Raw genomic sequence first — 40,839 nt, 5'->3', positions numbered from 1 at the left:
GCTGCCCTTTTTCCTCCTTGTTGATTAAAAATTTGTGCTAATTTTGAATAAGACTGGCTATAAATATAGTTGCTTTGTGTACTTTGTTCGTATTTATCTAAGGGTAAGTTAGAAGGCATTGGTTTAAGATTATCCAAATTTCTATACTTTAAAAGCTTATTACCCTTAGGCATAAAAAATAACGAGCTAGCGATTTCAGCAAAGCCTTCGTCTAACCATGCATTCTTGTAAGGGTCATTACTAACTAGGCCATAAAACCATTGATGAGCAATTTCATGTACAATTATTTGCTTGATAATATCTTCGTTATAATTGTAATCATAAATTGAAGCTGCTGTTACTATTCCCGGGTATTCCATTCCATTTCCATCAATTATAATATCAAGTTGTTTGTAAGGATAAGTACCTATTGTCTTTTGAAAGTATACAAAGGAATTGGCAGCGATTTTAATATATTCTGCTAAGTTTTCATCAGTTCCATTCATAGTAAATACTCTTATATTCACATTATCTACTTCTTTTTGCATAATTTGAGGATTTTTTAACAAAGCAATAAAAACGTCTTTTACATTATTAATCCTGAACAAACTCTTATTCTTACTAGGAAATATATCATTACTACTCGTAGTGACAACCGTATATTCTTTAGGTATATCTAAATTTATTTTAAAGTTGCAAAATGCTGTATGGTAAGATTCCCCATTAAATGAATAATCCTGTTTATTCCAATCGTTACGATATGTGGGAACCATAGGATACCATTGAGCAAGGTGATAATTAGAACCATTTTTTGTGAATCTGAACCCGTTTTTAGGTAAAGTAAAAGTATAGTTCATTTTAAAGGTGATGTTTTCTTTATGTGGAAGTCTTTCTTTTAGAGGAATACTGAGTTTATCCTTAATAAGAGTATATACCGCTTCTTTATTGTCAATTTGAATAGACTTTATTTTCACTTCAGAGGGGGAATCTAAACTAGGTGAGTTTTTATTTACGAACATATTTGGAATAAAATATAAGGTTAAATTATCCCAGCTTTCATTCGAAATATTTTCAATATTAATAGAAACATTAGCAGTGAATAATCCGTCTGTATCCATAACTAAATCAATATTATAGTTACTTTGACTTCCAGGTGATATAGTTTTTGGAGTATAGTTACTTTTGCTTAATGTTACTTTTGCTTCATTAGAAGTTAACTTTTTTTCTTTGTTAAAAAAGGTACATAAAATAATAACAACAGAGATTAATGATAACATAGATACAAATAATTTATATTTTTTCACTTACCTCTTCCCTCCTCCATTTTAATCAAATCACTATTTAAAAATATATTCTACTTGAAAACCTTCAAACCTCTACATATATTAAGTTTCTTTAATTGTATCTGTAGTGAACTTTAAAAGAAGATTATCAAAAATTTATTTTATTCTCATTTTCAACTATTCCCCCTTCATCCGTGATTATCAATAACCTTGTCCATTATTATTCCTATACACTTTTTTCAACTCCTAAGTATGCTTTCCTCCTAGTTACACACAATAAAGTAAAAAGGAGTCATGTATGAAGAATTCAGTTAAATATCTCATTGTAATTTCGCTTATTCTTTCTTTATTTTTTTATACGTTTCCTCTGCAACATAGTCATGCTTCTCGTTCTGCAAACGCTGCAATTACTACGAAATATTATCAAAACAATAAAAATTTAAAATACCCAATTGTATCAAACATACACAATAAAACCGCTCAGTCAAAAATTAATGCAGTTCTGACTGCTCATATAAAAAAATCAGCAAAAGCCTATCATCAGCTGATGCAACAAATGGAAGAAGATAAAAAAAAGGATTTTTGCAAAGATTCCCCTTCTCGTTGTCAGTATGAATATGTTACTAATTTTGAAGTGAAAAATAACAAAAAAGATAAACTGAGCATTCTATTTTTTGATTATCAATTTACAGGTGGAGCTCATGGAAATACAGTCGTAACTTCTTATAACTTTTCTTTAAAAGATGGTCATCTTTATTCATTAGATGATTTTTTCACATCAGCCAAAACGTATAAAAAGGTAACCTCCTATGCAAAAAATTATATGCTAAAACACCCTGACATTTTTTATCCTGATCCAAAGGAATTTGACTCTTTTCAGATAACGAATCAAACACAGTTCTATTTTGCAGATGACGGTTTAAACTTAATCTTTCAGCAATACGAAGTGGGTCCATATGTTTCCGGACATCCCGTTATCAAGATTCCTTCCTCCCTGTATAGCAAGTAATAAAAAAGCGAAGAAAAGCAATATTACTGCTTTTCTTCGCTTTTTTGTTTTTCAATTTCCTTTTTTAATTTAGCCTCTGGTGCGAATTGCTCTTCCCAATGCGGCGGTTTTATTATTTTCCCATCCTCTTCTCTATATCGAGGCTTTCCATCTTCAAATAATTTTCCCATATTGGCATCTTGAACAATCTTAAATAAATTAAACGGCTTTACACCAGCAATAACAAAACTTCCTTGATTGAAATATTCAATATCTGTTAATGCATCCATTTGCGCAACAAGTACATCTTCAACTGGTTTTTTTTCTTTTAATATTTTCTTCGCTGCATCGTTTAAACCAGAAAGAAATCCTGCAAATAACGTATTAAATGACTCTTCATTACCATTTGCAGTTGCATATAAAAATTCAACCAATTCTTCACCCGTCCACACAGCACGATTCAGTGCCGTTTTTTCATTTAAAGCGGTTGGAGCTTTTGCTACTTCATGACCAAACGCTTCATGAAATTCTTTCACCATATCAAACATTTTATTATTTTGACTCATAGTATCTCCCTTAAACATCTTTTTTGAACAGCACCTATTTTACCATGGATGACATTACTAGTATCATCTTTTTTAAAAAAAGTAGCAGAAGAATTTTAAGCGCAAGTAATTCTTTTATATAACAAGATGTTTTCTTACGAACTTTATATAGTTTATCATACTAGCAAACATTGATTTACTAGTATTTAAGCTCCTGTTATAATACTAATATGGAAAGAGGTGTGTGATCAATGGAGATATTTAGTATTCGTGAGTTAACCGAAGTAATACGTCATGTCGAAATGGAAGGTCAAGGGGGTATTTTCAAAGAAGAAACTGGTCTGCAACCGAAGAATCATCCTAAAGAATTTCTAAATCGAATGAAAAATTATTGTACGGATACGCAATTATTAAAAAAAATTGCTGCATTAACCGAGGATGAAGCACTTCATATATTTGTAAAATCCGTATACGTCGTTCGTTTAAAACAACTAGAAACCACTCATCACCTTGAAGAAAATAGAATTATTGATGAAGTATTTGCCGATTATTTAGTGGAAACTCCTACACTTACATAATGGTAATATTACAACAAAACGTCCCAAAGAGTATGCTCACTTTTCGTACAATCGGAAAATCCGGTTATAAAAATTGATATACTTTCTTTTGGGACATCTCTTTTTCTTCTACAACTAGCAATCATTTTTTTAACCCCCTTCATCCGACATGATCAAATCTTCCTATACGTCTTTATAATAGATTATTAATATTATTTCCAACTATTGTGAATGATCTTCTTTTTCCTTTTGAAAATATTATATCCTATATACGCCCCCTTAAAAATTTTACTCATTTGTAAAAACGTACAAAAAACTAAAATTGTTTTCCGCCCAAAAAATAGGTAAAATAAAGTGAATCTTTTTGAAATTCTCTTTGTCTGAAAGGAAAGTTGTCTCCATGGAAATTCGTCAGCTTAAATATTTTATTGAAGTAGTAAAACAAAAAAATATAACAAAAGCATCAGAATCATTACATATTTCTCAGCCTGCCCTAAGTAAAGTAATAAAAAGCCTCGAGGATGAAATTGGCATTACGTTAATTCACCGCTCCAATAAAACACATGAGTTAACTGATGCTGGTCAAATTGTATTTGAATATGCAAAAAAAATTATCGCTCAAGTGGATGAAATGTCTACCACCTTACTTGATATGACGAATTTAACGAGAGGAAGTATTAACATTGGCATTCCTCCGATAATTGGGAGCTTATTCTTTCCAAAAGTAATTGCTGCATTTCATCGATCTTACCCAAACATACATATTAATATTAGAGAATATGGCGCCGCAAAAGTTGCCAAAAGTGTAGAAGCAGGAGAATTTGAAATTGGTGTATGTGTTCTGCCTGTATCCAATGAAGCGTTAACTATTTTTCCACTTGTTCAGGAAGAAATGAAATTAATTGTGAATGAACAACATCCTTTATCAACGAGAAAAGTCGTCCATTTAAAAGAATTAAAAGACGAAGAATTTATTTTTTACAGTGAAGAGTTTGCTCTTTATGAAATTATGAGAAAAAGATGTATTCTTGAAGGATTTGAACCTAATATCATTTTTAAAAGTTCTCAATGGGATTTTATAGTGGAGATAGTTGCCGCAAATTTAGGAATCACGATGCTTCCACAATCAATTTGCAATAGAACAAATAACAAGCAAGTTCGCATTATTGATTTAAAACCTGTAACAAAATGGGAGTTAGCTATTATTACAAAAAAAGATCGTTATCTTTCTGTTGCTGGAAAAAGATTTATTGATTTTATGATGAAAAAGGAATGAATAGTAAGTGCTCACTTTTACAAATATACCGTTGACAGCAATTTTAACTTTGTAGATGCATTATTACCTTCATGAAAACCATTACATGATTACCATAACTTTTAGTTATATTAAATATAATATCTATGTATTTTACGAATAACAATAAAAGTCGTATGATTAATTTATCAAAATTAACAAGAAATTATTGGTATGTCTTTATTTTTCTTATGGGAAGGGAAATGATCATTTGAAGTTTATTGTTATTATTGGGCAAATTTTATTTATCCATGTCTTTCTTTTTATCGGAATGGCAATTAAATTGGTCGTACCTGTTCCTATTCCAGCTTCCATGATAGGTTTAATCATATTATTAGTTTGTTTACTAACAAAAATAGTCAAAATAGAATGGGTGGAAAAAGGTGCAGCTTGGCTATTGGCAGAGCTATTATTGTTTTTTATCCCATCTGCAGTTGGAATAGTAAACTATGAGGAAATTTTAAACATGAAAGGAATTGAAACAATATTATTAATTGCCGTAAGTACATTTGTTGTAATGCTGGCTACTGGCTTTACTGCTGAAAAAATTTACAATAGAAAGAGACGTTTTTCCAAATGAAAATAATCTTTTTAACAGCACTTACGTATTTATTTTATCTTTTCTCAAAATGGGGCTATAAAAAGTTGGGTAATCCATTATTTAGTCCCTTGCTTTTAACACCTTTATTATTAATCGCTTTTATTACAACTTTTCATATTTCAGCAGGAAGTTATTTGCAATCTTCCAAAATCTTAACCCATTTATTAGGACCCGCGACAATTGCGTTTGCTGTACCCATTTATAAGCATAGACTATTATTAAAAAAATATTATATGGTTATATTAATAAGTGTTACAACTGGAACAATAGTGGCTATTATCTCTTCTTATTTCTTATCTTTATTAATTAACTTGCAATCAGATTTTATTATCAGCATCATTCCTAGATCTATTACAACACCGATTGCCATCGAAGTTTCGGAAGAAATTGGCGGGCTGCCAACTTTAACAACCGTTTTTGTTATCTTAACAGGGATAATAGGCGGAATAATTGGACCATATGCAATTAAGTTATTAGCGTTGAAATCTTCTATTGCGAAAGGATTAGCACTTGGTATGGGTGCTCATGGTGTAGGAACGGCCAAAGCAATGGAATTTGGAGAGCAAGAAGCAACTTTTTCAACGTTAGCAATGATCTTAGCAGCAGGGATTACAGTTATATGGGGAGGTTCTTTAATTCCCTTATTAATGAATGTGATCAGCAGCAGTTAAAGTTTTATACTAAAATAAAAATATCTTTAGGTATGTGAACAAATGTTGTTCACATACCTTTTTTGTACAACATATTGTTTCCATCCAAAAAGAAAAGGATAAAACCATAATATCTGGATTTATCCTTTTTATAATCGGTCAACACCTATCAACTAATGAACTTAGCTAACCTGGCGCTTACGCTATTACTTTGAATATATACTATTATTGTTAACAACTTGAAGTTCTCTTGTTGTTGCTACCATGTCACTTCCGCAAATTGGGCATTTTGGTGTTTCACTGCTTTTAAAATTGTCCCGAATCCAACACTTACACGTTTCTGATACACAATCCCAAACCATCACTTCTTCTTTAACAACTTCTTCGTTATTTTTTCTACCAAAACCCATTGCCAAATGAAGCACCTCCATGAAGCTTTTTTATAATAAAAAAACACTTGTCAACAAAGGAAAAGCAAATAAAATTCCTTACAACAAGCGGATAAAAATAAACTTATCTTTTTATTATAACATATTTCATATTTTTGTCAAGAACATGCATTTAATTCCTCTTTTGTACCTCATCATTTTACTCCCTGTAAAAACAGTTAGCTATCGTGGAAAGAATATGATATTATTTTCAAGGATAATAAAGAGTTTTTATAGGGAGATAAATGACTTATTAGATGAATAGTACTTACTTTATTATGTGAACGAACTGAGGAGGAAAATAATGAAAATAATGGAATATACGGTAGAAAAATTAAATGATCCAACAGGAATCCTTACAGGTGATCGATTTGAGTATTTTTTGCAAATTGAATTAGATGAAGAAGATGAACTTTCGACCATACAAGGTTTGCAGCTGAAAGTTTTATTTTTTGTAGAGGGAGAAAACAGCAAAATTTTAAATTATCACTTTTATAATAGTATGGAGGATAAATATTTAGATTTTGAATTAGATGAAGAAGAATTAGATAAGGTTTTTGTTTTCTGTAAAGAACATTATCAAGACATATAATCAAGAATATAGGCAAAATAATTAGGCTGATTGAAAATGGTTTACGTGATAAACGTTTTCAATCAGCCTAATTTTCGTTTATATGTATTTTCCTACACTTCAACCGTTTTGCCGTCTTCTATAATATGGTGCATTAAATGTGCTAAATAATGTATCGGCCCAAAATCATCTTCTTCCAACTCTTCTTCATCCAATTGAAGATCATTTAAATGTAGTGCGATAAACTGATAAAAGTCTTTTAATTCGAAGGAATAACAAGCTGCTGGAGCTTCTTGATCCTCTTCATATTGAAGGACAAGGTAAGACTCTTTCCCTTTTTCATCAACCGCATCAAAATAAATAAAAAAGCCAATATTCGTATTTAGTTCGAATAACTGTCTTGTACCACCGCTTGTTGCTTGATTAAAATCTTCTTCATTTAACTTCGTAACTACCATATTTGCGATTCCATCTTCTTTATGAAATTCAACTGTATATTCTTTCATAACATTTCACCTCTTTCCTTTCCATTGTAAACAATCTTAACCTTTATAGCAAAAATTAGTTATACAATCTCTTGATTCTTTTTATCTCCATCTTTTTTGTACGCTGTTTTCGTATAGATTGTTGTTATTTAACTCGTAGCCTGAATACACTTCGCTTTTCGCGGACGAGTGCCGAGCCTCCTCGTCGCTATGCTGAAGCCACTGAAAAAGTGATGCTATAAAATATAGTTAGTGACAATCCAAGTAACGAAGAAGTTTTCGTTCGGTTTTCCGAGGCTTACCACACGCTTTCCGCGGGGCGAGCGCCGAGCCTCCTCGTCGCTTTGCTCCTGTGGGGTCTCGCCTTTCTCGCTAATCCCGCAGGAGTCGTGCGGACGCCTCTCCTAACCAAAATAATGGTCGTTTTCAAACTCTCTATACCATTTTCACCCTAATAAATTTAAGTATTTCACCTATAATTTATCTAATTAAACACTTTTACAGTGCCGTCGCTATGCTCCTGTGGGGCCTGAGTCTTTCTCGCTTTTCTAAGCAGGAGTCTACGTGTATTCAGGCTGCTAAGTGCTTCAGCCATGTTTATTATTTTATTCAAAAACAACAAACTTTTAGAAAACATCCTTTTTGTAAAATCATCTTAATCCTGCCTATTATTTGGCTGAAATAAAGAAGCCCGCTAAAAAATTAGCGGGCGTTGCTTCTATAATGGTTAAAGTTTCGTTACTTTCACAGCTTGTGGTCCACGTCCACCTTGTTCAATATCGAAACTAACTTCTTGGCCTTCATCTAATGTTTTAAATCCTTCTGTTTCAATAGCAGAATAGTGGACAAATACGTCCTCTCCACCTTCTACTTCAATGAATCCAAAGCCTTTTTCAGAATTAAACCATTTTACTTTACCTGTTGCCATTTTACTGCCTCCTAGATTTAAATAAAGAAAGATATACTATATATCCTACATTTATTAATTTTACCCAGTTGGCTGATTTTTAATCGAAATGTATGGAAAAAAATCTAGTTCTTGATTCAGAAAATAATAAACAACGATAAAGATCAATAAAGGAAAGAATTATGCTTTATTACGACTTCTGCTTCTTCTTTCTCCACCTGAACCTTTGCGATTGCGGTCATAACTGCGTTCTCCGCCACGGTCATTGCGACGACGACGGCCACCACCGCTAGAACGGTCTTTTTTCGGCTTTTTGCTGCGTAGCGGTTCAACAGCTGTTAATTTAACTGGTGTAGCATCCGGCTCTTTTGTTAATAATTTTAATGCTGCAGCTAATAGTGTTACAGAATCTTGGTCTTCCAATAATGATTCCGCTACACGTTTATATTCTGCATATTGATTTTCTTCAATTGTTTTCTCAATTTTGTTGATAGTAGCTTGCTGATTTCCAGCTAAAACATCTGTTAAAGATGGAAGTGGCTTTTTCGCCATTTTCTTTTTCGTTACATTTTCAATAATACGTAAATGATCTAATTCTCTTGGAGAAACAAATGTAACAGCCAATCCTTTTTTACCAGCACGTCCAGTACGGCCGATTCGATGCACATAGCTTTCAGGATCTTGTGGAATATCAAAGTTATAAACGTGAGAAACTCCGCTAATATCCAATCCACGTGCAGCTACATCTGTTGCTACCATGATATCGATGCTTTGTTCCTTAAAACGACGGATAACTTGATCACGTTTTCCTTGAGGAATATCTCCATGAATTCCTTCTGCAGAATAGCCGCGTTTAATTAAACCTTCCACTACTTCATCGACGCGTTTTTTTGTGCGGCCGAAAACGATTGCTAATTCTGGTGATTGAATATCTAGAAGGCTGCATAATACATCAAATTTTTGACGCTCTTGCACTTCCATGTATTGCTGCTCAATATTAGTAACCGTCATTTCTTTTGCTTTTACTTTTACTAATGCTGGCTCTGTCATAAAACGTTCTGCCAAAGATTGAATTCGTTTTGGCATTGTTGCTGAGAACAATAATGTTTGACGGCTGTCAGGCGTTTCACTTAAGATTCTTTCGATATCTTCAATAAAGCCCATATTTAACATTTCATCCGCTTCGTCTAAGACGATCATTTTAATATCTTGCAAGCGAATTGTTTTACGCTCAATATGATCGATTAAACGGCCAGGTGTTGCTGCAATAATTTCTGGTTTTTTCTTTAATCCACGGATTTGTCGGTTAATATCTTGCCCTCCGTATATCGGCAATGTACGGATGCCTTTCACTGCACCAATACGGTTTAATTCTTCCGCAACTTGGACTGCTAATTCTCTAGTCGGCGCAATAACTAAACCCTGTACTGCTTTGCCAACTTCCACTTTTTCTAATAATGGCACACCAAAAGCTGTTGTTTTTCCTGTTCCTGTTTGTGCTTGTCCAATCATATCTTTTCCGGAAAGTGCAATTGGAATAGATTCTGCTTGAATTGGTGTCGGTTCTTCAAACCCCATGTTAGATAATGCTTTTTCTAAACTATTACTTAAATTAAAATCTGAAAAAGTTGTCAATACTTTTTCCTCCTTAGTTATTTGCTCTGAAATCGATACTTCTTAAGTAGGAATATGTCGAAGCATACAGAATGTTTTTATTGTTAAAGGGATTTAATGCCTTGTTCTCTTATAAAACAGAAAGCATCAATCATCTTTATTTTTCCCTTTATTATGGAAAATGAATCTGTTTCGAAAAAATATCTTTAGCAGAGCGTATTGTAATTTTATAATGTATAAATATATACTCTCCATTTTATTTCACTTTTTTTCATTTCCAGAATAATTAAGGTAAAATCATTCAAAACATTCGGTATACCTCGTTAAAGTGGGAATTATGTGGATAGAAAACTGATGAATAAAAAGGATGAATATAGTTAGAAGAATCATTTTTATTAGATATCCTTTGATTCAGACTAGAAGTTTTTAACTGAATCGCTGGAGTTAGACAGTAAAAAAGGTGATGCATTATGGAAAGGCATCACCTTTAAACTTTACAAAACTGGATTAAGCTTTAGTTACGTTAGAAGCTTGTGGTCCACGGTTACCTTCAACGATTTCAAAAGTAACTTCTTGACCTTCTTCTAAAGTTTTGAAACCTTCAGTTTGGATAGCAGAGAAGTGAACGAATACATCTTGACCTTCTGTAGACTCGATGAAACCAAAACCTTTTTCTGCATTAAACCATTTAACTTTACCTGTGTTCATTGTAAAACCTCCAAAAATGTGTTACACCTTTAAGCACCTAATATAATCTTTAGGAATCGATAAATCTTTGCTACATAAAAGGTCGTAGCCTTTAATGATGCAGGGATCAAAATCGCCTACATTTTATTGCAGCTACGACCACTTATCCATAAAACATATACCGAACTTAATAGCGTTAATTACATGATATATAACTTTTGACCATTTGTCAATCAAGTTTTATCGAAGTTATTATTATAAAATAATTCCCAATACTTTATAATAATGACAAGATTAAAAATAGAACATCTTACAAACAAGCTTCTGCTGAGTCCACCGTATGTTTCAACAGCATACTAATCGTAACTGGTCCAACACCACCAGGTACAGGTGTAATTGCTGATGCCGGTTCATAACATGCATCATAATCAACATCACCAATATTGCCTTTATTGTAGCCAGCATCTAAAATAACTGCTCCTGGTTTTATCCAGTCACCTTGGATAAAATTCGGTTTCCCAACTGCAGCAATTACTATATCTGCTTGCTTTACATGACTAGCAAGATCTGTCGTTCTTGAATGACATGTTGTCACTGTTGCATCTTCATTTAGCAGCAATGCTGAAACAGGTTTACCAAGAATAGGACTTCTTCCTACCACTACAGCATGTTTTCCACTTGCACTAATATTATAATATTCCATTATTTTTAATATCGCTGCAGGTGTACAAGATGGATATTTTCCAAATCCTAATGCAGTTTGTCCATAACCGAAGCTTGTAACGCCATCCACATCTTTGTCAATATCAATCGCTTCAAATGCTTTTCTCTCATCAATTTGATGTGGAACAGGATGCTGAAGTAAAATACCATGAACGTTTTTATCTTCGTTTAATTGATAAATTGTTTCTAAAAGCTGTTCTGTTGTCGTATCTTTCCCTAAATGAATTTTCTTTGAATCAATGCCAAGTCTTGCACACGCATTACCTTTCATTTTTACATATGTTTCAGAAGAAGGATCATCACCTACTAAAATAGTTGCTAAACATGGTGTTATTCCTTTTGTTTTTAATGCCGCTATTCTGTCTTTTAAATCTTCTTTCACTGCGTTTGCTACTACATTACCATCTAGTATTAGTTTCTCTGACATGTATATCCCTCCGGAAAAGTGTTAAAAGATGACTTGTCCCATCTTTTGCCCAGACGACCGGCGATACAAATACACAGCTCCCATATGGTTTATTCCATTATTGTCGTCAGTTACTGTGCAATTTACCTTTTACAAAGGTATCATAACACAGCTGCAGAGCATTTTGAATATAGTTTTTTCTTTTATTATTATACTTATGTGTGATTATTCTTTCGATTTTTATTTCCCTTATAAATCTTTATCTCTTCCAAATTCATTATATCCTTAATCTTTTTGGTTCTTTTCGTATAAATTGTTGCTTTTAAACGCGCAGCCTGAATACACATCGCTTTCCGCGGGCGAGCGTCGAGCCTCCTCGTCGCATACGCTCCTGTGGGGTCTCGTCTTTCTCGCATTCCCACAGAAGTCTACGTGTATTCAGTCTGCTAAGAAACGCTTTCTCAAATGTTTTTTTGTAAAACAAAAGAGCACTCTTGATAAAAAAATCTTTATTCTATATCAATTGAAATACTTTGATATAGAATAAAAACAATTTACCTCGAGATACTCTTTTATTTTATGCATATATTTAAGGATATACACTTTTTATGCGTTAATAATAATGTGTATTCCTAAAACAACGAAAGCCCTGCCTCTCTTTCATCTTTACGGTTCCTAGACCGCGCCAGTGTGAATATAGGATTATCATATAGAACGGCAAAAAAACATTTCTGAAATTAATTAAATGGAAGGATTAATCCGCGATTAGAGAAGAATATAGAATGTGTTTTTGAAGATAGGTTGAAGTGTAAATCTAAATTTAGTAATTGTTCCGCGTTATAAAATGAAAAACTTACACGATTTTCTACATATTTCCGTTCAAGCCTCAAATACATACAATTTGCATCATATCTTATTATTAACAAATAGTCAAATGGAATTTTGATTTTGATTTTTGTTCTTTATGTATACTCCTCAAAAAAATAAAATCACTTTTTCTACTTATTAATCAGTATAAAAGTGATTTTTTCTTACCTAAACTATCGATTGCTTCTCTCTTCATAATAACGAAAGCAGATGATGCAAAGAAACAGAAACGCAATGCCTATTGAAAATCCGCCTAATACATCTGTTGGATAATGAACACCTAAATAAATTCTGCTTATCCCAATACACAAAATAATAAAGGCCAAAATTAATACGGCTGCTAATTTCATGTTCGTTGTTTTTACTAAATGAATAATAATATATGCTAAGCTGCCGTAAAATAATAAAGATCCCATCGAGTGACCACTTGGAAAGCTGTAGCTTTGTTCCACTACAAGAGGCAAAATATCAGGACGTTCCCGTTTAAAGTACCATTTTAATCCTTTATTTAATAGCGCTCCAATTCCAGATGTGCCTACCAAAAAAATAGCCAGTGCCCATTTTTTCCTCCAGCATAATATACCAGTAAGCAGCACAATAAAAAAAGTGATCCCTTTTATCGAACCAAAAAAACTGATGACGATCATAATTGTAGTAAAGCTTTCTGTAACATACGATTGAATAATTGCAATTATCCGATGGTCAAAATCAATTACTTCATTGCTTGTAACACCTTTTGCGATAAGAATAAAAATGCGACTGCAAACCAACGCGACTAATAAAAAAAATAGGACGTAATTTATTATTAGTCTTTTTCCTTTATTCATAGATAACCTCCCAAAATATATTGTTGTTCTTAAATGGCAAAACAAACGTTTTTATTTACGATAATAATATTTATTTGAAATAAAATACAAAAAAGCTCCGTGGAAATCCGGTACTTCCACGGATTTGTTGAATCTTATTACGCCTCTTTCACCGCTTTTTTTCTTGTTCTTTTTTTCTTTTCTACTGTTTTGGCTGGTTTCGTCTTGTCAATAGATGCTTGAAGTGCTGCCATCAAATCCATTACATTCGTCGTTTCCACTTTTTCTTTACTAGTAACTATTTCTTTGCCTGTTTTTTTGCTTTCAATCAGCTGTAATAATGCCGAACGATATTCATCGGTGTATTTACTTGGATCAAATGTAGTCGTTAATTGATCGATTAAAAGAATAGCCGTTTCTAGTTCTTTTTTAACAATTTGCCCTTCTGCAGGGACATTTGGCACATCCTCTGCCTTTCTAACTTCATCAGGAAAATGGATAGTCTCCATGACAAGCGTATTTTCATAAACACGGATTACCGCAAGCTGCTCTTTCGAACGAATGATAATTTTTGCAACCCCAACTTTTCCTGATTCTAATAATGCTTGTCTTAATAAAGCATATGCTTTATTACCACCATCTCCTGAAGATATATAGTAACATTTTTCATAATAGATTGGGTCGATTTCTTCCAAATTCACAAAGTCAATAATTTCAACCGCTTTATCCTCGTTTTCTTTCCGAAGTTTTTCTAACTCCTCATCATCCAAAATGATATATTTCCCTTTTGCGTATTCATATGCTTTCACAATCTCCTCAGGAGCGACTTCTTTTTGACAAGCAGAGCATTTTTTTTCGTATTTAATCGGTGCATGACAGTCTTTATGAAGAGTTCTTAATTTTATATCTTTATCTTCTGTTGCTGTATGCAATTTAATAGGAATCGTAACAAGCCCAAAGCTAATATTTCCTTTCCACATTGTATGCATGATATTATCTCCTATCTGTTTTCTAGCTATTTTTAAAGTGGCTTTTCTGTCATGGTTTCATTCAATTAATAATTGGTAATGCATGAAATATAAAGGAGAGAGAAACGATAAGCAAAAGAGAAGGTTTAAAGAAGGAATGAAAAAGATGATTTACTCTGCTAACTTTATTATTGTCAGCTATGATAAAAAAGAAGATTTATTTATTGTCGCTGTTTGTAAAAAAGAAAAAGTAGTTAAAGTTGGTTCCTTTCATAAAGGTATCAAGGATACAGAGAAAAATGCAGTATTAAAAATAATGGAAAATAATAAAATAAAATCCGATTCTCGTTCTTTAACGGTGAAACCTGGTATTTGTGTGGATTTAACATTTAGTGCTTTTCAAAATGGTCAGTTAGTAAATGCTTTTTTTAAACAATTTTTGCTTCCTTTTAATTGGAAGGATTGTACATATGAACAATTGACCCAAATTCTCAAACCAAAAAAAGTGGAAATAACGAACCCTGATAAATTATTGTTTCCGAAAAAAAATACAACGAAACAAGACTATATAAATTACTTAGAAACAATCGCACCCTATTTGCTTCCTTATTTAAAAGATCGATTATTAACGCTGATTCGCTTTCCACATGGGCTTTTTGGCGAATCTTTTTATCAGAAGCAATGCCCAGATTATGCTCCTGCTTTTATTGAAACATGGAAAAAGGATTCGATTGATTATATTGTTTGCAACAATATCGAAACCATAACTTGGCTAGGCAACCAGCTAGCATTTGAATTTCATATTCCCTTTGAGACGATTTACTCAGAAGGAAAACCTTCAGAAATAGTTTTTGATCTCGATCCACCTTCTAAAGAGTATTTTTCGTTGGCAATTGTTGCTGCTAAGCAATTAAAAATAATTTTAGACAACTTGCATTTGCTTTCCTTTCTAAAAATATCAGGAAACAAAGGGATTCAAGTATATATTCCGCTGCAGGAAAAAAACTTTACCTATGAGGAAACGAGAAGATTTACAGAATTTGTAGCTCACTATATGGTTTCCGCTGAACCTGATTTATTTACAATAGAACGGCTTAAAAAAAATCGCGGCAATCGGCTGTATATTGATTATATTCAGCATAGTGCAGGAAAAACGATTATTGCACCGTACTCGCTAAGAGGAAATGAAGATGGCAGTGTTGCCTGCCCTATTTATTGGGAAGAATTAACCGAACAATTAACACCAAATACATTTACGATGGAGTTTGTATTATCACGATTAAACAACAATGAAAATCCATTTGCAGATTATTTTGATGCAAAAAATAAACAGCCTTTTCAAAAGGTATTAGATTTTATAAAGTAACCCTTCCTTATTATCCCTAACGGAGAGCAAACAAAAGCCTGTTATTCCATGTGAAGCTTAGCAAAGAATAACAGGCTTTTTCGTTACTAATAATAATAAATATACTTTGTATGTTTTTGCATTTTGTTGATGTTTACTTATATTTATCAAATACTTTTCAAACGATGGACTTAAACAATACAATCATTCTTTAATAATACTCCATTCATTTTAATTTGATTCTGAAAGTGGAATTCTGTACAGCTTATCGTCATTCTCCCGAGGAGTACCACGCCCGTCTGTATTATTGCTAATGAAATAAAGGGAGTTATCTTCAATTAGCACATCCCGAATTCTGCCAAGCCCAGTTATTACTTCTCGATGTTTACCTGTATCAAGGTCAAATTCTAAAACTGCAGATCCTCTAAGTGCTGCAACGTACAATTTGCCATCATAATAGTCCATGCCAGATGGTGCCCAAGTGGCTTCATCTCCTGAAGTGAATAGCGGTGAAACCATTCCTTCTTGTTCCTCATAGCCTTCAATAATTGGCCAGCCATAATTTTGACCGGCTTCTATTTTGTTGACCTCATCATTCGCATCGTTGCCGTGGTCACTTGCATATAGAGTACCATTAGAGGACCAGGCAATTCCTTGAGGATTTCGGTGTCCATAACTATACATGTAGGAATTTGGATATGGATTATCACTTGGTATAGATCCATCCAGATTCATTCTTAAAATTTTTCCACCTAATGACTGTAGATCTTGTGCTATATCCGATTCAGTTGCATCTCCAGTTGTTGCATAAAGTTTTCCATCAGATCCAATTTTAAGCCTCCCTCCATGATGGACGGGACCACTTGGGATTTTATCGAGAAGCAAACTCTCTTCTCTCCAAACGTTATCTTCCAAACGGAGTGTTATTATACGATTAAATTGTCCGGAGCTGTCTTCATATGTATAATAAGCATATGCTAAATTCGATTCCGGAAAGTCGGGAGCGAGCACAAACCCTAATAACCCTGCCTCTGCAGCTGTCGCAAGTTCTTTCTCGAGTTCAACGCCTTGCCGTTCTATTTCTCCCTTTTCTATTTTTACGATGTTTCCTGGTCTCTCTGTCAAATAGAATGTATCTTCAAGTTTTTCAATAGACCAAGGAACCTCAAGGTTTTCCGCAATCACTTCTTGTTCTCTAATAGACACGACTGCCTCTTCAGATTCTTCATTTTTCTGCTCATTTGAAGAGTTTTGCTGTTCATTTACAGAACAACCAGCAATTAGAAATATTGCAAACATAGATACGACTAAGACTCTTTTCAACTCCAATCACCTCTATCATTTTAGAATTAATTTTTTCTCGAGCTACGAAATTAACGCCATCCTCTTGTAAAGACTTGGTCACCTTGTTAAAAGACCCTGTTTTTTAGTCGGAGAGCGTCCAGTAACTAATAATTTGTGTGGTTTTCCAACTTATTTTTCCCACCATAAAGTAATAGGAATGGATAACTCTCCATTTAATGGAACAGTTTCACCAATTTTAGGAGCGAATAAATTCACACCTTTTTTCTTTGCCTCTATTAATGCTCGTTCTATAGGTTCTGTCCAACTATGATACGCAAGGGTAAATGCTCCCCAATGAATTAACATCATATTCTTCCCTTTTACATCTAAATGAGCCTGTACAGATTCTTCTGGTTTCATATGGACCCAAGACCATCGTCTATCATATTGACCGCCTTCAATTAAAGCGATATCAAAAGGTCCATATTTTTCACCGATTTCCTTAAAATGTGCATCATAACCTCCATCTCCGCTCGTATAAAAACGGGTATGTTTTCCAAGAATAACCCAACCACCCCATAGAGTCGTATCTCGATTAAAAAGACCTCTACCAGAGAAGTGTTTGGATGGAGTCAATGCAACGGTTAAACCTTGGAACTTGGTTTCATCCCACCAATTAAGTTCTGTAATTTTTTCTTTTGCAACTCCCCAACGGATCAAGTGAGCACTTACACCGTAAGGAACGAAAAAATGCCCTACCTTGTCCTTCAGCTTTCGTATGGATGGATAATCCAAATGATCGTAATGATCATGGGTAATAAAGACAGCATCAATAGGCGGCATTTCATCAATAATATCCAACATATCTTCACTGTAGCGTTTGCTTCCTGCAAAAGAAACTGGAGAAGCAATTGGACCTAGCATAGGGTCTACGAGTATCTTTTTATTATCAATACTAAGTAAAAAAGCAGAATGCCCAAACCAAGTTAAACTATCTTCTTCACTTTTAATTTTGTTCCAATCAATCTCGGAAACAGGAATTTGGCCGGCAGGATTTCGATCTTTACTCCCTGAAATAGATTCCTTAAACATGGAGAAGTAATCAGATGCACTCAAGTCCATCTTTGTTGGCACTTGATTAACAAATTTCCCGTTAACATAATTATCAAACTTCTCATATTTCTCTTTTTGTTCATTACTTGGGTTTCCTCCGAATACTGGATGTAAGTTTAAATACAATAAAATGACAGTACATAATACAACTAAAAAAACGAATAAATAAATCATTATTTTTTTCATAATTCCTTCCCTTTTTTTGCTATTTATTTAATTTTCTTTCGAAAACATTTCTTTTGCAACTATAATGCCTTCAACCAGCATTAAAAGAAATAAACAAACTACATTTAATAAAAACACATCAACATAAAGGTAAAACAGCCCTTGTTTTTATTAATCAAACGAGGGCTGTTTATGTCTACTAAAAACAACATTTGCGATCTAAAAAAGTCATTTTTTAATGTACAAAAAATCGACTTTTTTAGGTTTAAATTCGCTTAGCATAAAAAATATCCGAAATGTTGGCGTTACTCCTTTTAAGTACGACTAGATAACAGGATAATACTGTTCATACCGTGGATTACAATAATATGGGGGTCTAGGTCCTATTTTGGGCATTTGATAAATATAAGGGTTGGAATCATATAGCACCTCCACTTTTTCATCAGAATGAGCTACTAACAATAACTTTACTTCAGGATTATAATATTGTATAGAAATAACCTCCTTGAAACGATTCTTTTATACTCACCTTATTCAATTTTCTATGGTATTGAGCCCGTACCAGCAATAATGGTTATACATCTAGGCAGTTAAATAATACCCTGCACTTTATTAGCCTATATTACATAAAGTAACTGGAAAATGGTTATTTAGGGGAGGACAACTATGTCACAAGATGACTACAAAAATCATAAAAGCGGAAATGAAAAAGGTTATCCAATGTATCCTAATTATGGAAAAATAACACGCTACGAAGATGTTCCGATCACTGTTCCAGAACAACGTCAGTTTCGCCAGCCAGGTGTAGAAAAGTTAATGGTTCCAAGACCAATTATTGAAAATCCGAATTATAAAGGAAGCGGAAAATTAGCAGGCAAGGTTGCACTTATCACTGGTGGTGATAGCGGAATGGGTGCAGCAGCAGCCATCGCTTTTGCTAAAGAAGGTGCGGATGTTACCATTGCTTATCTAGATGAGCATGAAGATGCGAATCGTACGAAGACAAGAATTGAAGAACTCGGACAACGCTGTTTATTATTGCCAGGAGACTTAAGAGAAAAACAGCAGTGCATCGACATCGTGGAAAAAACTATCCAAACATTTGGGCAGCTAGACGTTCTTTGTAACCATGTTGGTATCCAGTTTCAGCAATTGAGCTTACTTGACATTACTGATGAGCAGTTCGATGATACTTTTAAGGTGAACATCTACTCTCATTTCTACACCACTCGTGCAGCACTTCCATACTTAAAAGCTGGAGGCTCCATAATTAATACTTCCTCTGTTGTAACATATGTTGGATATGAGCAATTGATTGATTATACAGCTACTAAAGGAGCTAATATTGGTTTTACACGTGCATTAGCGAATAATTTAGTAGATAAGGGCATCCGGGTAAACGCCATTGCTCCTGGCAGGATATGGACTCCCCTCATCCCAGCAAGCTTCTCTGCAGACGAAGTTACACTAGTGGATAATCCAATGCAGCGTCAAGGTCAGCCTTTTGAAGTTGCCCCTACCTTTGTATACCTCGCGTCCGATGATTCACGTTTTGTGACCGGGCAAACGCTTCATGTTAATGGAGGGCAATGGATGTCATCTTAACTAATACACACAAAGCCCTTAGATTAATTCCCCCTCAAACTTAATGGTATTGAAGTGTTAATTTGGTCCTTAATGGCTACCAATGTTGTTTGTTTAATATCCGGATTTTAATTAGACAAAGTATAAATAACAATCTCTTAATAAGGGGCTTTCAGAAGTCGATTTTTCAACTTCTGAAAGCCCCTTTTCATATTCGAGAATGTTGCTATATCACCATCTTAAATTTTAAATTTTATTGATTTTGTCCTATTTCTGACAGCCCATTTCACTTGGATACACGTTTTTGCCTATGCAAAAACACCTCCGATTTCAGTATTTATTACAATGTACCATTTTGGAAGGTGCTTTATTGTGCATCATTATTTAAAATTAGCCCATCAACTCTCTGAAGAATACACAGCATAAATCCCCCCATGCTTTCAAAAAGCAGAGTATGAGGGCTGCTATGGACCTTCATTCGAGATCTCAATTGAAACAAAGCTCATCCATTTGACTTAGTTATCAATATTCTTATGGAACCAGACAGAGGACATTGCCGAAACCTCGAGGTTATCAACCACAGCTTCTCCCCCTGTGGAGAACAGCTGAATACCATCACTGGTAGCGCTAGGGAAAATCTGGTCGGTTATGGCTACTCGGCCGCCATCGGCGAAAATTTCCACTGAGGACCAGTCCACATAGATCTGCAGTGATACCTTGCCATCGCGGACGGGTACCGCTACGCGTTTCACACTAGGAAAAGATGAGTTAAAATTGACTTGTCCCGATTGTGTTCTGTCAAGGTAGAGTTGTTCACCTGCAACATCGTACCCGATCACAGTTCGTTCACCATTTCCGGTTCGGACATTCACCCCAAAGCTTTTGGCCGTGTTAGGCTTGAACGTGACATCCAAGCGGTATGCTTTGCCCGAGGCTTTAGAGCCGAGATTGGTTTCGCCCTCAGCAAGAGTTGCGTGTCTAAGCTTGTATTTCGCCTCTCGTGCCAAATGCGCAGCAGATTGTATAGGTGACTGAACGATCTGAGGCGTACCGTCAATGGTTTGTAGCTTCAGTTCTCGTGGAAGAGACTGCACCCCCCGCCAAGGCGAAGTTGGGATATCATTAGCATAGTTCCAATTGTTCATCCATCCAATCATAATCCGCCGATCTTTTGGTGCATCATTGTAGGTAACCGCCGCATAAAAGTCCTGTCCATGGTCAATCCAACGAGCCCGCTGTAGAGCGTTGGTGGCAGGAGCAGCGGCCAGGGTGAACTGGTCAGCCAGTACGTGTCCCCATCCCCCTGTGTTTCGGTCAACTATTTGAATCTGAGCCTGTTTCCCCTGCAGATCGCGCAAATCCCAGGACGTCCAGTCTAACGCAGCGCTGTCGTTTCCAGTTGCGGTACGCACAACCTGACCGTTCACCAAAAGATTTACAGCGGTTTCCATAGCCCATGGTTTAGCCTTCACATCGGAAAAGACGATGTTATCGATCATGAGATGACCCCAACCGGTGCTTCCATCGTTTTGATCAATGATCTGTAATGTCGCCTGCTTACCGCGATACTTCGAAACATCGAAGACCGACCAGTCCAAATTTGCACTATTATTACCGGTAGCGCTGGCAACAACATTGCCATCGATAACAAGGTTGAGAACCGTAGGATGACCCGTTGAGGCAGGATGATCTCCTCCGGCAATAAGGAAATTAATGAAATCAGAGCCAATGATGAACGTCGGGGACGTCACGGTACCTTCTGCTCTATCACAACTGGCGGTTTGACACGTGTCCAAAACCTGATTTCCCAACTGACCACTCAAATTTTCCCTGGTCGGTACGATTCCAGCGAAATCACCAGTCCCAGTCCAGCTGAACAGGCTGGATTCTTCAAAGTCTTCCAAGACCTGTCCGGGAGGCGGGGCGGTCGAAGCACCATCTACATAAGGATGGTTACCGCCTGCAATAAGAAAATTTAGATAATTTTGATTGATCGTAAATTCCGGCGATATTAGGCTTCCTACCTCGCTGTCGCTGCCATGGAAGCTATCTACAAACCCGTGTCCGAGGTATCCTATCGGACCAAGATCGTCCTTGACTGGACCTGTGCCGAAAGCCGTTCCTGTTGTCGTCCATAAACCGTAGTCTGGACCCTCAAAATCGTTGAGAATGGTACCGGTTGGCGGAGTATACACCGGTTCATCATCAGTGAATCTGGTTCCGTTGAAGTTCCCGATAAAATACTCGGCTTTTCCAGCGACATTGACCGTCATTACCCATTTCATGTTGTTTTTGTTGCCGTCCAATGCCATGGGAAATAGGTCTGGGCACTCCCAGACAGAGCTAGTGACTCCCGCAGGACCGAACTCGCTAAGCAATGACCAGCTTTTTAAGTTCGGTGAGGAGTAAATAGCCACCTTATGCTGATCCGACAAGGCTACTACCATTCGCCAGCTTTTTGTCGGTTCGTACCAAAAGACTTTGGGATCTCGAAAATTGTGAGATCCGATGTCAAGCACCGGATTTCCGGCGTACTTCGTCCACGTGGTACCGCCGTCGGTGCTGTAGGACAAGGCTTGCTGCTGAAGTCCACTATCCTTCACAGCACGAGTATAAACGGCGACCAGCGGAGGATTCTCGGATGTTCCTAGCCCGCTTGAATTGGTCTTATCAAATACAACACCACCCGACCAAACTTCCTCATTGGCATCTACTGGAATAGCAACAGGAAGTTCCCTCCAATGCATAAGATCCTTGCTCACAGCATGACCCCACGAAGCATGCCCTCCCGTCATCCCATACTTGTTATATTGATAGAACAGGTGATATTCGCCTTTATAATAAATTAATCCATTAGGATCATTCATCCAGTTTTTGGCCGGCGAATAGTGAAACTGAGGCCGATAGGATTCCTGATAGGTGTCCTGATCTCCCGGGACGTGCCCGGAACCTGTGGATATTCCAACAGCGTACGTTCCGAATGGATAACCAACTGTTAGGCCGGTCAGAGCAGCCAATCCGACTGCCGCCCTAAGCAGGTGACGCTTACGGGACGACATTTTTAAAGATATCAATGTTTTAAATGAAACCACGATAGCACCTCCAAACATGTGATAAAAAGCGTTAATTGATACTTTCTTTCGTACATTCAGTAGATTTTATTTGGGATTGTTCCTCCAGTTGACACTGGTAATATTTGTAATTTTATACAGCGTCCATGTAACCAATAACGACAACTCTAAAGACAATAAACCAGATGAAATGTTATATCAAACACATTTTGTTTAGTTTGAACATTCACTTTTCTAACATAATATTTAACTCTCGAAACAATGCTTGGGATATGAATATGAGTCTACTTGAACAAAGGTTATCTACCATATATGCAGAAACTGCGTTATACAATGTCCCTCCAAATATATCCACTAAAAAAGGAATCCCTCTTTATCTTCAGGTATGTCCTTTGGCATCTGTTTAGATTTTCTTGAAGTGTTTGTTTGTCTTTTCCTATTAAGAAAGGCACTGTCATCAGGTTGACTTCGCCAAATCCCATTCCTGCAGATCCTTTTAATACTGCATCAACCCCCCATAGTCACTATTAGTCACTGAAATCATATGTGTTGCTCCCCTCTTTTAATGTCTTGCACTAATTAACAATGCAAGTTACATGCCACAAAAGAGTATTAAGCGCTTTCATTATTTTTTAACTCTTTGTTTTTATGTTTTAATACACATTTATCTGAAAATTTTTTCTTTTAATACGCATTTATCTGAAAACTGTTATTCACTGTTATTCTTTGATACACATTTATCTATAAAAGCAAACCTGTATTAAAAAACGTATCCTTTTAATAAAGGTTTACTTTTGACTCCTTCGTTTTGTAAACGACCAATGGGTTTCACTACCAACCGTGGGACTTTTCTTCACTTAATGAATCAACAAGCAAATCAAAACTCTTAAAAAATACTCTGAAAAATCCATTTATAATATCTGTATCCTAAGACCCTAATATTTTTCATATATTATGTTCAAACTATGGAAAAAATAGAGGTGAATTTATGAATTTAGAGCCTATCATTCCATTTGAGCCAGTAAGTACAGACCAAATTCCAGAAGGTGACCAATGGATTGCCCAAGTTAAGTGGGATGGCGTCCGGATACTTACATACTATGATGGAAATACTGTACGCTTATTCAACAGAAAATTAAATGAACGTAGTTTTCATTACCCAGAAATATCGAGCATTAAGACTTTTTGTAAGTCGCAATCAGTTATTTTGGATGGGGAAGTTATTGCATTGGGGGAAGACAGAAAGCCTTCTTTTCACGAGGTAATGCGCCGGGACGGAATTCGAAGGTTAGAACGAGTTAATGAATTGAAAGAACAAGTACCTATTTCATATATGATTTTTGATGTTATTTATTGTAATAATGAGTGGAAAAATAAACTTCCTTTGAAAGACAGGGTTTCTTTACTTGAGCAAATAATTGTCCCGAATGAGCATATCCAAGTTGTGCCTTCTTATCCTGATGGTGATGCTTTATTTGAAGCTATAAAACAGCAAGATATGGAAGGAATAATCGTAAAAAACCTTGACAGCCAGTATCTTATCAATGGTAAAGATAGCCGATGGAAAAAAGTGAAGAATTATAAAGATTTAATAGCAGTCGTAGGCGGTGTAACTTTACGGAGTGGCATTGTAAATTCTCTTTTGCTTGGCTTATACGATAAAAAAGGAGCATTTTTATACATTGGACATGTTGGGACTGGAAAATTAAAAAAGTCAGAATGGAGAGAATTGACTGAAAAAATAAAACCAATTTTAGTTAACCAACGTCCATTTATTAATAAACCTGAAAGGTTAAAAGATGCAATATGGATCAAACCTCAAATTACAGTGAAGGTTCAATTTATGGAATGGACCAAAGGACATACACTTAGGCAGCCGTCTATACAAGCTTTTGTTGATACTCCACAAGACAAATGTACTCTTACATAAGTGGAAAGTTAATATTTTACAGTTTATAACAGGAGATTTCATCCCTTCTCCAACAGGATTTAGTAAGTTTTTAAAAAACTTACTAAATCCATATGAAGTTTATACCAAAATTGCTTTCCCAATACACTTGTTTCTTTTTTAATAATTATGTAGTCATTATAATCATAAAGTTTGAACAAAAAACGATATCTGAAGTCCTTCAAAAAACAATAAAGAGCTTCCTTTTCTATTCTGTATTTTTGAACGTATTACTATTTTTCATTGTTAACAAGCACACCAAAAACCCGCTCCTGTATAAGTAACGGGTTGATTACAAATTCCTAACATTTTCTTTTGCAAGATTTCTCCTCCGTTATCCAATAAACTTTGCCAATTCATTATTAAATTTATCCCGCTCCTCCCAAAACAACCCGTGGCCGCTATATTTAAAAGGTACAAGCTTAGCATTTTTTATCCCTTGTTTTTGCGCCTCGGCCAGCGGAAAATGACATACTTTGTCATGAATTCCGTGCAGAATAAGGGTTGGAACGTGAATTTTCCCCATATCTTGAAATAGGCTTTCTTCATGTAGCCAAGTATTTGCAACCATAGCGGTGGACCAGCTTGCGGCTTGTAGTCCCAATTGAAAAAACCAATTTGAAAAAGGCTCTGTTACATGTTGAAAGAAAAACATATTACCAAATCCTTGCAGCATATTTGGACGGTCATTATAAGTCCCCTGTATGATTTGTTTTACATCCTCAGTTTTTTGACCATAAGGAAAATAAGGCCGTTGAATAAGACTAGGTGCAGCAGCTGCAAGTAGAGCTAGCTTTGAAACCCCATGTCCATGGTGCCGAGCCACATATCGAATGGCAACAGCTCCCCCTGTGGAATGACCGGCCAGCGTAATATTTCGCAACTTCAAAGCGTCTATAACACTTCGAACATCATCAGCCAAACGATCATAGTCATATCCTTTCCAAGGTTTATCTGACTGGCCAAATCCCCTAAGATCCATTCCGATACAACGATAACCCATTTGAGGAAGTTGATTAAATTGATATTCAAACATCTTATGATTTGCAGGCCAACCATGAATAAAAAAGATCGTTTTCTCATTTATCGGATTTATATCTTCTACATAAATGTTAACATCCGGCTCTACCCTAACATAGTACCCCAAGCCAATCCCCCCAATAAATAAAAGTCTTCTGATAGAGACTATATTCAAAAGGACCTATTCTTTTAACCAAAACCATCAAAACTATTGAAATATTTTTTAAGTATAATTATTTAGAGACAACTCACTTATTTTCATGTAACAAAGTGATAACCCATCCCTAAAGTGGAGCACACGGAAATTTTTAGGAATAAGTTTTAAAAGTAAACAAGGAATGCGACCGAAATCAGCATTTTTTCACTTAATAATAAAAAGAAAGTGTAAAGGATCTAAACTATTCTTAAATTTTACAAGGCAGAATGTTTAGTAATAAAAATGAAATGGACGATGCTTTCGGCCATACTATCGGTATCTCTAAATATTAATAATAAATCCCTGCAACATATGAGTCACAGGGATAAATGCAGCACCTTTATTCAGATTTTTGGGCTATAAAAAAAGCACTTTGAACCTGACTAACTGCTGTTTGGGCTTGTGCAATTTCAGTAGCAGCTTGTTTGATTGCTTCTTGAGCTAAAGTTGGATCAGATGAAGACTTTTCAATCGCTTGATTTAGTAAATTTTGAGTAAGAGTTACATTCGCCTTTGCTTGATTTAATTGGTTTACATCAATTTGTTGATTATTTTGGGTCATTAGTATTCTCTCCTTTAATCTTTGAATTAAATTACTTCTATATAATTACCTAACTCGTTTCGTTTATTATTAAAATAATCTTCCAAGAATAACAACTTCTTTTTTGGCTATATACTACATGTTTTTTGCTTTGGGTGGGGATAGTTAAAGTATAAATTTATTATTCTTGCGGTTCTTAGTAACAAAAGTATGTAAATAAACTTAGCATAATAGAGGAGGATAAAATAGTGGAAATCAGAGTCATGACGTTTAACATTCATCACGGCAAAGGAATGGATAAACAATTAAATCTTAACAGAATAGCTGAAGTAATTGAAAATAGTGAGGCTGATATTATTGGCCTTAACGAGGTGGATAAACATTTTTCTAAGCGAAGTCTTTATCAAGATCAGATTAGTTGGCTTGCAAAACAATTAAAATTAGAGTACGCTTTCAGTCCTTCTCTCTCAGTAAAACATAAAAATTCAACACCAGAACGGCAATATGGAAATGCTCTTTTGTCACGATATCCAATCGTAGCAAAAAAGAGCCATTCTTTTCATTTGATATCTGGACTAACTGAAGGAAGATCATTGCTTGATGCAACCATTCAAATAAACAAAAAGTTATATCGAATCATGGTTACTCATTTAAGCCTCAACCCTTATCTCCATAGAAAGCAAACAAATTATATCTTAAATCAGTTTCATGAGTCTCCATATCCCGTTATTATCATGGGAGATTGGAATATGAAACCTGGATCCAGACAATGGAGGAAATTAACTAACAAGGTTCAAGATGCTTGGCAGATTGCAGGAATTGGGCCAGGCTATACTTATCCATCGATTCGCCCAAGGGCTAGATTGGATTACATATTTGTCAGTTCCGAACTACAGGTTGTTGAAGCAGAAGTGATCATAAAAGAAACAACAGCTTCTGATCATTTACCGTTAAAAGCAACCATATCTTGTTGTCGATAGGTAATTAATCGTCCGATGTTGAAGGTCAGCTAAAGGTATTTAGTAATTTCCCCTCCCCCCTCCTTTCTAGTAAGTTTTAACAATCACATAAATCATTACCATAAATAATTCCTTACTAAAATTTTAATACTATAGATAGTAATTGAATTTGAAAAGGAGAAAAAAGAATGAGGGGTTATCTGTTGTCCATTTGGAGTATTTTAGATCCCATTTACTATAAATGCAGTCGTCTTACTTATCTCCCAAAAACAGGATCTGACAGAAATATTTTTCGTGTTCGACTTACAAAATACAAAGGAAAAAACATTATATTATCAGATGGTACTAATATAAAAAAAAATGATCTATTAATCAAAATCCATCTGCATAATGTAAAACTTTTGAAGGAGTTAAAAAATACAAAAAGTGAATTAAAAAAAGCAAAGATTATTTTTCGCTCTGTTCAACATTCATTGCCAGGAATAGAGCTTTATATCCGTAACCATAAAAAATCACAACAAATAAAAGGAATTATTGGCATCACAAACCTAAATAAAAGCTGTGATAGATTAGGGTTTGAAGTCGTTCATTTTACTAATCGAATCTATAAATGGTTTAAATGGACAAGCTCTTTACCAATCACATTACTTTCACGAAACAGCCCTTTCAAGAACAATATTTTTAAGTATCAGCCAAGTTATTTACTCATGTCCAAACATAAACTATCAAGTTTGTATCGAAAATAAAGGTGGCTTGTTAACCACCTTTTAGTTCAAATTAGATTGCATTCGCTTCGTCTTTTTCTATAGCTGCTAATGACAGTTCATGCAATGTTATTTCCGGTCTGCTACCGACACGGATATTAACACCTGTTTGTCCAAGACCTTCATTAATATAATATGGTTTACCATCTTGTACATGAAGACCTTTCACAATATTCATTCTAGCTAGCTTGCCCATTTTTACAAGGTGATAGGCTTTCGGATAGCAAATTTGTCCGCCATGAAAATGACCTGATAACAAGTAGTCAAAATGATATTTTTTCATATGAAGAACAATGTTTGGATCATGTGTTAATACTAAATTTGTCCCAAACTTGATATTCTTGTATGAAGCTGGTAAATCACTGCGCTTAGTACTAAAGTCATCAATACCAATAATATTTAACAGTTTCCCCTTGACGATAATCGTTTCATTCTCATTATTCATTACCTTACAATTGTGCTGTTCAAGTGTTTCAATTAATAGTTGAAGGTTATTATTACGTAAAACATAATCATGATTGCCAAGAACTGCATAAATGCCATATTGTGCATTTAATTTATTCAAAACTTTTAAATAAGGAACTAGTTTAGGTATCGACCGTTTGCGGTCAAGGAAGTCTCCTGTAAGTGCAATTAAGTCGATTGGTTCATTTTTTAATTTTTCATAAAGCTGATCTGGAGTGATGGAGATATTTTCAAGATGTAAATCAGATAATTGGAGAATCTTTAAAGTCGGTGCATTTTTGATGGACTGTACGGAATCTATTTTAATTTTATTAAGAACGACATCATGTGTATTTTTATAGGCTTTTTTAAAAAGATAAAATAAAACGACAATGATTGCTGTCAATATAATCAATTTCATAAACATCACCCTTTCTAAGCTTTCATTATAAATGATATAAGCTGCAATTTGTTTCGGGAATTGATGGAAACAAAAAGTAATCCTATATAATATTGTGAGGTTTATTATGAAACAAGCAAAAAACATTTTATTTTTTCCCTTTTTGCAAATTCCTTCTGGCCATCATCAAGTAGCTAATGCAATCATGGAAAAGATAACAACTAAACATCCACAAATCAAATGTGAAAAAATAGATATTCTTTCTTACAGCTATGGAAGAGTTGAGACTTTTATTTCAAAAACATATATAAAGTGGATTCAAACAATTCCGCACTTTTATAACTGGATCTATCAAAACAGTGTATATAAAAATATTAATAAGAGTAAACGTTATCGTTTATATGAGCTATTATTCTTAAGCTTTATGAAGAAGGTTATTAAAGAAAAGCGACCAGACCTTATTGTATGTACACATGCCCTCCCCTCTTATATGGTAAATATGTTAAAAGAAAAAGGAGAACTAAATACACCAGTTATTAATATTTACACTGATTATTTTATTCATCGTCTTTGGGGAATGAAAAATATTGATTATCACTTTATAGCCTCTCATCATATGAATGAATTTTTAAAACAAAGAGGATTAAAAGAGGAACAAATATTTATGACAGGAATTCCTATTCATCCAAAAATTAAGAAACAAACAAAACCCATTTCCTTACAAAACACTTCTAGCTTGTCACTATTGATCACTGGAGGAAATTTAGGTGTTGGTGAAATAGAAGAACTAGTGAATAGGATAGAGCTTAACCTAAATGTAAAGTTTTTTGTTCTATGCGGAAAAAATGAAAACTTATATAAAAAAATCAAACAAACAGGAAAATCTAACATCATCCCTTTAAAATATATTCAATGCAAAGACAAAATGAATATGCTTTACGACGAAATAGATGGAATTATCACAAAACCAGGTGGAGTTACCATTAGTGAAAGCTTATTCAAAAGAAAACCTATTTTTATATACCATGCATTGCCAGGACAAGAAATAATAAATGTGCAGCAACTAAAAAAACTCGGTGTTATTTTTGATATGAGCAATTGGAAAAACCAAAAACAACCATTTGATCAATTCATTTTTTCATTTTTTCATAAAAACAGCCGCTTATTGGATCATTATCAAAGGTGTATATCTAATTACCATAAACAACTTTCAAATAAAGAAGCAGCACAAATAATCGAGGAAATTTTACTGAAAGATATTTAAAGTAAATAACGCCCAAGTGATCGTAACACTTGGGCAAAATAGTGATGGTATTTAAATCTATCCGTTCTAGTTTTCAGATTTATCAAGTTCATTACGCAATTCTTTCATCGTTTGAGGGTTCTTTTTTCCAAATGTAAAGTAATACAAGATCGCACTCGCCAGAACAACAAAACTTAATAATAGGATGAGATTACTGTACAAATACGCCTCGGAGTTTAAGCTGAACGGATGCAACGGAAAAGCGAGCACTGCCTGTTCCATTACTCTGGCAACTATAGCTGTTCCTACTGCTCCGGAAATAAACGACGTCATGTTATAAAAACCCATGCCGACTCCGATTCGATCAGGAGGCAATATTTGCGTTACACTTTCCGTTAATGCCGTTTGCAAGAACGAGAATCCAATGTACATAATGATGAGAGACAACGCAATGTACCAGACCCAATGACCGATGGATGAAGACTGCAAAAGCAGACTTAGGGCAATCAATGCCAGACCCAAGTATACGACAAAATGACTACCTCTCTTAACCGTCATCTTCCCGGCAACTCTTCCGAATATGACGGCGCTAAAAGCTCCCGGAAACATGATGAGCCCAATGTTCTCTGTCGTTAATCCGTACATTTTACTTAGCATCAGCGGGATCACAAACATCATCGACATAACCGTGCTAAAGGTAAGAAAGCCAATGATGAGTCCGCTGCGGTAAAGCGGATTGGTAAAGAGGGCAGGATCGACAAACGGTTCATCAGCCCGTCGGATACGTACGATAAATAGAATGAGCGTTATCACACCAATTAGTAAATAAAACCAGCTAGCTTCTGTCGTAAATAAAATCAAGGTTGAGACTGTGATTCCCACTAGTACGGCTCCAAGGACATCTACTTTTCCTGACCCAGTATTTTCTACAGGAAGGAACTTTTGGAAAAAAGGAATAGCGACTAGTGCAGGAAGCGGCACAAGAAATAAAAAGGACCAGTGGAACGATCCGGCGATATAACCTCCGAGTACCGGCCCGATGCCGATCGCGAAGGAAACGGTAGATGTAATGATACCAAACATGTTCCCACGTTCTGATGGTGAAAAATATTTGGCGACAATGACCATAATAAGTGCTGGAATGGCGGATGCGCCGGCTCCTTGAATCGCTCGAGATACTATAATCCCAGGGTACCAGGATTGCAAAGCAAAGCCCAAAATAGAGCCCGTTCCATATAGGGTGATTCCGATTGTGATTAATTTTTTGACGCTAAACAAATCAGACAGCTTTCCGAAAATAACGGATCCCATACCGAATATGGTAATGAAGACCGTAATTACCCAGCTCACTCCGGAAGCACTCAGCCCGAACTGCTCGGCAATATCGGGGGTTGACACATTAAAAACCGATTCGTTCAATACGGCAAAAAACAGGATGTAATAGATCCAAAATACACTTTTTTTCATGTTTGATGAATTCGTTTGGGTATCGGTGCTTCTCTCCATGTTTTACGCTTCCTTTCTTTCTAGAGGGATCCCCTGATTTAACCGATCCTTAATTTCTTTCCAGCATGACAGCGTTTCAAATAATTTGTTTTCTTGCTCTTTGAGTACCTCTATTTGCTGCTGGACTTCTTTTAGCTTCCTTTCATAGAGTGAGATTGCCTCGTATGCGCATTGGTAATGATCGACTGACTCGTTTTCAGGACATTCTACGATACGTGCGATTTCATTCGTCCCGAGCCCAAGCCCTAAGTAAAATTTGATCAGTTGGATGCGCTCGATGTCAGCTTGACTGTAATGCCGATATCCATTTTTGGTTCGCTTCGGAATCAACAGCTTCTTTTTCTCATAATATCGAAGGGAACGTGCGCTAACGCCGGTTTGCCTTACCACTTCATTTATGGTAATACGGATCTCCTCCTTGCTTTTTGAATTATCTTGATTATAAAGATTGACATTGTGTCAATGTCAAGTGATTTTTCCTGCTGCATGGTAGTTTAGGTTTTAAATGTAAAGTGTGGTTACAAATAGTTTTGCTGACAAATGGTAGTTTGTTATAGGATAATGGTGATGTATTTGCAGGGCAAAATATTAGGGAAAAAACTCCAAACGAAGGAAGTGTTAAACGATGAATTTAGAAATAGTAATGCAGGAGCTTGAAGCCCTTGGCAAGGAACGAACGAAAAAAATGTACATATCCAATGGTGCCCATGAGCCGCTTTTTGGCGTGGCAACAGGTGCAATGAAGCCAATAGCTAAGAAAATAAAAATAAATCAAACTTTAGCTGATGAGCTTTATGCCACAGGGAACTACGACGCAATGTACTTTGCAGGCATTATTGCAGATCCAAAAGCAATGACTGTGTCGGATTTTGATCGTTGGATGGATTCGGCATATTTTTATATGCTGTCCGATTATGTGGTAGCAGTAACTTTAGCGGAAGCAGATATTGCACAAGAAGTTGCTGATAAATGGATCGCAAGCGGTAAAGAGCTGAAAATGTCAGCGGGCTGGAGTTGCTACTGTTGGCTTTTAGGGAATCGCTTAGACGTTGAATTTTCCGAGAGCAAGATTGCCAACATGCTTGAAATTGTGAAAAATACGATTCATGATTCGCCAGAACGAACGAAATCTGCTATGAATAATTTTCTATATACTGTTGGGATTTCCTATTTGCCGCTCCATGAAAAGGCAGTCGAAACTGCAATGGCAGTAGGTCCAGTAGAAGTCAAACGGGACAAGAAAAAAAATAGTATCCTAAACGCTTACGAAAGTATTCAAAAGGAAGTAGATAAAGGGAAGCTTGGTTTTAAACGCAAATATGTAAGATGTTAAACAATAGCCTCGCATCACGAACAATATTCCATTATCGACGGCGTTGATCCAAGATGGATTGATGCCCTTTTTTGTTGTAGTTATTTAATTGCCCCTTTAGTTTAATAAGTATTAAGATATGGTGATATACACAAATTTAACTTGTGCATAACATCATTCTTTTTAAGGATAAGAAGTAATGCAAGTGAGAGTTATATATTTTATGCCAAAGATGTTCAATCAACAAAACTGGAACTCATCCTCATTGCTTAGGAGGACGAAAACCAGCTTTAACAGCTTCTTCCTCTGTGCAAAACATCACTTCCGCTTTTGTTTGTTTATACGAACGAGAATTGGGCGTATGATAAATTTTCGCGGATGATGTGATATTTCCTTTAATAAGGCATGCATTAGTCGTAGCCGTTGTTTTTTCTGACTTTTCACTTGCTCCAATTAATTCTTTATGAAAACCATCTTCTTGTGCATAATTTTCTACTTTCCATATTCCAATTCCGTCTTGCTGCGCCTTTTTTTGAATAGCAGTAAATGGATCTACATAGCGGGTATTTGGTGCGTAAACATAAGCAACCCTTGCCAGTCCTTTTTGCAGCAATTGTTCTTGAATCATTTGGCCGTCCGCATATACATAGGCTAATAATCGTCCATATTTATCCCGATTTTGACCGATATCAAATTCAAGCTCCAGAGTTTTCGCCTGTTCGACAAGTTCTTTTGTAAACTCTTTTGCTTCCTTTCCATATGGCTGTTCCCCTAATCGAGGATGGGAAGTTTCCGGAGTATCTACTAACAAAAACCTTACTTTTTCTGATTTCCCTTTATAAAGAACAGTAATAGTATCCCCATCTATTGCTTTATCTAGTTTCACTTCCACTTTCTTGTAAGTTGATTCTTCCTTATCTTTGAACGAACAGCCTGCCATTATCATTAAAATGACAACGAACCAAATTGTTATTACTTTTTTCATAACCCCTTCTCCCCTTTTTCATAAACAAAAAACTGCCCCTTACATAGCATCACACCCAACCGGCATATTGGAACAGTTGTAGCGAGACACTATAGGACAGCAGTTTTAAAAAAACCTTTTTAAACTAAATTTTCTTGCAAAAATTGTTGTGCATTTTGTTGAAGCTTTCCATATAAAACTGCTTCTTCTTCCATTACTTTTTTGTTATTGATAGTGAAATTTTCCGATTTGTTTAGCTCTACTTCAACTTCCGCATCGTATACATAAGTCGCATTGCCAATTAAATCAATTCGATATTTCCCGTTTGTTTCATGTACAAAACAGCGTACTTTGCCGCCATTATTGTAAACAGTTATATATTCGCCTACTTGATTATACCCATTTAGAATCGAAACAAGAGAAGAAGCCGACATCGCTGTTCCACAAGCGTTTGTAAATCCAACCCCTCTTTCAAATGTACGGACATAAATGCTGCCTTTTTCTAAAATATAGACAAAGCTTACATTTACTCCATCTGTAAATAAATCATTCGGACCGTTTACAAAGGAACTTAAATTTTCTTGAAGCGACGAATCAATTTGCTCCTTATTGACAATCGAAATAAGGTGTGGATTTGGTACTGCCAATGCCGTAAAGCTTAACTCGTCATTTAATGCCGGCAGCTTTTCATTTAGCAGCGTATTTTGGTTGATATGCAGCGGTAAATCCTTTACATCAAATGAAACTGGCGAAATCTCAACTAAATAGGTTGGGATCTCTGGAAAAATATCTTCTTCCTTTTTCACTTCCAAATTTGCTTTCATTGTTTCAATAACCGCTTCTTTCACATCCAATAATTCACAAACATAGCGTGCAACACAACGAATGCCGTTGCCGCACATAGAGGCTTCAGAACCGTCTGCGTTAAAAACACGCATTTTTGCATCGGCCACTTCACTTGGCAAAACAAATAAGATCCCATCTGCACCAAGAGATGTATTTCTGTTGCAAAAGACCTTAGCCAATTGAGCACGTTCTTGCTCAGAAAAGTTATATGGGTTTGAAATTTCATCTATGATCAAAAAATCATTTCCACTGCCATGACATTTTCTTACATTAATTCTCATACTAATTCCTCCAACATTTTCGCATCTTTCTCTCCCATTTTACTGTTCTAAACATAATCCTGCAATTATTTCCTTTCCGATTATGTAGAAAAGCACCATCGCCTTGAGCTAGCATCACCAAATATCAAAAATTTTTCTAATCATTGAACAAAAATAGAGCAAATACTCATCCGAAATATCGGTTAAATATTTGCTCTATCTCTTATCTAGTTCTTTCTTCTAATAATTGTTTCGACCAATTAACTGACTCTGTATACGTATGCAACAGCTCTTTTTCTTCTATCATTAATTCCTTACAACTATTCGAAACCGTAGTCCATTCTGCTTTCTCAACAGCCAGCACTAAATCTAATACGTCTCTTTGTATATTCTTTTTTCCTACTAATGCATCAGAAATCGTCTCATCTAACGGTACTTGTTTTAATATCGTTTTCATTGGTAAATTCAATATACTATCCATTAATGAAAACATTCCCGTTAAAAAATATCCCGATTGATTCGTACTAGTCGGTAAAAGTTTTGCGACTAATTCACACATTCTAGCTCGAACTAAACTAAGATTCATTATTTCTTGTGAAATCCCATTTTGAGAATCCTTTTCTCGAACGGCTAAAACATACAGCCATTTTTTTAGCTCCTTTAATCCAAGCAAGACGATAGCCTGTCTAATATTCGTCACTTTATGCTTTAATCCATAGCCAATGGTATTAATTAGTTTTAGTAGTTTGTATGATAAGGAGACATCTTGTTCTATCAAGTCTGAAATAACATCAATTTTAGGGTTTTTTGCAGAAATAAATTGCATAATATTAATGTAAGTCTGAGAACAGGTTGGTACATCCTGTGTGGAAATAATATAAGGTTTAGAAAAAAAGTATCCTTGAAAAAGTTCATACCCTAAGCTTTTTGCTTTTTCATACGCTTCTCTTGTTTCCAGTTTTTCTGCAAGCTTGATAATATTTAACGATTTCACAAGCATTTCCAATTCCGTTCTCGTTTCTTCTGATGTATTCATAAAATCAATTTTCACAATATCTGCAAGCAATAATAATTCATAAGCATAGGAGTTATGTTTATCAAAAACATAGTCGTCTAATGCAATTTTATACCCTAAACTCTTTAATTCTTGGCAAATTCTAACGATTTTCTCACTTGGTACTACTGTTTCTAAAATTTCAATAACAAAATCTTTTGGCTGAAAATAAGTAGGTAATTTTAATTCTAATAAATGCTGCGTAAAATTAATAAAACAAGGTTTTCCATGGGACAACTTTTCTATGCCTATATTTAAAAAACTGTTGATAATTACATCTGCCGTTGCTTGTTCCCCATCAATATTTGGAAAATGATTTATTTCATTATTTCGATATAATATTTCATAACCATATACTTCTTCCATTCTATTAAACAGCGGCTGTCTCGCCACAAAAACTTCCATTTCATTCCCTCCGCCATTTTATGACCTTGACATTCTGACTTGGAGCTTTATACAATTTAAACTTTGTAAGTTTCCACCGACATCTTTCTACATAGCTCTTACTATATTGCCATTTTTTTCATGAAACAGCTAGAACTATTTTAACATATGGTCTCTTTCTTTTTCCATTTATTACGTATATGGGATACGCCAGGCTACATTTTTTAAAAAAAATCAGGGTATCCCAATTTAACAAAAGGACACCCTGATAAGTCTTTATAATAGGCTGTTTTCTCAAAGTTTGTTGTTTTTTACATAAAAAAACATTTGAAAAGTGTTTCTTAGCAGACTTAATACACGTAGACTCCTGTGGGAATGCGAGAAGGACGAGACCCCACAGGAGCGTATGCGACGAGGAGGGTCGTCGCTCGCTAAACGGACGAAGTGTATGCAGGCTGCGCGTTTAAAAGCAACATTCTATACGAAAACAGCCTTATGATAAAAATGATTCGAATCGTCTTATTACTTAAATTGTTTATAAAGGTTGCCCATTTCAATCGCTCCGACTGCTGCTTCCCAACCTTTATTTCCTGCTTTTGTACCAGCTCTTTCAATAGCCTGTTCGATCGTTTCCGTAGTAAGAACACCAAAAATGATTGGGACACCAGAAGATAAAGAAGAACTCGCAACCCCTTTCGCCACTTCATTGCTCACGTAATCAAAATGCGGGGTCGCACCACGGATAACTGTTCCTAATGTGATCACTGCATCAAATTCATTAGAGTCTGCTAACTTTTTAGCTGCTAACGGAATTTCAAAAACACCTGGCACCCATATAACAGATATATTTGCTTCTTCCACTCCATGCCTTTTTAACGCATCTTCTGCACCTGCTAATAATCTTGTTGTGATAAATTCATTAAATCTGGATACAACGATCCCAACTTTTAATTCACTGCCAATTAAATGACCTTCATATATTTTTTTCATTTTGCAATCTCCCTTGTATGTTGTAATTTTTGTTTATATTTTACTAACTCTTCTATAGTGATCATTTTGAGATCAAACTGTTTTGCCACTTGAATCAATTCCGGAACTCTTGCCATCGTTCCATCTTCATTTAAGATTTCACAAATAACCCCTGCATGGACACTTCCACATAACTCAGCTAAATCAACCGCTGCTTCTGTATGTCCATTGCGTTCTAATACTCCGCCATCTTTTGCAATTAACGGAAAAATATGTCCTGGTCTTGTAAAATCGGTTGCTTTTGCCTGATTATCAATCATTTTTGTTATCGTTAAAGATCGTTCAAAGGCACTTATACCAGTAGTTGTTTCTTTATGATCAACACTGACAGTAAAGGCTGTTCCACGAGGATCATTATTGACAGCAACCATTGATGACAGCTCCAATTGTTCTGCCAACTCTTTTTTGATCGGCACACAAATTAATCCTCTGCCTTCTTTTGCCATAAAGTTGACCATTTTTGCTGTTGCGAACTCAGCAAGTCCAATAAAGTCTCCCTCATTTTCCCTGTCTTCATCATCACAAACAATGATCACTTTGCCTTTTTTTAAATCTTCTATTGCCAATTCAATAGAATGAAACATATAACCCCCGCCTTTTCTTACACAAATTACTAATAAAATCCATTTTCTTTTAAAAATGTAGATGTAATACTCGTCTTCTTCGTCTGTATGTCTTTGTCATTTTTCATAAAAGAATAAAAATATTTTGCCATCATATCAAACTCCAAGTTTACAATATCTCCAACTTGTTTTTTTCCAACAATCGACAAGTCCGCCGTGTGGGGAATGATGGAAACAGTAAAAACATGTTCTCTTATTTGAAATATTGTTAAACTCGTTCCATCAATACTTACAGACCCTTTTTCTATCAATAGATGTGTATATTGCTTCGGTACTTCTACATCGAATACAACACTATTTTCCACCTTTTTTTTATGTAAGATGGTACCAACACAATCTACATGTCCTGTGACAAAATGCCCGCCAAATCTGCCATTTGCATGCATAGCCCGTTCGAGATTGACAAGCGCTCCTTCTTTTAATAAATGCAAAGAGGTTTGTTGAAAGGTTTCCGGCATTACATCCATTGTAAATATATTTTGATCAAAAGAGGTTACCGTTAAACAAACTCCATTCACTGCGATACTGTCCCCTAAATTCATGTCTGCCATGATTATTTTCGCTTGAAGTGTTAACGCAAGAGAATTTCCGCTTTTTATGATTTTTTTTACAGTACCTCTCTCTTCAATAATTCCAGTAAACAATACACACCCTCCTTCATCCCGTAAATAATACATATGGGGAAAGATAAATAGTAACTTCGGAGTATAATAAGAGGTTTAGCAAGTGGAAAATAAACGGAATAGGTGCTATCTGATATTTTAATACGAAACCGATTTTTTATACTAATGGTCTTGTATGAAATAATGGAAATAAAAGAACCATCTCCCTTAACCTTAACACGGAAATCTCGTTCATAACGCAAAAAACCCGTATATAACTATACGGGAAAATTCCATAACAAATAATCAGAAAAAAATCATTTTTTTAGCAATAAACATTGCTTATCGGTTCTTTACAAAAAATATCCCCGTAAGAAGCAACACTATATTCAATCCAAAAAAAGAATGACTTTTCACCCAATTCTATCCGCGCCAAACAAATTGACAGCAGCTTCGTTATTCCTTCTCCCATCCAGACTTTACTGTCGGCTTTGGTTTCTCACCAAATCAACCAGATTATCAATTAATAAACTGGGTCACGGGCTTAGAGTGATAACACTCATCACCGTCGGTTGGGAATTTCACCCTACCCCGAAGGCGATCATATTTACTATATGATCCTTTGCTATTTAATTTATATAATAATACTCTAAAAATTTAGGAAAAGCAATAACAATGATTTAGACTGTAACTTTTTTGATTCTTATCCGTATAAAAAGTACAATCTTAATGTAATACAAGTAATTTTCTTTTGAAGGAGCTAAATAAATGGAAACTGTAGATAACTTAAAAAATGAATTAGCCTCCATAAATAAATGGGAAAAGGAACAAGGGGATTTATGGTTTTGGGAAAAACTAAGTCGCTTGCCTTTTAAAATATTGGATAAATGGACACCAGCTTTTATTCAAAATAAAATCGGACAGCTGTTGGATGAAATGGGAAATTATATTCAAAGCGGCGGAACAATATTAAGTAATGTATCTTCTGTAAAAAAATATTATCAGCATCTTTCTGTTGCATCCCTTGATGAAGTAAGAGATTTACCGATTGATGAAATGAAAAAAGCAGGCGAAAAAATTGCAAAAAGCAGAAAAAATTGGGCAACATTTCAAGGAGCCAGCACTGGTATTGGTGGTTTTTTAACGTTAAGTCTTGATATACCAGTATTATTGGCTATGCAAATTAAATTGTTGCAAGATATTGCGATCTGCCACGGATACAATCCGAATGAAAAAAAAGAAAGAATTTTCATCGTGAAATGTTTACAATTTGTGTCTGCCGATATTGTTGGCAAAAAAACGATATTAGAACAATTAAGCGCTTATGATCAAAACAGTGACCAAGTACAGAGAGAAGTTATTTCTGAAATACAAGGTTGGCGTGAAGTAGTCTATGCCTATAGAGACTCTTTTGGATGGAAAAAACTTTTTCAAATGGTACCGGTAATCGGCATTGTATTTGGTGCTTTTTCCAATCGTTCCAGCATGGAGACAATTGCTGAAGCAGCCATCATGTTCTACCGAAAAAGACGAATAGTAGAACGTTTGACAGTTAAAGAAATAGAGTGACTGCTTTTAGCAATCGAAACCTCAGAGGGACTTTAAATAGCCATCAAACTAACGGAAAGATAAATTATTCTGTTAGTTTGATGGCTTTACTTGATGGCTTTGAGAGACTTTCTCGATAATTAGAATGAATGTACTTTCGAAGAAGTTACATGCAGTAACCTCTTATCTTTTATGATGTTCGTAACGTTTAACAAGCTTTTGAAACATATACGGACAGCAACTCCGCTTCCTTTATGATGGAAAATTTTATGTTT

At 35.3% G+C, this 40,839-nt stretch carries 37 protein-coding genes, 1 pseudogene and 2 riboswitches; of the genes and pseudogenes, 14 read left to right on the top strand and 24 right to left on the bottom strand.

Features of this window, described 5'->3' with window-relative positions; all coding sequences use genetic code 11:
- The coding region (locus ACTYA4_RS06185; RefSeq protein ID WP_443479808.1) for a M1 family metallopeptidase at window positions 1-1,283 on the bottom strand (1,283 nt) is incomplete at its 3' end.
- Between the two features lie 277 nt (window positions 1,284-1,560).
- On the opposite strand from ACTYA4_RS06185, the gene ACTYA4_RS06180 reads away from it, so the two are divergent.
- Complete coding sequence (locus ACTYA4_RS06180) at window positions 1,561-2,271, top strand: DUF3298 and DUF4163 domain-containing protein (RefSeq protein ID WP_443479809.1); 711 nt, start codon at window positions 1,561-1,563, stop codon at window positions 2,269-2,271.
- 23 nt (window positions 2,272-2,294) lie between these two features.
- On the opposite strand, the gene ACTYA4_RS06175 is transcribed toward ACTYA4_RS06180, so the two are convergent.
- Window positions 2,295-2,816, bottom strand: a complete 522-nt coding sequence (locus ACTYA4_RS06175; protein WP_443479810.1) for a pyrophosphohydrolase domain-containing protein — start codon at window positions 2,814-2,816, stop codon at window positions 2,295-2,297.
- Between the two features lie 230 nt (window positions 2,817-3,046).
- Between ACTYA4_RS06175 and ACTYA4_RS06170 the strand changes: the two genes are divergently transcribed.
- The 4 genes from ACTYA4_RS06170 to ACTYA4_RS06155 all read left to right on the top strand — a co-directional run bounded on the left by ACTYA4_RS06170 (window position 3,047) and on the right by ACTYA4_RS06155 (window position 5,918).
- On the top strand, window positions 3,047-3,373 hold the full coding sequence (locus ACTYA4_RS06170; protein ID WP_443479811.1) for a hypothetical protein: 327 nt from the start codon (window positions 3,047-3,049) through the stop codon (window positions 3,371-3,373).
- 379 nt (window positions 3,374-3,752) lie between these two features.
- Complete coding sequence (locus ACTYA4_RS06165; RefSeq protein ID WP_443479812.1) at window positions 3,753-4,628, top strand: LysR family transcriptional regulator; 876 nt, start codon at window positions 3,753-3,755, stop codon at window positions 4,626-4,628.
- Window positions 4,629-4,857: 229 nt separating this feature from the next.
- Window positions 4,858-5,226: a CidA/LrgA family protein gene (locus tag ACTYA4_RS06160; protein ID WP_443479813.1), complete on the top strand. Its 369-nt coding sequence runs from the start codon at window positions 4,858-4,860 to the stop codon at window positions 5,224-5,226.
- A complete protein-coding gene (locus ACTYA4_RS06155) occupies window positions 5,223-5,918 on the top strand; it encodes an LrgB family protein (RefSeq protein WP_443479814.1) in 696 nt (231 codons plus the stop codon). Before ACTYA4_RS06160 ends, ACTYA4_RS06155 begins: the two co-directional genes overlap by 4 nt.
- Before the next feature lie 185 nt (window positions 5,919-6,103).
- Here the strand turns inward: ACTYA4_RS06155 and ACTYA4_RS06150 are convergent, their stop codons facing one another.
- The gene (locus tag ACTYA4_RS06150; protein WP_443480158.1) at window positions 6,104-6,307 is read right to left on the bottom strand and encodes a cold-inducible protein YdjO-related protein; all 204 of its coding nucleotides are present in this window, start codon (window positions 6,305-6,307) and stop codon (window positions 6,104-6,106) included.
- Between the two features lie 322 nt (window positions 6,308-6,629).
- On the opposite strand from ACTYA4_RS06150, the gene ACTYA4_RS06145 reads away from it, so the two are divergent.
- Window positions 6,630-6,917, top strand: a complete 288-nt coding sequence (locus ACTYA4_RS06145) for a DUF6509 family protein (RefSeq protein ID WP_443479815.1) — start codon at window positions 6,630-6,632, stop codon at window positions 6,915-6,917.
- Between the two features lie 92 nt (window positions 6,918-7,009).
- Here ACTYA4_RS06145 and ACTYA4_RS06140 read toward each other — a convergent pair whose 3' ends face one another.
- From ACTYA4_RS06140 to ku, 7 genes are all read right to left on the bottom strand, one after another.
- On the bottom strand, window positions 7,010-7,402 hold the full coding sequence (locus tag ACTYA4_RS06140; protein WP_443479816.1) for a cytosolic protein: 393 nt from the start codon (window positions 7,400-7,402) through the stop codon (window positions 7,010-7,012).
- A gap of 706 nt (window positions 7,403-8,108) precedes the next feature.
- Window positions 8,109-8,309, bottom strand: coding sequence for a cold-shock protein (locus ACTYA4_RS06135; RefSeq protein ID WP_443479817.1), 201 nt, complete (start codon window positions 8,307-8,309; stop codon window positions 8,109-8,111).
- A gap of 159 nt (window positions 8,310-8,468) precedes the next feature.
- Entirely contained in the window at window positions 8,469-9,923 is a 1,455-nt protein-coding gene (gene cshA / locus ACTYA4_RS06130) for a degradosome RNA helicase CshA (protein WP_443479818.1), read from the bottom strand.
- 486 nt (window positions 9,924-10,409) lie between these two features.
- On the bottom strand, window positions 10,410-10,610 hold the full coding sequence (locus tag ACTYA4_RS06125) for a cold-shock protein (protein WP_248559582.1): 201 nt from the start codon (window positions 10,608-10,610) through the stop codon (window positions 10,410-10,412).
- 289 nt (window positions 10,611-10,899) lie between these two features.
- Window positions 10,900-11,739 carry a bifunctional 5,10-methylenetetrahydrofolate dehydrogenase/5,10-methenyltetrahydrofolate cyclohydrolase gene (locus tag ACTYA4_RS06120; RefSeq protein WP_443479819.1) on the bottom strand — a complete coding sequence of 280 codons (840 nt, stop codon included), beginning with the start codon at window positions 11,737-11,739 and terminating at the stop codon, window positions 10,900-10,902.
- Window positions 11,740-11,779: 40 nt separating this feature from the next.
- Window positions 11,780-11,863: riboswitch (ZMP/ZTP riboswitch) on the bottom strand.
- A gap of 895 nt (window positions 11,864-12,758) precedes the next feature.
- Window positions 12,759-13,412 carry a phosphatase PAP2 family protein gene (locus tag ACTYA4_RS06115; RefSeq protein WP_443479820.1) on the bottom strand — a complete coding sequence of 218 codons (654 nt, stop codon included), beginning with the start codon at window positions 13,410-13,412 and terminating at the stop codon, window positions 12,759-12,761.
- Between the two features lie 137 nt (window positions 13,413-13,549).
- Window positions 13,550-14,380, bottom strand: a complete 831-nt coding sequence (ku, locus tag ACTYA4_RS06110) for a non-homologous end joining protein Ku (protein WP_443479821.1) — start codon at window positions 14,378-14,380, stop codon at window positions 13,550-13,552.
- A 136-nt stretch (window positions 14,381-14,516) separates the two neighbouring features.
- On the opposite strand from ku, the gene ligD reads away from it, so the two are divergent.
- Window positions 14,517-15,725: a DNA ligase D gene (gene ligD, locus ACTYA4_RS06105; RefSeq protein WP_443479822.1), complete on the top strand. Its 1,209-nt coding sequence runs from the start codon at window positions 14,517-14,519 to the stop codon at window positions 15,723-15,725.
- 210 nt (window positions 15,726-15,935) lie between these two features.
- Here ligD and ACTYA4_RS06100 read toward each other — a convergent pair whose 3' ends face one another.
- Together ACTYA4_RS06100 and ACTYA4_RS06095 are read right to left on the bottom strand one after the other, a co-directional pair.
- The gene (locus tag ACTYA4_RS06100) at window positions 15,936-17,003 is read right to left on the bottom strand and encodes a PQQ-dependent sugar dehydrogenase (protein ID WP_443480159.1); all 1,068 of its coding nucleotides are present in this window, start codon (window positions 17,001-17,003) and stop codon (window positions 15,936-15,938) included.
- A 174-nt stretch (window positions 17,004-17,177) separates the two neighbouring features.
- A complete protein-coding gene (locus ACTYA4_RS06095) occupies window positions 17,178-18,275 on the bottom strand; it encodes an MBL fold metallo-hydrolase (RefSeq protein WP_443480160.1) in 1,098 nt (365 codons plus the stop codon).
- Window positions 18,276-18,932: 657 nt separating this feature from the next.
- Between ACTYA4_RS06095 and ACTYA4_RS06090 the strand changes: the two genes are divergently transcribed.
- Window positions 18,933-19,871, top strand: a complete 939-nt coding sequence (locus ACTYA4_RS06090) for an SDR family oxidoreductase (RefSeq protein WP_443479823.1) — start codon at window positions 18,933-18,935, stop codon at window positions 19,869-19,871.
- Between the two features lie 494 nt (window positions 19,872-20,365).
- On the opposite strand, the gene ACTYA4_RS06085 is transcribed toward ACTYA4_RS06090, so the two are convergent.
- Window positions 20,366-22,942, bottom strand: coding sequence for a GH32 C-terminal domain-containing protein (locus tag ACTYA4_RS06085; RefSeq protein ID WP_443479824.1), 2,577 nt, complete (start codon window positions 22,940-22,942; stop codon window positions 20,366-20,368).
- 967 nt (window positions 22,943-23,909) lie between these two features.
- Here ACTYA4_RS06085 and ACTYA4_RS06080 point away from each other — a divergent pair.
- A complete protein-coding gene (locus ACTYA4_RS06080) occupies window positions 23,910-24,851 on the top strand; it encodes an ATP-dependent DNA ligase (protein WP_443479826.1) in 942 nt (313 codons plus the stop codon).
- A 352-nt stretch (window positions 24,852-25,203) separates the two neighbouring features.
- On the opposite strand, the gene ACTYA4_RS06075 is transcribed toward ACTYA4_RS06080, so the two are convergent.
- A complete protein-coding gene (locus tag ACTYA4_RS06075) occupies window positions 25,204-26,016 on the bottom strand; it encodes an alpha/beta fold hydrolase (protein WP_443479827.1) in 813 nt (270 codons plus the stop codon).
- Window positions 26,017-26,425: 409 nt separating this feature from the next.
- Window positions 26,426-26,647, bottom strand: a complete 222-nt coding sequence (locus ACTYA4_RS06070; RefSeq protein WP_443479828.1) for a hypothetical protein — start codon at window positions 26,645-26,647, stop codon at window positions 26,426-26,428.
- 227 nt (window positions 26,648-26,874) lie between these two features.
- On the opposite strand from ACTYA4_RS06070, the gene ACTYA4_RS06065 reads away from it, so the two are divergent.
- Both ACTYA4_RS06065 and ACTYA4_RS06060 read left to right on the top strand, forming a co-directional pair.
- Window positions 26,875-27,606 carry an endonuclease/exonuclease/phosphatase family protein gene (locus tag ACTYA4_RS06065; protein WP_443479829.1) on the top strand — a complete coding sequence of 244 codons (732 nt, stop codon included), beginning with the start codon at window positions 26,875-26,877 and terminating at the stop codon, window positions 27,604-27,606.
- Between the two features lie 167 nt (window positions 27,607-27,773).
- Window positions 27,774-28,331: a YkoP family protein gene (locus ACTYA4_RS06060; RefSeq protein WP_443479830.1), complete on the top strand. Its 558-nt coding sequence runs from the start codon at window positions 27,774-27,776 to the stop codon at window positions 28,329-28,331.
- A 31-nt stretch (window positions 28,332-28,362) separates the two neighbouring features.
- Here the strand turns inward: ACTYA4_RS06060 and ACTYA4_RS06055 are convergent, their stop codons facing one another.
- Window positions 28,363-29,214, bottom strand: a complete 852-nt coding sequence (locus ACTYA4_RS06055; protein WP_443479831.1) for a metallophosphoesterase — start codon at window positions 29,212-29,214, stop codon at window positions 28,363-28,365.
- A gap of 106 nt (window positions 29,215-29,320) precedes the next feature.
- On the opposite strand from ACTYA4_RS06055, the gene ACTYA4_RS06050 reads away from it, so the two are divergent.
- The gene (locus tag ACTYA4_RS06050) at window positions 29,321-30,457 is read left to right on the top strand and encodes an MGDG synthase family glycosyltransferase (protein WP_443479832.1); all 1,137 of its coding nucleotides are present in this window, start codon (window positions 29,321-29,323) and stop codon (window positions 30,455-30,457) included.
- Window positions 30,458-30,523: 66 nt separating this feature from the next.
- Here the strand turns inward: ACTYA4_RS06050 and ACTYA4_RS06045 are convergent, their stop codons facing one another.
- Both ACTYA4_RS06045 and ACTYA4_RS06040 read right to left on the bottom strand, forming a co-directional pair.
- The gene (locus ACTYA4_RS06045) at window positions 30,524-31,942 is read right to left on the bottom strand and encodes an MFS transporter (protein ID WP_443479833.1); all 1,419 of its coding nucleotides are present in this window, start codon (window positions 31,940-31,942) and stop codon (window positions 30,524-30,526) included.
- A gap of 3 nt (window positions 31,943-31,945) precedes the next feature.
- Window positions 31,946-32,332, bottom strand: coding sequence for a MerR family transcriptional regulator (locus ACTYA4_RS06040; protein WP_443479834.1), 387 nt, complete (start codon window positions 32,330-32,332; stop codon window positions 31,946-31,948).
- Between the two features lie 235 nt (window positions 32,333-32,567).
- On the opposite strand from ACTYA4_RS06040, the gene ACTYA4_RS06035 reads away from it, so the two are divergent.
- Window positions 32,568-33,275: a DNA alkylation repair protein gene (locus tag ACTYA4_RS06035; RefSeq protein WP_443479835.1), complete on the top strand. Its 708-nt coding sequence runs from the start codon at window positions 32,568-32,570 to the stop codon at window positions 33,273-33,275.
- Between the two features lie 241 nt (window positions 33,276-33,516).
- Here the strand turns inward: ACTYA4_RS06035 and ACTYA4_RS06030 are convergent, their stop codons facing one another.
- The 6 genes and pseudogenes from ACTYA4_RS06030 to ribE all read right to left on the bottom strand — a co-directional run bounded on the left by ACTYA4_RS06030 (window position 33,517) and on the right by ribE (window position 39,058).
- A complete protein-coding gene (locus ACTYA4_RS06030) occupies window positions 33,517-34,239 on the bottom strand; it encodes a thermonuclease family protein (protein WP_443479836.1) in 723 nt (240 codons plus the stop codon).
- A 119-nt stretch (window positions 34,240-34,358) separates the two neighbouring features.
- A complete protein-coding gene (gene dapF, locus ACTYA4_RS06025; RefSeq protein ID WP_443479837.1) occupies window positions 34,359-35,345 on the bottom strand; it encodes a diaminopimelate epimerase in 987 nt (328 codons plus the stop codon).
- 202 nt (window positions 35,346-35,547) lie between these two features.
- Window positions 35,548-36,783, bottom strand: coding sequence for an EAL and HDOD domain-containing protein (locus ACTYA4_RS06020; RefSeq protein WP_443479838.1), 1,236 nt, complete (start codon window positions 36,781-36,783; stop codon window positions 35,548-35,550).
- 501 nt (window positions 36,784-37,284) lie between these two features.
- Window positions 37,285-37,752 carry a 6,7-dimethyl-8-ribityllumazine synthase gene (gene ribH / locus ACTYA4_RS06015; protein WP_443479839.1) on the bottom strand — a complete coding sequence of 156 codons (468 nt, stop codon included), beginning with the start codon at window positions 37,750-37,752 and terminating at the stop codon, window positions 37,285-37,287.
- Between the two features lie 26 nt (window positions 37,753-37,778).
- A pseudogene (gene ribB / locus ACTYA4_RS06010) lies at window positions 37,779-38,375 on the bottom strand (3,4-dihydroxy-2-butanone-4-phosphate synthase); the annotation flags it as partial.
- Window positions 38,376-38,404: 29 nt separating this feature from the next.
- Window positions 38,405-39,058, bottom strand: a complete 654-nt coding sequence (gene ribE / locus ACTYA4_RS06005) for a riboflavin synthase (protein ID WP_443479840.1) — start codon at window positions 39,056-39,058, stop codon at window positions 38,405-38,407.
- Window positions 39,059-39,472: 414 nt separating this feature from the next.
- A riboswitch (FMN riboswitch) is annotated at window positions 39,473-39,619 on the bottom strand.
- A 165-nt stretch (window positions 39,620-39,784) separates the two neighbouring features.
- Here ribE and ACTYA4_RS06000 point away from each other — a divergent pair.
- Entirely contained in the window at window positions 39,785-40,585 is an 801-nt protein-coding gene (locus ACTYA4_RS06000; protein WP_443479841.1) for an EcsC family protein, read from the top strand.
- Window positions 40,586-40,839: the final 254 nt, after the last annotated feature.

The organism is Niallia yueguangensis (genome assembly GCF_052663115.1).
This window is presented reverse-complemented; position numbering and strand designations above follow the sequence as displayed.

Bases quoted from the DNA above. Each gene is read 5' to 3' on its own strand.
- ACTYA4_RS06135 (WP_443479817.1), bottom strand. From the start codon at position 8,309: ATGGCAACAGGTAAAGTAAAATGGTTTAATTCTGAAAAAGGCTTTGGA.
- ACTYA4_RS06145 (WP_443479815.1), top strand. From the start codon at position 6,630: ATGAAAATAATGGAATATACGGTAGAAAAATTAAATGATCCAACAGGA.
- ACTYA4_RS06100 (WP_443480159.1), bottom strand. From the start codon at position 17,003: ATGTTTGCAATATTTCTAATTGCTGGTTGTTCTGTAAATGAACAGCAA.
- ACTYA4_RS06180 (WP_443479809.1), top strand. From the start codon at position 1,561: ATGAAGAATTCAGTTAAATATCTCATTGTAATTTCGCTTATTCTTTCT.
- ACTYA4_RS06070 (WP_443479828.1), bottom strand. From the start codon at position 26,647: ATGACCCAAAATAATCAACAAATTGATGTAAACCAATTAAATCAAGCA.
- ACTYA4_RS06095 (WP_443480160.1), bottom strand. From the start codon at position 18,275: ATGATTTATTTATTCGTTTTTTTAGTTGTATTATGTACTGTCATTTTA.
- ACTYA4_RS06170 (WP_443479811.1), top strand. From the start codon at position 3,047: ATGGAGATATTTAGTATTCGTGAGTTAACCGAAGTAATACGTCATGTC.
- ACTYA4_RS06080 (WP_443479826.1), top strand. From the start codon at position 23,910: ATGAATTTAGAGCCTATCATTCCATTTGAGCCAGTAAGTACAGACCAA.
- ACTYA4_RS06090 (WP_443479823.1), top strand. From the start codon at position 18,933: ATGTCACAAGATGACTACAAAAATCATAAAAGCGGAAATGAAAAAGGT.
- ACTYA4_RS06125 (WP_248559582.1), bottom strand. From the start codon at position 10,610: ATGAACACAGGTAAAGTTAAATGGTTTAATGCAGAAAAAGGTTTTGGT.
- ACTYA4_RS06165 (WP_443479812.1), top strand. From the start codon at position 3,753: ATGGAAATTCGTCAGCTTAAATATTTTATTGAAGTAGTAAAACAAAAA.
- ACTYA4_RS06155 (WP_443479814.1), top strand. From the start codon at position 5,223: ATGAAAATAATCTTTTTAACAGCACTTACGTATTTATTTTATCTTTTC.
- ACTYA4_RS06175 (WP_443479810.1), bottom strand. From the start codon at position 2,816: ATGAGTCAAAATAATAAAATGTTTGATATGGTGAAAGAATTTCATGAA.
- ligD (WP_443479822.1), top strand. From the start codon at position 14,517: ATGAAAAAGATGATTTACTCTGCTAACTTTATTATTGTCAGCTATGAT.
- dapF (WP_443479837.1), bottom strand. From the start codon at position 35,345: ATGAGAATTAATGTAAGAAAATGTCATGGCAGTGGAAATGATTTTTTG.
- ACTYA4_RS06050 (WP_443479832.1), top strand. From the start codon at position 29,321: ATGAAACAAGCAAAAAACATTTTATTTTTTCCCTTTTTGCAAATTCCT.
- ribH (WP_443479839.1), bottom strand. From the start codon at position 37,752: ATGAAAAAAATATATGAAGGTCATTTAATTGGCAGTGAATTAAAAGTT.
- ACTYA4_RS06115 (WP_443479820.1), bottom strand. From the start codon at position 13,412: ATGAATAAAGGAAAAAGACTAATAATAAATTACGTCCTATTTTTTTTA.
- ACTYA4_RS06140 (WP_443479816.1), bottom strand. From the start codon at position 7,402: ATGAAAGAATATACAGTTGAATTTCATAAAGAAGATGGAATCGCAAAT.
- ACTYA4_RS06035 (WP_443479835.1), top strand. From the start codon at position 32,568: ATGAATTTAGAAATAGTAATGCAGGAGCTTGAAGCCCTTGGCAAGGAA.
- ACTYA4_RS06150 (WP_443480158.1), bottom strand. From the start codon at position 6,307: ATGGGTTTTGGTAGAAAAAATAACGAAGAAGTTGTTAAAGAAGAAGTG.
- ACTYA4_RS06055 (WP_443479831.1), bottom strand. From the start codon at position 29,214: ATGAAATTGATTATATTGACAGCAATCATTGTCGTTTTATTTTATCTT.
- ACTYA4_RS06045 (WP_443479833.1), bottom strand. From the start codon at position 31,942: ATGGAGAGAAGCACCGATACCCAAACGAATTCATCAAACATGAAAAAA.
- ACTYA4_RS06060 (WP_443479830.1), top strand. From the start codon at position 27,774: ATGAGGGGTTATCTGTTGTCCATTTGGAGTATTTTAGATCCCATTTAC.
- ACTYA4_RS06020 (WP_443479838.1), bottom strand. From the start codon at position 36,783: ATGGAAGTTTTTGTGGCGAGACAGCCGCTGTTTAATAGAATGGAAGAA.
- ku (WP_443479821.1), bottom strand. From the start codon at position 14,380: ATGCATACAATGTGGAAAGGAAATATTAGCTTTGGGCTTGTTACGATT.
- ACTYA4_RS06030 (WP_443479836.1), bottom strand. From the start codon at position 34,239: ATGAAAAAAGTAATAACAATTTGGTTCGTTGTCATTTTAATGATAATG.
- ACTYA4_RS06120 (WP_443479819.1), bottom strand. From the start codon at position 11,739: ATGTCAGAGAAACTAATACTAGATGGTAATGTAGTAGCAAACGCAGTG.
- ACTYA4_RS06000 (WP_443479841.1), top strand. From the start codon at position 39,785: ATGGAAACTGTAGATAACTTAAAAAATGAATTAGCCTCCATAAATAAA.